The organism is Methanolobus sp. (assembly GCF_030682845.1).
Classification (GTDB): domain Archaea; phylum Halobacteriota; class Methanosarcinia; order Methanosarcinales; family Methanosarcinaceae; genus Methanolobus.
The window spans coordinates 1-45276 of record NZ_JAUXNK010000107.1; the positions used below are offsets into that span (position 1 = coordinate 1).

The following is a 45276-nucleotide window of genomic DNA, read 5'->3' on the forward strand; positions in this document are numbered from 1 at the left end:
CTCCAAAGGCATCTACGATGCTTCATGGGGAAAATTCTTCAGGATGCTTGAGTACAAGGCTAAGAAGTTCGGTAAGATCTACCACCAGCTAGAGAAGTATTTCCCATCTAGCCAGATCTGCTCTGTCTGTGGCCATAAGAATGTTAAGGTCAAAGATACTTCTGTCAGAGAATTTGACTGCGACCATTGCGGTCAGCATCATGACAGGGATGTCAATGCGAGCATCAACATTCTTAACAAAGGACTACAGGAACTTGGCATAACTCAGAAATACGCTACAGGAACTAGCGGAATTGGTGTTTGTTAGTCTCCATAAAAGGTCAATAAACACTAACGCCCCCGAGATACGGGAAAAGGAAAGAACCAAAGAAACTCTTTCGTAATAACCTGGATCGATGAAACGGGAAGCCCCTTCCTTCAGGGAGGGGAGGTTCACTGGCAATACGTGCCGCTTTTCAAATCAGTGTACAACCTTGTAATAATGGCTCTCTGTATCTACATAATTAAGCTCTACGTTTTCAGGAAACAGGCCTAGGCCTGCTTTCTTCTTTTTCCTGCTTCATCTTCATTTTTATATAGCTTTCATGAGTATACTGCAGATTCATGATGATACGAAAACCCGAACTTCTTGCCCCTGCCGGGGATAGGGAATCGCTTATCGCTGCAGTAGAGAACGGTGCAGATGCCGTTTATCTGGGGATAAAGGATTTCAGTGCAAGGGCATATGCCGGTAATTTCACAGTTGATGAGTTCAGGGAAGGGCTGGACTATGCCCATCTGAGGGGAGTAAAGGTTTATGTTACCCTGAACACACTCATTAAAGATCAGGAGATCGAAAAAGCAGTCAACCTGATGTATATCCTTGATGAACTTGGAGCTGATGCTATAATTGTACAGGACATCGGCCTGCTGTCACTCACAAGGGAACTTCTGCCTGGCCTGCAGGTCCATGCCAGCACCCAGATGACCATCCACAACACCGAAGGAGTACGCTTCCTGCAGGACATGGGTGTAAGCCGGGTGGTGCTCGCAAGAGAGATGCCGCTGGATGAGATCATGACCATAAGGCAGGATACAGGCATTGAGATAGAAACTTTCATCCATGGTGCCCTGTGCATCTGTTATTCCGGCCAGTGCCTGATGAGCAGCATGATAGGAGGCAGGAGCGGTAACCGTGGACACTGCGCCCAGCCATGCAGGAAAAAGTACAGCCTCCTGGAAGACAAAGAGAAGCTCAGCACCAGGGGCAGCTTTCTCCTGAGCCCTAAAGACCTTAACACGTCCCCGATACTGCCAGAGCTCATAGAGGCGGGCATCAGCTCTTTCAAAATAGAGGGCCGTATGAAGCGGCCCGAATACGTGGCAGGCGTGGTGAGAATATACAGCCGCCTTATTGACAGGTACATAAGTGATCCAAATGGCTACTTCGTGTCTGATGAAGAGACCGCACAGCTTGCCCAGCTCTTCAACAGGGAGTTCACAACAGGATATTTCAAGGGCAACCCTGCCGGTGACCTGATGGCCCGGGATAGGCCATATAACCGGGGAGTGCCCATCGGCAGGGTCATCGGATATAATAGCAGGGGCAGGAACATGAGCCTTGAAATATCGGGCTCCCTGCGGACAGGTGATGGCATAGGCTTTGGAGGCAAAGAGGATTCAGGAATGATCGTGCAGGCCATGTATGCCGGAGGGAAGCCTGTAAAAGAAGCATGCAAAAGAGACGTTGTTTCAATACCCTTTGATGCGCCGCTCAGGACGGGAACAATTGTTTACAGGACTCTTGACAGCTCACTCATGAAAGAGCTGCAAGGTTCATTTGAGCAGCCCGGCAGGTACAGGAAAGTGCCTGTATCCCTTGGAGTGCAAGCATCTGTTGGAGAGCCCTTTGTTGTGACGGTGCGTGATGAGGATGGCAATAGTGTCAGTGCCTGTTCTGAATACACCATTGAAGCTGCCCTCAGAAAAGCAACAGCCATGGAAGATATACACAAGCAGATGAATAAACTGGGGAACACTGCTTTTGAGTTAAAGGCAATTGAAATTAATATGGAAGACGGTGTCTTCATACCTATCAAAGAGATGAACGATACCAGGAATAAAGCCGCATCAGAACTGGAGAGAATAAGGACAGAAGGTCACAGGAGAGGAGGACATGCGGCATATAATTCCATTAGTGAACCCCATTGCGCAGAAAATGCAAAAAAGCCGCTTCTTGCAGTCAGTGTCAACAACATGGAAAGTCTGCAAAATGTTATAGAATGCGGCGCTGACATAGTATATTACGATACGGAACGATACTCCATGGAGAAAGGTACAGATCTGCAGGCCGCTGCTGCACATGCCGCGGATGCACATGTACCGGCCTATCTGCACACTCCGCTCATTGTCAAAGACGAAGATATGCCGGATGTCCAGGAGCAAATGCTTACCGCCATTGAGGCGGGGTTTGAGGGAATAATTGCAGCGAATCCCGGAGTACTCAGAGGGGCGCTTTCGCTTGGTTTCAGGACTATTGCAGACAGTTCGTTCAATATATTCAACAGGCAGGCAGCATCAGTTTTCTTCAGGAGGGGAGTTGAGCTGACAGTACTCTCCCCGGAAATGAACTTCGAACAGATAAAAGACGTGAGTGCCGGAAATCAGACAGAATGTATCGTTCACGGCAACCTGCAGGTCATGGAATCCGAACACTGTCTGGTTGCAGCCCTGACAGGACTGGAGTCAATGCGTGAAACCACCAAAATAGAGGGCTCATTCCGGCTGAGGGATGAGAAGGACTTTATCTTCCCGGTAATGACCGATAAGAGTAACAGAACACATATTTTCAATTCAAAGGAAATGTGCCTTCTGGAAGATATATCTCACCTTTTGGATGCAGGTGTTTCGAGATTTAGGATCGATGCAAGGATTGCAGAGCCATCGCTTACAGGGCAGATTGTAAGTTCATACAGGAATGCAATTGATTCTTACTATGGGAACAGACAGCCCATGAATAAAAAATGCCGGGATATCTCAAAGGAGTTCACCAGAGGGCATTACCACAGGGGCATACTATGAGGATATTCCTTTCAGCCTCGATACGCGGCGGCAGGGACATGCTGCATGTGTACACAGAGATATTGGAGTTGTTGCAGTGCTACGGGCATGAGGTGCTGAGCTGGCATGTTGCAGACCCTGAACTTGAGGACAAGGAATCCCTGATGACAGAACAGGAAATATACGAGCGTGACATGGGTTTGCTCGTCAGGAGCGAGTGCATGATCGCAGAGGTCAGCATTCCCTCCATAGGTGTTGGTTATGAAATATGCAGGGGCCTGCAGCTCGGTCTGCCCATACTATGCCTGCACTCGCCGCATTCCAGGGTCTCTGCAATGATACTCGGGAACAAAAACAATAGGATCATATGCAGGCAATACGCCAATTATCAGGAACTGGAAGAGAATATCATGCATTTTCTGGCAACCATCTGAAAAAATAGCTATATTATATAATAAGGCTAATAGTTGACTTAGTACCTTTAAACTGTTTTTAAAAGATAATCAAGAGCTGAATGCCCTAAATACTTACTAAAAGGTAGTTTTATATACATAGTATGCATATTATCTGTTAGATTGGTTAATCAGCACTAATTAGCGGTTAAATCAATCTATAAAGCCTGATAACAGCTCTATATGGGTAACGCAGTATCAATTCCTGCGAAAATCCGGTATAGCATGTTTGAATTCTTTAAAAGATAAAGGTATCTCTCCATGGGAGGTGAGATATAATGGCAATGGCACCAAAGGATCAGAAGAAGGATGACAAGAAGGGAGCAAAAACCGCCCCAGCAAAGGATCAGAAAAAGAAGTAATTTTACAATTCTTGAATTTCGTTCTTTTGAGGAGATAAAACTCCTCTTTTTTTAGCAGCATAGTTTTTTAGCAATCATTAAATACTAATCAAGACCATTTAATAGTGGTAACTATGATGAGTGAAATATTCATATTAGTAATAGCAATTATAGTTGCAGTTATCCTGTACAAGGTGTTGAAAACTGCTACAAAGATGGCAATGAATGCAGTTTTAGGTATTTTGATACTTATAATTGCAAACTCTGTACTTGGGCTTGGCATAGCCTACACATGGATAGTCATCCTGATCTGTGCAATAGCAGGAGTTGTAGGTGCCCTGCTGATAATATTCTTACATTATTTCTTTGGTTTATTCTAAAGGGTAGCTGTTCCTTTTATGTGGTGGCGTGTGTGACGCTCACCACGGAATGTTTTTTCGGTGATAATGTTTTTAAGGTCCACCTGCGCAAACCCGCCCAGCAGTGAAGACAGCTCCTTTTCCGTAAAATAGTGGTATATGATCCCGCCTTTCCTCATGAAAGTATTACTCTCGACCTCCTGTCCGCCAAATCTCATATCCTCAGTGCCGAAAACTTCGATGAACAGAATCCCTGAGGGCTTGAGAAGCCTTTTGAACTCTTTAACTGCAAGTATCCTTTCGCTTTCGAAAAGGTGCTGCAGGACACCGTAGCATAGCACTGCATCAAAGGAATGGTCAGAAAAAGGGAGATTTGTGACGGTGGATACAATGAGTTCGGCACACCGGTCGCTCCTGTCAAGGTAGGAACGCGCTTCCAAGAGTGCATTCAATGAAACATCAGTACCTACAACACCATATTTCCTTGAAAGGGGAAGCAAATACCTCCCATTCCCGCAACCTGCATCCAGCACACGGGAGGCTGGAGAGATGCTTCCCTCCACGGCAGAGATCGGCCGTGGACCACCCCACCTTACATGCCTGTATTCCTCATCCCAGGCAAGAAGATGAGTAGATCTTGATCCCATATCAAGGCTGGTACTCTGAGGCTTTCCTGAAGCGCTCCACCAGGAAGTCCTTTTCCAGTGAGGACAGGAACCATCCAGCCTTGGGGCCTGACTGTTGCCCGAGCACAGCAGTATAGACGGCCTTGAAGAGTTCCTTAGGGTCTGCCTGTATCTGTTCCGGGCCGACACCCAGAAGTTGCGCCATTTCTCCTGTCAGCTCGGAATCCTGCTCCTTTGCCGAATAGACCAGATTATGATAGTCCTCTCCGCTCATCTCAGCCCGCTGGGAAATAAGCTTTGAGAAGGAAGCAAGAAAAGCCCGCTGGAGTTCAGAAAGGCTGGCAGCTTGCACCGGCAGTTCACTTTTCACACTGAACTTTGCAAATGCAGGTGCATACATCTCAAGCCAGTTACCGACATTATCCGCCAGCTCTTTTATGCATCTCTCATTTGTGGTGTCATAGCCTGCCCTTTTAACTATGCGCATTATTTTACCAAAGTCCCCGCCTGCGGCCTGGTAAATAGTGATCATGTGCTTGAAGGGGATATCAGTATGACATATACCCACTGCATGTGACAGCTCCAGTATCCTCTTTTCATAGGAGCCTGGACTATCGATGGAATGAAGACGCTCGAATTCGTCCACAAGATTCAGCAGGGGTTGTGAAGGATCGAATTTTATATGCTTCTCAGGTTTTGTACGGATAATAAGATACCTGAGTACCTCGGGAGGCACAACCTTCAGCATATCCGATATGGAAACAACAACACCCGAGGAAGATGACATGGCACCCTCGTTACCCAGCATGATCCATTCATAGACTATGGGGAAAGGAGCATCATATCCGAATACCTCTTTTGCTATCAGCACGCCGGTGTCGTATGAGCCGCCTTTTGATGCATGGTCCTTGCCGTAGGGCTCGACTGTGACCCCAAGCGCCTTCCATCTTGCGGGCCAGTCCACACGCCATGTAAGCTTACCGCCGCCGTTCATGGAAACAGTGCCTGAGTTTGCGCAGGAGCAGGTGTAATCAACGGTTTCGGCATCCAGGTCAAAGCCTGTGACGATCGTCGTGTTTATTTTACCGCATGCACTACAGATCGGATTGAAGGGACACCAGGTATCTGAAGGGGTTTTACCTGAAACGTTCTTAAGGATAGCTGCTATTTCATCCCTTTTCACGAGTGCCTTCTTAATGGCATCCGTATAGACACCCTGCTTGTACAGTTCATCAGCCCTGTACACAGTGGGGCGTATCCCCAGACGCTCAAGAGCTATAAGAAACGGCTCAAGATAGTGCTCAGAGTAACTCTGATGCTTCCCGCAGGGGCACGGCACATCTGACAGGGGCTTTCCCACATGTTCAGCATAACTTTCATCAAGGAAAGGATAGACCTTCCTGAGGGGATCGTAAGTGTCAGCAATATAGACGAACTCGGCCTGTGCACCTTTGTCGAGAAGGGCCCTGTATACTGCATCCGCTGTTACGACCTCGCGCATATTGCCTATATGAATATGACCTGATGGCGTTATTCCTGTTGCAACGAGATGTTTCCTACCTTTGGCGAGAACCTCGTCTGCAACTACATCCGCCCAGTGTGTGATATCTGCCATTCTTTTCACCAGTACCAGAAAGTGGGTAATTTTTGTAATTATTCAAGCGATTAGCTTTTATGGAAATGGTCTCTGAGAGATTGAGAGATTGTAACCTTAAATTATTGCTACTATTATAACCTTTGCTTAAGGACAAAAGCTGTGATTTCCACTATATGGCTATTATCCAACATACCAGTATTTGTTCAAAAGTGCATCACTAATCCCAAAACCATAAATACCTTAATTGCTTACGGTTATTGAAAGGAAGCAATGGGGTTATTATGCATCCTGAACGCACAGGCGAATACCTTGAAACGATATTTCTTCTGGTAAGAAAGAATAATACTCCTGCAAGGACTACCCAGATCGCTGCCGAACTTAATGTTTCACCCCAAGCGTGACAGAAATGATACAACGGCTCTCAGAGAGCGGATTTGTACACTATAGACCTTACTATGGAGTGGAGCTAACAGAGTCAGGCAGCAACCAGGCAAAAAAACAGAGACACACCAATCGTGTGCTAAGGAGATTTCTGATCATAGTACTGGGGATGGAGCCTGGGATTGCAAAAGAGGAAGCTAACAACCTTCAGCATACTGCTTCTGAAAACGTGCTTGAACATATATGCCAGTATATGCTGCATATGCAGCTCTGCCCACAGTGCGGGGATTCAAAAGTAAAAAGGTGCTGTAATTTATCGATGTCAGAGTCTGCAGATCAGACTATCTGACAGGACACCGGGACAACTTTCGAAAAATGATATCAATAGTCACTCTTTCTTAAATAATGAGAATTGTTCGTAGGCAGACGAACCGTAAGGTATTAATAAGTAACCAATATAGTAAAAGTGATGACCCGCATAACCACCACAAAAGTAGACGTACCTATGTGCACATCTATGGACATACTCTACATGAGGAACAAATGTGAACCTATGGAAGAAGAAGCCTTACCTTTCATTGCAGTTCACGGCAACCACGCGACCATCAACAACGAAGCAATACTGTATGACGAGGAAGAAGTATACCAGGTATACACCAAGAATGTCTTCATACAAACAGAAAAGCCACTCCCCGAAAAAACCATTGTACAGAACACCGAGGTAGAAGCAGATCTTGGAATCTACCACTGAACTCCATGGTTTAGCAATTCATCGATCGTGTCGGACTCCTTCACAAAGAACCTATAATCTTTGATAAGGTGCCCGTCCATCTTTACGCTATCAAGGAAACCGTACCAGTAAACTATCATACCGGTACCGAAGTTTTCTTCATAATCGGTGAATTGCTTTTTCATATAATATTGATGTTCCTTCTCATCACCGAACAGGGCCTTGCTTTCGATCCACGATACATTTTTACCATTGATATCAAGAGGCTCTTCCAGCAGGAAATCCGGTGTTTTTGCAATTCCCAAAGCCCGGAGATCGTTTTCCGTCCGGAATGAAACTCCTTTGTTCGCAAGCCACTGCTCAAGTATCGACTCGCCCATTTTCCCTTTGACCGTATGGACCTCATGAGCTCTCGGAGAAAAGAAGTGGTCAGAGCACATGGCCTCCTTAACTTCCTTTTTGAGCCGCATGTCAGGAAGCTCATCTATATTCTTCATGAAAGATTTTTTGGGAATACCCATCTCAGACAGGATCATGGCAGCCATAAGAGTTGCAGGAATACTGTTCTTCCGGGCTATCTGGACAATGGTGGTGCCCTTCTGCCACATCGACAGGTGCTTGCCGCTCCTGTCCTGTACGCGGGAGAAGTTCTTCTTCACATCCGTCACGGTCTTCTGGTTGAGTATAGAGTATATCACACCCACGGGTTGTGAGAACATTTCTGACACCCTGTCAATATCATCAACCCCCTTAAGGGAACTGAATATCTGTTCGTAGGTATTGATGTCCATTTGAATATCTCCTTAATTACAAAGGCTGCTTCAGCAAACATGCACCGCACCGTTTCTTTCCGCAGAAGCTCTTGGAATATTCCACTATCAATGCATGATATTCCTTGAAGAGATCAACATCTGCAGGCAGGCTGCCCTCAAACAACCTCTGAAGTTGCATGTAATCACCCTCCACCCCTATACATTTCATCATACGGGTCGTGTACGCATCTATCACAAAAATGGGCTTATGGGCAGCATAGAGGATTATGCTGTCTGCAGTCTCATTGCCAACGCCCTTCAAAGACAACATCCTTTGTCTTAAAACGTCAAGAGGTAATGAGAAAACATCGTTCATCTCGTTTTCGGTGAAATAAGAGGCAATATTCTTTATCCTAAAAGCTTTCTGACGATAGAAACCACAGCATCGGACCAATTCCTCAAGAAGTGGGAGATCGGCTTCTGCAAGAGGTTTGGGTTCAAGCAGGCTGTGCTCTTTAAGATTACAGATGGCTTTTTCAACATTGGCCCATTTCGTCTGCTGGGTAAGCATTGCACCCACCACGACTTCAAAAGCCGTTTCAGCAGGCCACCAATATTGAGGACCTAATTCTTCCCGCAGTATATGGTAGACCTTAAGAAGGTCTTTGTTTCTAAAGCTCATAAGAAAAGAAAGAAAGGGTTATTTCCAGAATTCCTCCTCATAGTTATCAGGAAGATCAAGGTTCATTACTTCATCCAGTGACTTCCTCTTTTTTGGGGGCTGTTCCTTTGGTGCCTCCCTGGATTCTATCACCGTTGTATTCTTAGTATTGATAGTTACTTCCTCACGCAATTCAAAATCCGGTTCTTTGTGGGGAGTCACAGCTTGGGCATCTTCTGAGTACCGGGGTTTTATTTCTTCACAGGGAAGAACTGCCGGTTTTCTGGAAGTATCCACTTGACGGACTTCTGTTATCTGCTTTTCCCTGGGATAGAATCCCAAAGGCTCCTGACTCTCCTTATCCACCCGCTTCCGGCGAGTGTCCTGTGCATAACTGTCTACTACAGGAGAAGACCTCAATGATCTCTTGTGAGTTGAACGGTAACCTATGATACATTGTTCATCCCCAGAACGCCAGTCCACAACATAGAGATGACAGGCATTCTTCTTACAATGAGAGGCCCCGTCCCGGGGGCAGATGTCAGGTAGCGTCATGTCAGATTTCTCAGTTAGATATTATAAGCAGCTATTGTATATAATTAACACTTATGCTTTTACAATCTCTTTATGTTACAGTCCCTTTATAGTAGCGGCTATCAGGGGTGCAACACTGATGCAACTCTGGGTCTTTTCAATAGTATCTGTGGAGATTATATCTCTCACACCTGCATTGTACAATCTCATGACAGCATTCCTTGCAAGTACAGGATGTACGCAGGCAAGATATACATCTTTTGCACCCTGCCCTTTAAGCAGTTTTATCGACTCCACCATCGTTCCGCCGGTAGCTATCATATCGTCGAGCAGTACGATATCCCTGCCCTGCACATCAATGCTCTTTGTCTTGATGGTCACAGTATCGCCTGAGATGCGGGTCTTCTCAAGATAATCACAGTCATATCCTATTTCCTTAGCGGTCCTCTCTACGAACTCCATGGCCCCGGCGTCCGGAGAAACAAGCAGGGCATCCTTGAGGCCCATGGACCTTATATGATATCCTATCAGTTGTGAAGCATCCAGGTCAAATGCGTCAGCATTGAAATAATCCAGCACACTCGTCTTGTGCACATTCACAGTAAATACCCTGTCAGCATTGATGGTCCTGGCAATCGCCCTTGCGCTAATGGGTTCACCTGTTTTGAACTTCCGGTCCTGCCGCGCATATCCCATGTAGGGAATGACAACATTGATGACCGGAGAGTCTTCACATGCATCTATAAGCTGCAATAGCGCTACAAAATCAGAATCCGTGATTATGCTCTGTATAATGGTGACCTCGTCCACATCCTCATCCAGGATGCGGGTATAAAGCTCACCGTCGGGGAACCTGGTGAAATCACAAACAGTCGGTTCCAGATTCAATTCCCTTGCAACTCGTGATGAGAGAGCCTGAGATGCGGGTCCTCCTATGATCTTCAAATGATGTACCTCTTTTAATTCCATTTTTTATAGCATTTCCTAATGTAACGGTTATAATACATTAGTTTTGGTTCCTTTGACTTTTGAAAGGACCCTGATGTTACGTATAGATGTGAGGGGATAGTTACCGGTATCGTCCTTCTCGGCAGATTTGACCATGTCCCAGATAGTAAGGAGGGCTATGGAAACACCTGTAAGGGCCTCCATTTCAACACCGGTCCTTCCGACTGAGCCCACTTCCACCACCGCAGAGATCTGGTCCTCTCCTATCGAGAAGTCGACATCCACGCCGGTTATGGGTATCTGATGACACATGGGAATGAGTTCGGGAGTTCTTTTTACTGCCAGGATGGCAGCGATTCTTGCAGTTGAGAGCACATTGCCTTTCTCAACGGTTCCGCTCCTGATACTCTCGATGGTGCTTCTGCCCAGGATGATCTCTCCGGAAGCTATTGCCTTTCGGGCAACGGTATCTTTGTGGCTTATGTCCACCATGACCGCACGGTCATCTTCTATATGAGTGAATTTCGTAGTCAACAGATCACCCAAGGGTCAGTCTATGCGCAGGTTCTGTCTCTGCATGTAATCCTCAATAGTTGTATTTAATGTTTCTTTCAGGTCCCTTGCTTCATCGAGGGTCAGTTTAAATATCTCCTCATCCTCGCCATGGCTGATGCTTATGCGGACCCGCTTCCTTTCAATATCCACGGCTATTTTCCTGCCTTCCCTTTCCATACCTATCACTCCTGTTTCATTACATAGGGTATCTTCCGGATAACATCACTCGCAAGCAAGCCAAAACCATTCTCTTCAAAAGCAAGATCCCCTGCGGCACCATTCACAAAGCAACTGCAACATGCCGCATCAAACGCATTGTTAGTGGCAAACAGCGCGCCGACAATGCCCGCAAGCACATCACCGGTGCCTCCCACGGTCATACCGGCATTCCCTGTCCGGTTGAGCCTTGTTTCCTTCCCGTCGGATATCACGTCGATATTTCCTTTCAGTACAGTAACAACCTGTTTCTCCTTCGAGAAGGTATGAACAAGACCTTTTTTCCCTTCCAGAGAAACGGGGAGTTTGCTTCCGTTCCTGCCCCCCAGGAGGCGCGAGAATTCCCCAGCATGAGGCGTTATGATGAACTCACCACTCTTTGCCGGAGGGAAGGACATATCATAAAGTGCATCAGCGTCTATGACGGCTTTTTTGCACAGAGGCAGGATCTCGCCTATCGCTTCAAGGGTCGCTGCGTCCCTCCCCAGACCAGGACCGATGACAACAACATCACTTGAATCAATAAGAGGGCGTAGCAGAGATATATGCTCAGGACACAAACGGTCACCATGCATGCCTTTTATAATCAGGTCAGGAGAATAAGCAGCCACTATATGTGAAATGCTCTCAGGCACTGCAACTGTGACAAGGTCAGCACCTGCCCTTAAAGCTGCAAGTGACGCAAAAGCCGGTGCTCCGGAATAAGGCCCACCACCTATTACCAGTATGCTGCCTGCATTACCCTTATGTGAGAAAGCGCTTCTCAATGCCAGACCTTTGAGGTCGCCCAGCCCCACGAATTCCTCGGCATCTCTGCAAACCCCTATACTCACCACCCGAACCTCGCCAGTCATATCCTTTGAGTGAGGTAAAACAAGGCCAGTCTTCATTTTGTGGAAGGTAAGGGTCAGGTCCGCTTTCACGCTTTTTTCAAATGCACCGGCTTCCGGATCAAAACCTGAAGGAGAATCTATAGAGATGACAAAAGTATCTGTTGCATTGATGAGATCTATTGCTGTGGATTCCGGCTCCCTTAACTGGCCTTTCATCCCTGATCCAAGCACACCGTCAACGATAATATCTGCTTCTTTCCAGCCAGGATAAGAGCGCAGGTCAGCAGAATCGCGTATCTCCCGGATATCATCGATACCGCTGTATCTGAGCAGATCGAAGTTGGCTCTCGCTTCCATGGTCCTTATCTGTGATGCGCTCCCGAGCAGGAGTACTCGTGCCCGGAATCCCGGAAGAAGGGAAAGGTGCCTGGCGGCCACGAAAGCATCGCCTCCGTTGTTACCCCTGCCTGCGATAAAGAGAACTGTTGCTGCCCTTGTCTGTGAACTGATCTCCCGTGCGATGCCTGCACCTGCATTCTCCATCAATTGCAGGGGGTTCATGCCCAGGTAGAAGCAATTATTATCGACGGCCCGCATCCTTGAAGATGTAATGGCTTCCATGTTACCTATTTATCCTTTGTTTGCATTCTATTTAGCAGTTAATGTTTTCTTCTGGGAATTATTTTAATATAACTAACATCCTTTATATGAAAAGGAGGTATTCATATTAACGCCGTTGCTAAGGAGAACACTGCAAGCGACAGGATCAGGATAAAACCCACTTACCTAATACTTGGAAGCGGGAGTTTTGGCTTTGCATTGGCCAAAGAGCTCAGGGAGCTTGACAAAGACCTGATAATCGTGGATAAGGATGCGCAAAAAGTCGAAACCCTGCGCGATGAAGCCTATGAAGCCATTGTCGGCGACGTCGGCGACCCCGGCCTCCTTGACCGGATCAATACAAAGAACCTTTCAGGCATACTAATTCTCAGTTCCGATACCTTGGCAAATAAAGCTGCTCTTGACAATGTCAGGAAGAAGGTATCAAGGGACGTATATTGTGTAGCAAGGGCCACTGATGTTATCAATATGCAGGAGATGGAAGCAATGGGTGCTGATCTTGTCATCATGCCTCCGAGAATGGTTGCCAAATCCCTTTCAAGGTCTTTGGAGCGCGCCGAAGGGCTACGGCGTGGCAATAAGATGGCGCAGTGGTTTGAGAACATCCGGGGTAAAAAGATGGCCATCATGGTGCATAATAACCCGGATCCGGATGCCATTGCAGGTGCGCTTGGACTAAAGACCATTGCAAATTCCCATGATATAAGATCGGACATTGTGTATCATGGCGAGATAGGACATCAGGAGAACAAGGCTTTTGTGAACCTTCTGGGAATCGATCTTTACAGGTATGAGGACATTGAAATGGCAGCCTATGACAAGATTGCCATGGTGGACTGTTCCGGACCGGGAGCCAACAATCCCCTGCCTACGAACACACACATCGGGATCATAATAGATCATCACCCCATAACGGATTCCGACATAGATGCCGAATTCATCGACATACGCCCCAACGTGGGTGCTTCCTCCACCATTGTGACAAAGTACCTGCAGGAGCTCAATATCGATATTGACGGCAAGCTTGCAACAGCCCTTCTGTACGGGATCAGGACCGATACCCTGGACTTTAAGAGGAACACAGACTCAGCCGATCTTTCAGCCGCTTCATACCTCTATCCCCTGTCGGACCATGATATCCTGGATCAGCTGGAGCGCCCTTCAATGTCTATCGAGACGCTGGACGTACTTGGTGAGGCCATCAACAATCGCCAGGTCATAGGTAGTTATCTGCTTTCAAATGTAGGAAGCATCCGTGACAGGGATACGCTCCCTCAGGCTGCGGACTACCTGCTCAATCTGGAAGGCATCTCGACTACCATTGTCTTTGGTGTGAGCGAGGACAAAATATTCATCTCCGGCAGAAGCAATGACATCCGTATTAACCTGGGAGATGTCATGAAACGTGCCTTTGGAGAGGAGGCTGGCGGAGGACATGCCAACGCTGCAGCAGCACGCATAGAACTTGGGGTTTTCAGCGCAGCAAGGGACAGGCAGACCCTCCTGAGACTTGTGAATGAAGCAGTGGTCAAGCGCTTCCTTACAGCCGTCGGTGTGGAAGAAGACGACATATAATATCACACCTTCTTTTTCTTTCTATTTTTTTTAACCTTGGCTGTATAAATCGATGGCAATCCACATTATATATGTGTATGTATATGTATTTATATTGATTATAAAACAGATATTTTTAGTAGGTTCTATCGGATGTATGCTATATACTTGCTATCCGAGGTCATGCCGGGGTTCCTGCATAGGACATAAGAACCCGGCAAATGTCCCGGCCTGTATATATCAAATTTCTCCCCCTCTCACCGCACGTGGCAGAAGGAGCGTGTAGGACATACCTGGCATCATGGCCCAAAGGGCATCGGTCGCACATATACACCATGTGTATGTATGCATGCTGTTCGTATGTACGGTTTATTCATACCATGCATACATGCACATGTAGGAACTTATATTGCAGGAGTATGGTCGCACACGGTATGAATGCGCATACAAAACTGAAGAATCGCATCTAACCTGCATGTATGACAGAACATACAAATCATATGACTGGTAGGGCAACACCGCTGATCCTCCGAATGACAGATTTCCGGAAGAGGGCACCTGGAGAAAACCAATGATTTATGTTTCAGAGGGAGGTCAATTAGGTAGGCCATTGCTTCCTGGCTATGGAACATGGATAATCTGTAACATACATTATTTAATATTGTATTTTTTGTATATTTCCATGTGTCCAATCAGCCGCTGATGCCAATAGCCTGCCTTTTGTATAACTTCTCTTCATATAATCGAAACGTTGAAAGGTCATGACTTCATTGAGGGAATACTGCAGTTAAGGGAAAAGAAGGTTACCAATGGAGCACTTGATAGTATTCATAACACTTATCCTTGCATTGATATTGTTCATATGGGACAGGTTCCGCCATGACATTGTCGCAGTCATCTGTCTGCTCGTTCTGGTAATGGTCGGAATTATCCCTGCAGGAGAGGCCTTCAGCGGCTTTTCACATCCTGCCGTCATCACCGTGGCAGCAGTGCTTATAGTAAGCAGCGGCCTCCAGAAAGCTGGCATTATCGATGTGATTGGCAAGTGGGTGATGAAGACAGGAGACAACCTTACAGTGCAGATAGGAGTGCTTACAGTTCTTGTCTGTATTGCCTCTGCATTTATGAACAATGTTGGAGCTCTTGCCATCTTAATGCCGGTGGCCATCCATATAGCCCGCAAGAAAGGATATTCTCCTTCCATCACCCTGATGCCCCTTGCATTTGGGTCTCTTCTGGGGGGCATGATGACCCTCATCGGCACTCCACCAAATATCATAATTGCCACTTTCCGTGCAGAACAGATGGGACAGCCTTTTGGCATGTTCGATTTTACCCCGGTGGGAGCCGGTATTGCACTTGCAGGGATTGTCTTTATAATCCTCATTGGGTGGCGCTTGCTGCCAAGCCGCCATGGCGAGAGTTCTGCAGAGGAGCGTTTCCACATCCAAGATTATATCACAGAGGTTCTCATAACTGAAAGATCGACGATAAAAGATGTGCAGATAGGAGACCTGAACGAGATCGTAGAAGCGGACATCAGAGTGCTTGGACTTATAAGGGACAACCGCCGGATCCATGCACCACGGTGGAGGGAGCTTTTAAGGGAAAATGATATCCTGATATTGGAAGCAGATTCTGACGATCTTAAGGCATTCATCGACCAGACTAAAACCGAATTGGTAGGAGAGGAACAGCTTCAGGTAGAAGAGGCAGGCTCAGAGGACATATCCATTGTTGAAGTTGTCGTGATGCCAAATTCACCTATCATCAATAAGACGGCATCCAGAATGAGAATGCGTTCAAGTTATGGGGTTAACCTGCTTGCAATCGCACGCAAGGATAGGCAGATAATGCAGCGCATAGACCACGTGCGTTTCAATGCCGGCGATGTCCTGCTGCTTCAGGGGCAGGCGGATATGCTCAATGAGACCATTATCACAATGGGCTGCCTGCCGCTGGCAGACCGCGGCTTCTGCATAGGGCAGCCAAAAAAGATAGCACTTGCTCTGGGAGTATTCGGATTATCCATTGCCGCGGTCGTGGCTGGTTTTCTCCAGGTGCAGATAGCTTTTACTCTTGCCGCGGTACTAATGGTCCTGACAGGAGTGCTGCCGGTACGCGATATTTATACAAGTGTCGACTGGCCGGTGATCGTGCTGCTGGGTGCCATGCTGCCTGTGGGTGCTGCCCTTGAGACCACCGGCGGGGCTGAAATGATAGCCAGTCAGATACTTATGGCCGGCAATACACTACCTCTCTGGGCCACACTTTCAGTACTGATAGTTGTGACAATGCTCCTTTCAGGTGTCATCAATAATGCGGCAACTGTAGTCCTTATGGCCCCAATAAGCGTAGGGGTAGCACATGGGCTGAATGCATCTGTGGACCCATTCCTCATGACCATTGCCATTGGTGCTTCATGCGCATTCCTTACGCCCATAGGGCACCAATCCAATACTCTTGTGATGGGGCCAGGGGGATACAATTTCACCGATTATGTGAAGCTGGGGTTGCCATTGAGCATACTTATTGTCATGGTTGCGGTTCCACTGATATTGTATTTCTGGCCGGCATGAGTGGTTCAGACTATCCTTTGGCAGGTGAATGAATACTATTTGCGGAGTATACGAAGATGGATTCGAGATTCAAAAGAGCCCTGATTGAGAGGCTGACAGGGGAGCTTGAAGCTGCAAGGTCAATTGATGCAGGAGAAATTGCAGCAGAGATAAAAAATATTGGCTTTTCCTGCCTCATGTGCGGCAGGTGCTGCCGGAGCGAGCATGGAGATAACTCAGTTATAGTCAGCCCTGCAGAGATAGAAAATATATGCCTGTACACTGGCCTTGAACACATGTCAGTCGCGCAACCTCCACATGAAAGTTCCAGAGATCTCCGGGAGAGGCGGACGCTGGAAGAACTTTCAGATATGATAGACATCCAGGGTAATATCCACACTTTCGGCTGGGAACTAGCCCGCAAGAAAAACGGGGACTGCATTTTTATACAGGATATAGCAGCCGGGAACAAATGTACCACATACCCTGCACGACCTACGCTTTGCAGCACTTATCCATTCTACATAGAAGAAGGAGAGCTGAGAGTATCGGAATGCGAAGGACTTGGCAAAGAGATAGGGCCGGATGAAAGCCTTGAGCTGGCCAGAAAAGTCATCGCCAGGTACAGAGAGGAACTAAAGGAAACGATCCTGCTCTACGAGAACTACGAAAGTTTCATAAGTGGACCTGAAAATATTAATAAGGCCATAGAGAATATACGGGAAGGTATTATAAACTACATAGTACATGACAGCACAGGCAGTCACAGGACTACCCGCAGGATAAGCTGACAATCATAACATTACAGTATAAAATCACAGACTGATCAATATGTCCACCAATACTGACCAAGCAATGACGATCTCTGAGAAGATCTTTTCAAAGGCTTCCGGGAAAACGGTAAAAGCCGGAGAATTCGTAATGGCCAACATAGACATGGCAATGACCCATGACATCACAGGACCTCTTGCTGTGGAGGGTTTTTACGAGATAATGCGGGAAAAAGAGCAGAAAAAAGTATGGGACCCCAGTAAAATTGTGATCCTTTTTGACCACCAGGTACCTGCTGACTCCCTGAACGCCGCTGCAAACCACATCATGCTCAGGAAATTTGCCAAAGAGCAAGGCATAATGAATTATGATGTTTATGAGGGCGTGTGTCACCAGGTCATGCCTGAGAAGGGGCATGTCAGGCCCGGAGACCTTGTTGTGGGATCTGACTCGCATACCTGTGCCTACGGTGCACTTGGTGCATTCTCAACCGGCATTGGATCGACTGACATGGCTGCAGTCTTCGCATCCGGCAAGCTCTGGTTCAGGGTCCCTGAAACGATCAGGTTCGAAGTCAATGGGAAACTTCCAAAGCATGTGTATTCCAAAGATGTCATACTTCACCTGATAGGCGATGTCGGTGCCGAGGGAGCAAGATATAAGGCTGCAGAGTATGCAGGCTCAACTGTACAGGACATGCCGATGTCCGAACGCATGACTGTATCCAACATGGCCATTGAGATGGGCGGCAAGGCAGGTATCATCGAGGCGGACAAGGTGACAGAGAAGTACCTGCAGGAACGTATCCCGGATTTTAAGCTGGACACGTACTGGAAATCTGATAAGAATGCCACCTCCGAGATAAGGGAATATGATGTAAGCAAGCTCGAGCCTCAGGTGGCCTGCCCTCACAATGTAGACAACGTCAAGCCTGTAACAGAAGTGGAAGGCATAAAAGTTGACCAGGTATTTGTAGGGTCATGTACCAATGGCAGGTTCGAAGATATCGAGATCGTGGCAAAGATGATGGGTGACGAGCCTGTTGCAAAGGGAGTAAGGCTCCTGATAATACCGGCCTCAAGGACTGAATATATGAAGGTTCTAAGAGCAGGTTACATCGAGCAGTTCATGGAAGCCGGTGCAATGGTAGAGTCACCCTGTTGCGGACCGTGCATGGGAGGTTCCTTCGGACTCCTTGGAGATGGCGAGATTGGACTTGCAACATCCAACCGGAATTTCAAAGGCAGAGAGGGAAGCCCACAGTCCTTTGTATACCTGAGCTCCCCTGCAACAGCGGCAGCTTCAGCTCTCACGGGAGAGATAACTGACCCAAGAAAGATATGAGCCCATTGGGCTCTATCTGCTTGAGAGATACCAAAAAAGATATATCATAAAATTTCTATGATACTTTCAGACGTTGGGATACCAACACATCCCGTCATATTGTGATGGATTACACCAACGTCACCATATTACTTTTGATGTGACCTACCATGCCAGATACTGACCTTTCTATCCTTAATGAGATATACGACATCATAATTGAGCGCAAGAATACGCCAGCTGAGAACTCTTATGTATGCTCGCTGCTGAACCACAGGAAAGGTATTGACAAGATACTGGAAAAAGTAGGTGAGGAAGCGGTTGAAACGATACTGGCGGCCAAGAATGATAATAGGGAAGAGATAATCTATGAGTCAGCCGATCTGCTCTTCCATTTGCTGGTGATGCTTGCGGCAAAAGGGATAGGCCTTGAAGAAATTGCGGAAGAGTTCAAAAAACGCAGGAAATAGAAAAGATGTCAGCTTACTGACATCCCATCAGTAAACTGTTAACTCGTGGAATATATCCTTCTTTGAGAGTACTCCTTTTGGCACTCCCTCAAAGGACACAAGCAAAAAACCGATGTTATGCTTGTCAAATATCTTTACCGCATCATACAAGGAAGTTTCCGAATCTACTGCAATAAGTTCCTTTGTCATGATGTCCTTCACTCTTGCAGTCATCTTGCCGCTTGCCACAGCATCCCCAATATCGGTGAAAGTTACTATGCCGACTATCTCTCCGTTGTCTTTTACGGGCGCGCCATGTATTCCATTGTCAACAAGTTTTCTCGCAGTTTCCTGGATAGTGGCATTGATATCAATGAAGATAATGTTCATGCGTGCATAATTCTTAACAGGCTTTTTGGGAAGCGAGATCATCTCATTTATGCAAAAAACAAGAGTGTTCTGAGTATCATCCCGCCCGACAATCTCACCGCTTATCACCAGCTTATTAACAGGCGTGGGACCTATCTGGACTTTATCCCCCTGCTCAAAACCTTTGATACTGCCAAGTACCCGTATGTTGCCGTGACATAGGTCCGGGTGCCTGACGGTCGTGAAGCTAATCTCGGCTACTGTTGCACCATCCACCTGTTTGTCGTTCCTGAAAAGAGGCACGACGGCTTCATGATCCATAGCCGTGATGCTGAGGGCCTCATAAGCATCGCCTGTGGCTTTATAGCCCCCTTTGGGACCTGGGACACCTTCGACAAGCCCAAGCACCTTCAGGGATTGCATTTGATTTCTAACAGTACCTGGATTTCGATTTATAAGTTCAGCGATTTCTTCGCCTTTGACAGCACGATCTTTCTCTCTTTGAAGATTTATTAAAGCTATTAAAATATCTTTTTGGATAGGAGCTAGCTCCATTAAATCACCGTTCCCTGGATAATAATAGATACTCAAAAGGGATATATATATTTGTAGTATATCAGATAGATATTATTGAAGAATATATTTTCTCAGGGGAGGAACATTAATTTATACGTATAAGTGATTACCCCCCAGCAGGTAAATAAACTATGATATTTGAAAAGATTCACACTGTCCCTACAGCCGATGAACTGATGGACAAGGCATTCAGAAGGGCGACCCGTGCAATGTCCGGGAAGACCATTTCAGGGAGGGAGACAGCACTCAAGGCAAACGAGTCAATGACATTGACCGCTGCCAACATACTAACAGACAATTTGTCAAACGTAGTGCGCCGTTTTCCGAGTTTTGACCATGTCCAGCCGTTCTATTACGAACTCGCGGACATACTTATAGGCGTCGACGAACTTCGAAAGGCACTGGGCAGAATAGATTGGGCGAGCACCAAGATACATGAAGTGGCCAGGGACCATGTCGGGAAGATGCGCCGCTCAAAAGACCCCATAGTGATAAGGAAACAGGCCTTTGGACGCATGGGATCCATAATGAAGTCCATAGACAAGGAACTACTCTTGCTGAACGAGGCGCGCAACAAGCTTAGGAAATTGCCTGCGGTACATGATGAGCCTACAATTGTCGTTGCCGGGTATCCTAACATCGGCAAATCCAGTTTCGTGACAAAAGCCACCGGGGCCACACCTGAGATAGCGCCATACCCATTCACAACAAAAGGCGTGTCCATCGGGCACTTCATGATAGGGAATGAAAGATATCAGGTAATGGACACCCCGGGACTGCTTGACAGGCCTATGTCTGAAAGGAACGCAATAGAGTTGCAGGCCATATCTGCACTGAAGCATCTCAAGGCAGTTGTCCTTTTCATAATAGACCCGACCGAAACATGCGGATACGAGGTAAAGGACCAGGTGAACATGCTCAATGAGGTAAAGCAGCAGTTTCCACTTCCATTGCTGGTAGTTGCCAACAAATCAGACCTTCCCCAGTTCAGGGATCTGGATATTGCTGACATGAAGATGTCAACGATGACCGGCGACGGGATCCAGCAGGTTATGGACAGGCTTGTGGCAATGATACAGGAAAAGAAAATAGAAGACGATAGAGCAGCAGAGAATAAAATTGAAGAAGATCAGTAGAGATTAAATCAAATCAATCTCTTTTGTCTTTTCAAAGCACACTTTCCATAATCTCAAGAGCTCTTTTTATGTCTGCCTGTGATGTGGCGTAGGACAGGCGCATATAGCCTTCTCCGGCGCTGCCAAAAGCAGTTCCCGGGACTACGACAACACCATTGGAAACGCACTTTTTTACGACTTCCATGTAATTATCAACCTGCGGAAATGCATAGAAAGCACCTTTGGGTGGGTCGCACCTCATACCAAGAGAATTAAGGCCCTCTACTATCAGGTCCCTGCGCTGTCTGAATTCCTCGCACATCCGGATAACCGGTTCGATAGGACCGTTCAGAGCGGCAACTGCGGCCTTCTGGGCTATGGAGTTGGCGCATGCCTGCACATACTGGTGCACTTTTATCATCTGGTCAACATACTGCTGCCTTGCAGCAATATAGCCCAGCCTCCAGCCTGTCATTGAGTAGGTCTTGGAGGTCGCATTTATAGTTATGACATTATCCGAGTACTGCGCAGGGCTTACATGCTCCCCTTCATAAATGAAATGCTCGTAGACCTCGTCAGAGATAAGTGTAAGACCGTGGTCATCGGCAATTTCTGCAAATGCCTTCATGTCACTCCTGCTTTGCACGGCACCAGTAGGATTAGCCGGAGAGTTAACGATGAACGCTTTTGTGCGCGGAGTGATTCTTTCCACGACGTCCTCAGGCCTTAAAGAAAGGTCGTCCCCAAGAGGGACAGGAACAACTTTACCACCCATGATTTCCACAAGGGCATTGTAGGAAACAAAACCGGGGTTCGCAATAAGGACATCATCCCCGGGGTTCACGAGAGATGCTATGGCCAGTTCCAGCGCTTCCGATGCCCCGGATGTCACTATGACCTCATCTGGGTTGACACTGAAATTATTCTCCCTCTCAAATTTGGAACTTAATGCCTGCCTGAGTTCAGGAATGCCTGCTCCCTGCGTATAACCCGTGAAACCCTCATTAATGGCATCGATCGCAGCCTGCTTTATATGCTCAGGCGTATCAAAATCCGGCTGCCCGAGACCAAGGTTTATAGCATTGGACCCTGCAGCTTCGAACATCTTCCGGATACCGGAAATATCTATGTTCAGCACCCTTTGTGCAAACCTGGTGGTCATAGCATCCCCCTTACTCGATATTGGTATGTCTTGATTTGAGATCAGCTTCCGATGCACCTGTTATGTAAATGAGCTCCGCGATCACCGCATCAAGAAAAACGCTGGCAGAGGTCTCAAAAGAAGTACCCAGCGGCGTGAGGTATGTGTATTCACCGCGCATGTGGCGTTCCAGATAGCCGCCGACGTCATCCTTAGTCCTTCCGGGAAGCACTACTGCAACATCAGCAAGGTTGCCCAGTTTTGAATCCTTGTTGGAGGTTATCGCTATAACGGTAGCACCTATATCCTTGGCAACTTTCCCAAGGTCTGATACAGAGCGGGTCTGTCCTGAGCCAGATATAGCAACTACAGCATCCTCTGTGCTGACAGCAGGAGTGGTTGTTTCACCTACCACGTGGGAAGAAAGCCCAAGATGCATGAGCCTCATGGCAAAGGCTCTCCCGACCAGGCCGGACCTTCCCGCACCCAGTACAAATATACGCCTTGCCTTCAGGAGCGCCGCAAGCATCTGCTTGATGGACTCGTCATCGAGTTCTTGTGCAACCCTTTCAAGGTGATGGGCCATAAGCAATATAGAGGATTTAAGATGATAACATTCTGTACACTCACTAGTATTTTCTTCTGCCATAATAAGGAACACCTCACAAATCGATCTGATCAATCATAATGTTTGTCTTTCACATCTTCCTTATAGTTGATGTTTTTTATCTTCCAGCCTTCGATGCTGCTGAGCTCCTCATACAGGCGCATGATGTCAGAGTCATCGCCGGTCCAGTAGCAGTCCACGACGATGTCCTCCTTCTTAAGTCCTCTGCTTATCGAGCTCGCAAGAGCAAATAAAGCTTTTTTGCTTGCGAAAGGAATGTTAAACGTTGTCCTGTATCCATCTTTTGACCTTGCATAGGATACCAGTACATACCCGTTGCTCTCATAATCCGTGATCTCATCGAAATCACAGACCACTTCGAGCTCATGCACGGCTGATTGATCGATCCCGGACATGCCAAGGAGTATCTGGCCAATCACAATGTCGGGCACCTGGCGCCCGAACCATATAGAGATTTTACCGTATGTACATACCACATTCACATCATCCCTTCCCATTTCAAAGGAAGACAGGGAAAGATGAGGAGATATCAGAGTTCCTTTGTCTTCTTTTATCCGCATTAAATTCACGCAATTATTTATGTGTCGAGATGAGAGCACTTATCATGTTGCGATCTTTCCTGAGAGTCTTTAGCTGGTCCGCAGGCCCTATCACCGTCAATCGTGACTTGATGGTGTTCTTCTTTAAGAGCCTTCCGAAAATAGATGTGTCCACTTCGGCAGGATAACTTTCCATCTCTATACCCGAGAAACCATCCGGCTCGATAAGTGTCATAGTCATTTCAATGAGGCTTGCTTCCTCCGCGGGGCTTAAACCCTTCTCAAGGACAAGGATCTTACCTTCCCTGACCTCATCGATAATGAACCTGACCTTTTCAACAGGTGCCATTTCTGCAAGCCTGTGCTCTGAGATAAGATCCATCTGAAAACCCTGCATCATGCTCACCCAAACCTCTTTGCAATCTCTTCATATAAAGTATCTATGTTCTTTCCTTCAAGGGCAGATATGGACACCATCGGATGTTGAGGGAACGCATCCCTGATCGTCGAAGCGGATGCATTTGGCAGGTCCACCTTATTGGCTGCTATAAGGAGGGGAAGATTGCGGGCTTCCATGTTGCCTATAACTGTGACATTGACCTGCGTGAAGGGATCTTCTGTTGCATCCATTACAAGAATGACACCATCAAGGTTATCGAGCCATTTGACAGCTTCTATGACACCCTCGGTAGCTTCTTTTGCGCGCCTCTTGGATTCATTCTCATCCATGCCCTGTTCCATGAACTCATGGAAATCGATCTTTGTGGCAAGTCCGGGAGTATCTATGATATCAAGGGTGATTGAACCGCCGTTGGCCTTTATGGTCACACCTTCCCTGCGTCTTGCACGTCTTGTTTCATGGGCGATATGGGAGACTGAGCCCATGGCATCTCCTGTCCAGTCCCTGAGGATCCTGTTTGCAAGAGTGGTTTTACCTGCATTTGGGGGACCATATATTCCAATACGCGCATTCTGCTTTTTGAATACTTTCTTAAAGAGGTCTGCAAAGTTCCTTCTTATCTTTTTTATTACACCCATTCATTCCCTCCAGAGGTGGATGACTCGAATTTTTCGAATGTTTTTCTACTATAAACAATCATTGGAATATAATTGTTATTATATGACTGTAGCAATAATAGTTACCAGAGGTTGCTGGCAATTACTTTAGTCTTGCCATTGAAGAATTGATAGCGATTTCCGCCACATTTGCACCGTAGTCAGCAGTCCTGTCAATACTGTCCACTACTATACCTAGGGCAACTATGGTTTCATGGGATTCAAGCTTAAGGCTTGCCTCATTGAGCCGGGTCAGCAGTGGTGCCATTTTTGCAACCCTATCAATAACCTGGTTGGCAAGATCTACATCAAAACCATATAATGAATCGATAGCATCTTCCACGATCTTTCTTGAGAGGTCGCTTGTCTTTTCGATCATATCCATTATATCATCCGGTATAGGATGCTTTAAAGAGAATGTTACCCTGGCAATCTTGCGTGCATGGTCAGCGATGCGCTCAATAGGACCTGCCGCCATCCTGAGATCGTGGTACTCGTCTATCGACGCTTCCGAAACATCAGGGAGCTTGGCACCCCTTAGAACTGCACGATATTGTTTTGCAGTCAGAAGGAACAAACGGTCTACATCGTCGTCCCTGTGGTCAACGTCTAGTGCCAGGTCAGTATCGAGGGTCTTGATAGCCCTTATAGCATCCATGTGCATGGAATTTGAGATGAGGAACATTCTCCGCACGCTTTTTTTGATGGATATCTCGTCGGGATTGAGCAGATCCTGAATAACCACTTTCTTTGCAGTTTCCTCTATGATCTCCGGACCGATAAGCTTGTAGCACATTTCCCGGATGATGCTCTTCTGATCCGAAAGGATGCGATCGGCTTTGATCTCGATAATGTCAGAGCCTACAAGATAGGCAGCTATGATGTCGCGCTTGAGGACATCACCCATTCTTCCGGTTACATCTATCTGGCATTTTTTTACAGGAGGGGCATCATGGACCGGGTCGATCACTAGTTTCCCATCAGGTTGCGGATACAGGCTAACCCTGCTGCCAGTTTTGATCCCTACTTTATCCGCCCATGGCTTTGGAAGGGAAATAATATATGTGGAACCACCCGTTTGCTGAACTTTTCTCGTCTCTATTATAATCCCTCATAATAACCTTGATTTTGACGAATATATAGAATATCTCGTAGTATATATAGGTGCCCTTTTGATGGCGAGAACAATATATAATAAAAGCAATTATTATATATCATGCCGCAGATAAAAATCAGTCCGCATGAAGTGCCGTTACTGAGGAAGTTATTGCCATTGATCTGTCTCGCAGTCCCATGGGAACTCTATTTCTACACCAGCACTTATTCAAGCGGATGGGGCATCAAGTTATCAGTCCTGTATGCCAATTTTGATTACCAATATGGCACGCTCTTCGTAGATGTGACCAGGCAGCTATCCATGCTCTCCTATGGAGGATTATTACCGTCTGTAAGGACTCTTGCGTGGTTTATGGCTTCCATACTTTGTATCATGCTTGTATGTTACGAACTCAGCAGAGATCAGCTGGATTTTAAAATCAGCACAAGAACCACAGGAATAGTGCTTATTGGCTGCGGTTGCCTCACACTGGCAAGCTCGATGGCAGTGTGGAACGATTCTTTTCGAACCATTCCCTTGGCACCCATCTTTTTTGGGCTCTCTGGGTACATCATTCTACGTGCGAAAGAATGGAGTCAAAGATAATTGCTGCCAGTGAGTGATCATGAGAGGAGGATGGACTGCGGCGTCAGCAGAGGACACTGTAAGAACGGGTTTCGACCATAACTTCAATTTCACTCACTTCAGAACTCCTTCCAGAGAGGATTAAGAGAGCGATGGACTTCCAACCGAGGAAAATAGTTACGCTCCCCCCATCATCAGATCCAATGCCTGAAACTTCCCTGATCAGGGATAGGAGATTATCTGAGAATCGGGTGGTATTGGCTTTTTCATTGAAACTGATCGATTCAAATATAAAGTCCATGATTTTGGGGAAGTCTGAACAGAGATTATCAAATATCTCGTTTTTCCATGAGAGGTACAAACTCAGTCCATGGGAATTAAACCAGTAGCATGAGTCACTTGTTTCATTAAAATAAGTGGGGCTGCAGCCCAGATTCGAAAAAGTATTAACTAAAGGATGAGCATGCCCCATTTTTCCTCCACAAGGATCACACCTAAACGATATAATATCAGGGTCGTTTTTAACATAATTCATAAGCATGACAATCGTATTTTACTTGTTCATAAACTAAGAGAGGCATGATAATATTATGCCAGTCGGTAGTTGTTTTTTGAAGTATATATATTAGCCTTGGACTAAGATTAGTACGATGATATAATATAGATTCGAAATATAACGCAGCACATATGTTGGAGAACAGGATATTTACAGAGGTTTTATATATAACAACCTATATTTATTAGGCTGTGAGGAGTAGTTGCTTTTTTATATATATTAACCCAGTTTCTGTTAGTGAAAAATAGAGACTGTTGGGGCTTCAAAGTTTTAAAGGCAATCAAACTTTATTTTTGTCGTATAAGCTTATAGTAGGAAAATAATATTGAGCAGTTTTTGAAGATTTAGTGCTATGAGTTCGAATAGCACATTAAAACTACCAGGTTTTGGAGTAAGGAATTATGAACAAAAAAGTTTTCTGCCCCATACAGATTTAATAGCAACTTTTAACCTGCTAAAGAGTTCAGTACTTGTTTCAGTATCTGGTGCATTGCGGATATATATTGCCTTCCTCTTGATACAGGCGCAGTATATTGTTTTGCACTGCATCGCAGGGGGATTGATAATATATTCTGTTTACACCCTGGACAGGGCAATGGACTCCGAAGAAGACGCTGTCAACAGGGCAGAATTAAGAGGGGCTTCTAAAAAATTCACTCTTTTTATTTGCCTGGTATGTTTTGTTGCAGGAGCGTTCATTCTTGCTAGTGACGGCTTGCTGACAATTGCATTCCTCCCTCTTGTGACAGGTTACCTGTATACAAAAGGCCTTGTTATCGGCAACTTGAAGATCAAGCTCAAAGGAGGCATGGGAATAAAGAACACGGTAGTAGGACTTACCTGGGGAGCATTCATCGCAGGGATCGCAGGCCATAGTGCACAAAGCTCTACAGCGACCCTTATAGTATTTCTTTTCTTTGGAATGAAGCTGTTTGTCAATTCCACTATCTATGACTTTAAAGATATAAAGGGGGACTCCCTGGCAGGCATCAACACACTTCCTGTAAGCCTTGGTGAAAGCAGGACCAGGAAGTTTATCTTTTGCATGCACATCACATCGCACTTTATATTGTTATTCTACCTCCTGAAAGGAACAATAGGTTTTGAGCCAATCATCCTGTTCTACAGCTTGATCGCAGGCATAGTGAGCATCCTCAGTTTCACTCGATCAGTAGATACAGAGAGCAGTAAAAGAAGAGCAAAGCGCCTTTTTGTAGTGGACGGGGAATCAGGGTCGATAGTGGGGCTCAGGGCCATCAGCGGCCTGATAGCGTGAAATGCAGCGCTAAATGGAAGTCACCTGACGGGACATACCTTTGTAGTGTTCAAAAAGATCATTTCCCCATTTAAGCGCTGAACTTTCATAACCTACCAGATCATTGCGGGGGTCATAGGAGCCGTTTGCATAGAACAGGGATAGCGAGAAGAAATAGTCAGTTACCACAAAAGCAAGCCTGACATCATCGATAACGTAAAGTTTCGAGTAAGGAGAATCCAGAAATACTTGCAGTTTGTCCCTGTGTTCAGACACGACTTTGGAAAAGACTTTTTCTGTCAGCACAAGTTCTGCAGGGGTTTTGCTTTTGGCAAGGCCGACAAAGAAATCAGGATAAGTAGGGATAAATATAGTTGAAACTCCTTTGAGGGTACTTGACTTTGAAAGGTTTTCCCGGAATACCTTATGTGATTCATATATATTCTCAAGCGGATCTGCAACAACTTCGCATTTATCCAGGTCTGCCAGCCTTTCAAGCAGGAACTGGGGGATATCGTCCACCAGATGCTCTGACCAGAAAGACTCGTTCCTCTCTATGGTGTCCAGCATGTCGAGAAAGGGTCTATAATGTTTTGCTATTGCCCTTCCAATCGGTGTTATTTGATAGTGCTTATCAAGTCTGATGATCAGGTTGGCAGCTTCCATCTCCTTGATCCGGGGAGAGATCTCCGGAGAAGATACATTGAAGTAGTCCCTTATTTCCGAGAGGGTCCGGGGGCTGTTTTCAAGCAAGAATAGGATATCCTTCCTTTTTTCGGAAAAGGTCAATATACTAAGCAATCCTTTTGATTTCACTGCAATCACACTGCGCCTTCACGGAGATATAAGTTAAGACAGGATATCAAAAGCCCTGTATTGAACCATCTAGGCCTAATAATTTATAAATGTTGTCGCCATAAAAAAAATTATAAGACTTTCTAAGCCTGCTTTTTTGAACACAACCCGATATAGAAATTATTTAGCAATTATAAATAAATCATTGAAGGCGTTCGGAGTCCCAGGTTACCAGGACTCTTTAAACACTGATCGCAATTCAATGCAGGAAGTGTCTCATCCCGGTGAACACCAGGGATACACCAAGCCTGTCAGCAGTTGCGATAACTTCATTATCCCGGATGGAACCGCCCGGTGACAGGACATACATTATGCCGCTCTCAGCGGCGTGCACTATGCTGTCGTCAAATGGGAAGAAAGCATCCGAAGCCATCACACACTTCGAGAGCACCTTCCGGCAGTAGTCTTCAAAGGGAATTCCCGGTTTGTCACGCTCATAGATCACCGCAAGATTCTCCCTGGCTTTGGTAGCTGCCAGTTTCCTTATAGAGTCAACCCTGTTGGGCTGTCCGGCACCCATGGAAAGCATCATGTAACAGCCTTCTGCATATTCATAAGCCAGAGTAACTGCATTGGATTTCACGCATTTGCATGCATGCATGCTGAATTCCGAGAGGGAACGCAGGTCTTCCGGGAAAGGTGCCTGCGTTACACAATCCCATTTCTCGTATATCCCTATGTCACGTGCTTGCTTGAGCATGCCACCAACGATATATTTATACATATTGTCAACAGCAAACGCTTCGTTGAACGAGGGAAGTTCAAGCAGCCTGAGATTTGCGCTTTTCTTTTTCAGATAGTCAAGTGCATCATGCTCAAAACCGGGAGCAAGGATGATCTCGACAAATTTGCCGTTGAGGAACTCAGCGGCTTTAAGGTCAAATATAGTATTGGTGCAGATAATACTGCCAAAAGCGGATATCGGATCTCCATCCCACGCTGCCTGGAGAGCCTGGAGAAGAGTGTCACCTGTGGCAAGCCCGCAAGGGTTATTGTGCTTGACTATGGCAACAGCCGGCTTGCTATGACCTAGTTCCTTCACAGTCTGCAGGGAATTGTCGGCATCGATATAATTGTTATAGGACAGGTCTTTACCATGCAGCTGCCTTGCGTTTGCAAGAGAAGGTCCGGTCACTCCCACCTCTTTATAGAACTTCGCATCCTGGTGCCAGTTCTCACCATATCTGAGAGTCACACCGCCGTTAAAGCTCATCCGCAGGACTTCTTCACCAAGCAGTTCCTTGCTAAGATAGGTGTCTATGGTTGCATCATAATCCGCAGTGTGCCTGAAAGCCTTCACGGCCAGATGTTCACGGGACTTCTGAGAAACCATCCCGCTGGAGCGCAGTTCCTTGAGGACATGGCCATAATCCCCCGGATCGCATATAACAGTAACAGAACGGTAGTTCTTAGCTGCCGAACGCAGCATTGCAGGTCCACCGATGTCTATGTTCTCAATAGCTTCATCAAGCAGGACACCTTCTTTTGAAACGGTTACCTCAAAGGGATAGAGATTCACCGCGACCAGGTCAATGAGTTCGACACTCACTTTCTGGGCTTCGTTCATGTGGTCGTGATCATCACGCATACAAAGGATACCGCCATGTATCAGGGGATGAAGAGTCTTTACCCTGCCTCCCATCATCTCCGGAAAACCGGTCACCTCTGAAACATCAGTAACACTTACACCTGAATCACGCAGCATGCGTGCAGTGCCACCTGTCGAAATGATCTGTACGCCGAGTTTTTCAAGACCTCGAGCAAAATCTACAATTCCGGTTTTATCAGAAACGCTGAGCAGTGCCCTTTTTAGCAAAAAATCACCGTATGAGATTGGAGGCTATCGTGTATAAATATTATGGTCAGTCCCGGTGAAAAAAGAAAAAGGTCAGGAATTGAACCTTACCACGGGACATACATCGATGCATTTTCCACAGCAAGTGCAGCCTTCCGCTATAACAGCCACCCCTTTGATGATCCCGATCCTTCCCTTAGGACATTTACCCACACAAACACCGCATCCGCTGCACTGCAGTGCCCGACGTACAGATAACTCAACTTTACGCATGAGTGAGCGCGCCTTCTTATCAGTATCACTGCGCGCTGTCACTGTCCCTGAAGCAAATACCTGAGCCCGGTCCTCGCCCTGGAGCAGGGAAACTGCACCTTCGATATAAGCTGCCTTACCGACAGTCTCAAGCATGGAAGTCTCTTCCAGTTTCTCAAGATCAATGGCAACATTAAAACTGCCCTCAGCTGAGATGCCACCCTGTTTGCACGGCCTGTATCCTGATGTGACCGTAAATGTCAGTGTCCCTGATGCATCACTCCGGGGTATTATGTTTATCCCTTTCTTGGTTGCCAGTTCCTTCAGCTGGGGAGGCAGCTTCTTCCAGCGCCACAGCCCGTACTCCACCCACTGTTCCGACAGGCCCATGCGCTTTGCATAAGAAAGGAGGTAGTCACTCAGTTTCTTCTCCAGTTCCGGATGAGTTTCCTTGAGCCTGTAAAGGTCAGCCAGTGAACAAGAAGGGCATAGCCAGCAACCTATCCTGTCAAAGCCTCTCTCGTAAAGAGGATTGTAAGGCAGATGGTTCTTGAATATGTACAGCCAGACATGCATTGCCGTCCAGTTCTGGATGGGAGCCGCAGCTACCTGATTGCTTACCCAGGGATTCTTCCAGACACTCTCACTTTTTGCACGTGTATCAGACTCATACTTCCTCTGGCCCAGGAATGTCAGGCATCCGTCATCATAGCTGTCATCTATTATCTGAGTGATGGGACCGAGTTTGCAGACCTTGCAGCACCATCGGGCTTCTACGCTGGGGGGTCCGAAATTGACAATGGAGTCCCAGAAAGCATTTCCTGAACTTATAGATCTCAGAGGTTTACCATATAGTTCCGCCACCTCAAGGGCATTCTGCACTGTTTCAGGAAACTCAATACCCGTATCAGCGAACATGAGTTCATAGTCATCCATGCACTCGCTCACAAGGTGCAGCACAGCCAGACTGTCCTTTCCCCCGGAATAAGATACGGTTACCTGACGGTCTATCGAGGATGCCACATTCTTTATGAAACTCCGTGAGCGCTCAGCAAAGTCCTCAATGTATCTTTCATTTGCAGCCACTACATCGTCCCAGGTCCGGCCGCCTGCAGGGACTGATACATCTGCCGGGATTTCCTTGGTGCGTACTTTTACTGCAACACCCTTACCCCTTTCAAGCATTCTGGCACCGGACATACGGGCTCTGCCTGTTGCAAGTAATTTCCCGTCACGTGTAAGTACTACGACCTCATCAGTCTCCATAATCCCGGGGTCTGCATCGAATACTCCCGGAGCAAGCACACTGGCACCTTCCAGGATGAACTTTTCTGCGCCCCGGTCTATGACAACCCAATTTCTTAGATTAGAATAGTCCCTGCCGTCGAATATGCGTCTTGCACCGGCAATCCTCAGAAGCAGGGTCCACCGGAGAGATTCCAGCTCGAACCGGATATTCCCCACTACATCGCCGTCGACTATAATCTCTTCCATCCTGTCATCGTAAGGAGATTTGTTCAATACGACCACACGGTCTTCTGTAAAGAGAGGAGCATTGAACTGCTTCATAGAAACGGAATTGATTAGTCCAATCTCATATCCAAAAGCGGGCCTGATATCCCCGGGAGGTGTTATGGTCACCTGCCCTGCATTACTTCCGCAGGAGCACTTCTTTCCAAGTACAGGCACATTACATGAGGGGCACCAGTGAAGGAGCAGTTCACCAAGATACAAAGGTTTTGACATCGTGCAACCTGATTATTTAAGAATTAAATACTTTTTGGATATATCCTGCATCTCAAAAGAATTTGGAGGCAAGAGAGGACTGCACATTGCACATACTGTAATAAGCGCATTTATCGCACAGTGCGCTTTCTTTTTTGTCAGGCATGGAGCCTTCCTTGATCTTGCGGACCTTTGAGAGCACATTCAACACCTGCCTTCTATCATCGGAGCGGATGTTCATACGCCGGATATGACCTTGTCTTGCATAGGTTGCAATACCAGACCTTACGACAGAAGCGTTGGACTCTTCCAGGAGCAGAGCAAGAGATGTCAGATGCAGCCTGTCATTGGCCCACAGGCCATTTTCAGGACACTTTCCGGTCTTGATAATCACAGGAGAAAGAACACCATCGACATTTGCAGTGCCACTTGGTATGCCGCTAAGATCGAGCCTTTCAGATTTAAATAATGAGCCTGGCTGAAAGGAGGATAGCTGCCGCATCATCCCTGAGCCGTTTTCATCACGCTCCAGGGAAAGAAGGTTATCCCCCAGTTGCCTGAGGCCTGCCAGAACGTTGTTTGCCGCCTCCTCTATTATATGTGCCGGCACATCTTCCAGTTCTGCAGCATATATCAGCAAAATTTCCCCGGACGCCTGGGATAGCAGCGACTGAAGAGCCTTAAAAAACTCTTCGTCTTTTGACGAATACGCTTTCAACAGTTCAGGATAGGACATTCCCATTTCTTTGAGGATAAGGTGCTCAACGTAAGAAGCAGTGACCTGCGAGGAGATGTTTTTCTCACGGGAGGCATAATATACTTTCCTGGGACAGGAGAGATACAGGACAAGTTCCGAAACATTTACACCGGTTTTGTGCTTTTTAAGAAACATATTTTTATAGAGGATATAGAGCATAATATATATAATCAGATGATTTGATTCTGTGTAGAAAGTTTGTATTCGTCAATTGACGAAAGCCTATTCGTTAAATATATATGTGAATCTATCCTTAGGAAAGTGAAGCATGAAGGAAGAAGAATCGCACGGAATAGTCCGCCAGCGTCTGGCAGAAAAGATGGCAGGCGAGATTACCTTGTCCGAAAAACCTGGCGAGGCGTTAAAAAAATGGCGGTTAAACTTTGAGATTGCCCAAACAGACCTGTCTGGCTATCTGGGAGTGTCACCTTCGGTCATCAGCGACTATGAGAGCGGCAGGAGAAAATCCCCCGGCACCCTTATAGTGAGCAGGATAGTTGGGGCTCTGCTTGAGATAGAATCCCAGCGGGGAGGACAGAAGATTCATGCTTATGAAGGGATGCTTTTTACTGAGAAGACATCAAAGGCCATCTATGCCACTTACGAGTACACTTTTCCAATTCAGGTGGCAAAGCTTGCAAGCCTTATAGAAGCCGATATAGTACACAAGGGCATTGAGAAACCATTGTATGGATTTACTGTCGTTGACAGCAAAAAAGCCATCCTAGAACTTTCCTCCCATGAGTTCCAGAAACTCTATGGATGGAGCACGGAACGTGCAATGGTATTTACCAAGGTGACCACCGGTAAATCGCCGATGGTAGCAATCAGGGTCACCAATCTCAAGCCCGGGGCTGTGGTCATGCACGGCCTGCGCGGGAGCGAGGTACACATGATGGCAAAGAAAATGGCCGAGATAGACAGGATTCCCCTTCTTGCAACGACAATGGATATTGACGAAATGGTAGCTGCACTGAAGAAATACAGTGAGTACCATGTTATGGAATAAAATTAAAATGGTGTAAAAATGAGCGTAGGGATAGTCTCATATGGTGCCTATATTCCCCGATATAGGATAAAATTAGAAGACATCGCCAAAGTATGGGGAGACGATGCGGAAATATTAAAAGCAGGATTAATGGTATTTGAAAAATCATTTCCCGATGTGGATGAAGATACAGCTACCATGGCAGTAGAAGCTGCAAGGTCGGCTGTAAACAGGGCGGGTCTCGATGCACAGAGAATAGGTGCAGTGTATACCGGCTCAGAAAGCCACCCATACGCTGTGAAGCCCACAAGTACAATAGTTGCCGAGGCAGTGGGTGCTACACCTGTGCTGACAGCTGCAGATTTTGAGTTTGCCTGTAAAGCAGGTACCGCTGCTATCCAGGCATGCATGGGTCTTGTTTCCTCAGGCATGATAGACCTTGGCCTGGCGATAGGTGCGGATGTCGCCCAGGGAGCACCCGGAGATGCACTGGAATATACTGCAGCCGCAGGCGGCGTGGCCTATGTCATAGGCAACAAGGAATCGGAACTTGCAGCAATAATAGAAGATACATACTCGTTCACAACGGACACTCCTGACTTCTGGAGGCGTGAAGGCATGCCATATCCGGAACATGGAGGACGCTTCACAGGCGAACCCGGTTACTTCAAGCATGTCACCAATGCTGCAAAAGGACTCATGGAAAAAATAGGTACAAAACCTGATGACTATGATTTTGCTGTGTTCCACCAGCCAAACGGGAAGTTCCCTTCACGTGCAGCCTCAATGCTTGGATTCAGCAAGGAACAGATCAAGCCTGGCCTTGTGGTCCCAAGACTCGGGAACACTTATTCAGGCTCCTGCATGATGGGAATAGCAGCAACACTGGACCAGGCAAAACCAGGAGATCGCATATTTGCAACCGCCTTCGGTTCCGGTGCAGGTGGAGACGCCTTCAGCATAACGGTCACCGACAGGATAGAAGAGATCCGCAATAATGCACCCAAGGTAGAAGAGCTTCTTGCAAATCCGATATATGCGGATTATGCAAAGTATGCAAGGCATAAAGGGAAAATAAAATTAGCGTGAGGTGTGAAGATGAGAGAAGTAGCGATCATTGGTGTGAAGAACACACTATTTGGCGAACAGTGGGACCGCTCTTTCAGGGATCTTGTTGTGGAAGCTGGTGTCGGTGCCGTTGAGGATGCAGGCGTTGCAGGTGAGAAGATAGACTCCATGTTCGTCGGGAACATGAGCGGCGGACAGTTCGTCGAGCAGGAACACATCGGAGCACTCATAGCTGACTATTCCGGCCTGGCAAAGAATCTGCATGTACCTTCCACACGTGTGGAAGCTGCATGTGCTTCCGGAGGACTGGCTTTGAGGCAGGCCATCTGTGCCGTAGCATCAGGAATGGACGATATTGTCATTGCCGCAGGCGTGGAGAAAATGACAGACGTACCCGCATCCAAAGCATCATCTGCCCTGGCGGCAGCAGCTGACAGGGAATGGGAAGGCATCATGGGAGCAACTTTCCCGGGTCTGTACGCCATGATAGCAAGGATGCACATGCACAGGTATGGCACTACAAGCGAACAGCTTGCAGAGGTTGCAGTCAAGAACCATTTCAATGGCCAGTTCAACCCCATTGCACAATACAAGAACAAGATCACAGTAGAGACGGTGCTAAACTCAATAATGGTGGCAGACCCTCTGCGCATCTTTGACTGCTCACCCATTACCGACGGCGCATCGGCCGTGATATTGGCACCTGCCGATATTGCACACGAATACACTGACACCCCGATATATGTAAAGGGAACAGGACAGGCAAGCGATACCATTGCGCTCCATGACCGCAGGGACATCACGACACTTGAAGCCTCTGTGGTTGCAGGCAGGCGCGCTTATGAGATGGCAGGACTGGGACCCAAGGATATAGATCTTGTAGAGGTCCATGACTGTTTCACCATCGCTGAAATATGTGCCATCGAAGACCTTGGCTTTGCAAAGAAAGGCGAAGGCGGAAAAGTGACACAGCAAGGCGAGACTGCTATTGGGGGCAGGATACCTGTTAACACTTCCGGAGGTCTCAAGGCCTGCGGACACCCTGTGGGTGCAACAGGCATCAAACAGGCTGTTGAGATAGCCCAGCAGCTCCGTGGAGAAGCAGGCAAGCGCCAGGTTGATGGTGCAGAGATCGGAATGACCCACAATGTGGGTGGCTCCGGTGCAACTGCTGTCGTACACATATTCTCAAGGAACAGGTGATCACGATGTCAGTACCGAGATTTTGGAGAAAACAGATAGCTAGATACAATCTGGTTGGTACGTACTGCAAGGCATGCAACGAATATTTCTACCCCCCGCGTAACTTATGTCCCACATGCAGGCGTGAAGGGGAGATAGGTGAATTCAAGTTCAACGGTAACGGGGAACTGGTGACCTATACTGTCATCCACGCAGCAGCAGAAGGCTTCGAGGGACAGACTCCCTACGTGCTTGGCATCGTCCAGCTCGAAGAGGGACCAAGGCTCACAAGCCAGATAGTCGGTGACCCCAAAGAGATGCACATCGGCCTGAAGGTCAGACCGGTGTTCAGGAGGCTCGGACAGAGCGGTGAGCGCGGTATGATCTATTACGGTACCAAATTCGTTCCGGCATAACATGATAGAGATAGAGGTCAAGGTCCGTGCCGGCCACCGGCAGGTAAAGGACGCACTTGAGAATATGGGTGCACGTTCAATAGGTGTCGAGAAACAATCCGACACCTACTACAACGCCCCGCACAGGGACTTTGCAATAACTGACGAAGCTTTGAGGATACGTTGTGTTAACGGTGCATCCGTGCTTACCTATAAAGGTAAGAAACTGGACACCGTATCCAAGACCCGCGAGGAATTCGAGACTGCCGTTGAAGGGGATACAACCCGTAGCATCCTTCTTTCTCTTGGGTTCACACAATCAGGGCATGTCCGCAAGTCCAGGGAGATCTACAGGTATCAGGATTTCATCATCTGTCTTGACACAGTAGAGACACTTGGGGAATTCGTAGAGGTAGAACTAATGGCTGACGATGATCATAGTTCGAACCTGGAGTTTCACAGTAAGCGCATTTTTGACTTTTTAGAAAAGATAGGCATTCACGAGAGCGAATCCATCAGGACATCATATCTTGAGATGATGCTTGAGAATTAGAATCAAATAAAAATATTGACGGGGAATGCCCGTCAATAACTTCTTTATCCACATATCTATCTTATACAGGACCCTGGCCCCATTTCCTTATCCGTTGTCAGCAGAGTAACATTCTCTCCTAGTTCCGCTGCAAGGATCATTCCCTGGGATTCCACACCACATAGTTTCACGGGTTTTAGATTGACAAGCACATTAACTGTCTTTCCGACCATATCTTCGGGCTTGTAATACTCGGCAAGGCCCGCAACGACCTGTCTTGGAGATTCGTCACCGATATCGATCATGACACGCAGGAGCTTGTTGGATTTCTTTATCTTTTCCGCAGAGATGATCTTCCCTACCCTGATATCCAGTTTAGCAAAATCATCGTAATCGATGGGTGGTTTATACTCTGCAATGGTTTCGATTTTGCCTGACTCCTTTGCCATGGCCACCTTTACACGCTGTGAGAGGATCTTGTCCATCTCTGTTATCCGGTCATCCTCGACCTTGGTGAAAAGGATCTCCGGCATCTTCAGTACAGTACCGGCTTTCACAGGGACGGTCGCCTCATCATAAGTTGCAGTGTGCACGTCCGTCTCCATGCCTATCTGTGTCCAGGCCTCTTCCATCCTGCCAGGGAGCACCGGTTCAAAGAGCAGTATGAGTGCTTTTGCTATCTGCACACAGTTCCTGATGACCTTTCCACATGCTTCACGGTCCTCTTTAATGAGCTTCCAGGGCTCGTTGGACTGGAAGTAGGAATTACCATATGACGCCAGTGCCATTGCAGTGTCAACAGCCTTCTTGAACTCGTATTCATCCGTTGCCCTGGAGACCTCGTCGATAGTGAGCTTAATCTGCTCCATTGTTTCCTGGTCGATATCTCCCGCAGGGATCTCCCCGAAGTTCTTGTATGCAAAAAGAAGGTTCCTGTAAAGGAAATTGCCGAAAACACCCACAAGTTCGGTGTTTATCTTATCCTGGAAGATCTTCCATGAGAAGTTGACCTCTTTGGTATGGGAGGTGTAGCTTGCAAGGTAATATCTCAGAAGGTCCGGATGGAAGCCATGGTCAAGGTAATCTTCCTCAACCCACACCACATAGCCGCGACTTTTTGAGAACTTCCTGTCCTCTATCTTGACCATGCCTGACGCCACAACCGCAGAAGGCTGGCTGTAGTCAGCACCTTTCAGCATAGCAGGCCAGAAGATGCAGTGATGGTAAATGATATCCCCGCCGATGAAATGCACTATGGGGCAGTCTCCTTTCCAGAACTTCTCCCAATCCCCATTGCTGGCCTTTGCCCACTGCTCTGTGAACGCCATGTATCCAATCGGAGCATCTACCCATACGTAGACCACCAGGTCATCGTGTCCTGGGAACCTGACACCCCATTCGAGATTCCTGGTGATGCACCAGTCGGTTAACTCCTGCTTAACCCAGCCGATGGCGTAGTTCTTCGCATTTAGCGTCCCTCCCAGTTTATCCAGGTGTTCAAGCAGGAAATCCCTGAAATCTGAAAGCCTGAAGAAGAAGTGCTCCTGCTTCCTGTATTCTGCAGGACCTTTGCAGGTGATACATAAAGGCTCCCTGAGCTCCCCCGGTTCAAGGTGCTTGCCGCAGCCCTGATCGCATTCGTCCCCGCGGGCCTCCTTGCCGCAGTTGGGGCATATGCCCTGCACATACCTGTCAGGCAGGAAACGATCACATTTGGGACAGTAGGCTATCTCAATGGTCTTCGGATATACATATCCCTTATCGATCAGCCTGTTCACAATGTCCAGTGTACGGTTGTGGTTCTCCGGGTCATCGGTGGTGCCAAAAGCATCGAACATGACACCCATTTTTTTGAAGATCTCATCGAAATGCGCATGGTATTTCTGAACCAGCTCCTTTGGCGTGATGCCCAGTTCTTCAGCATTCACGACAATAGGTGTCCCATGGGTATCAGAACCACATATGAAGACGGCTTCCCTCCCGCTTTTCTTAAGGGACCTCACGTAGATATCTGCAGGGATGTATGTTCGCAGGTGCCCCACATGGGCCTTCCCGTTAGCGTATGGGAGCCCGCATGTGACAAGCACGGCTTTATCAGAAGGATTTGACATGTATTTTCTCCGTTATAGCAATATTAGTGAATATATCTCATGTTCATTGCCTGCCATTATAAAATATATTTCGCTTGCAAACCGCACAAGGTATTTTAATATCAAAGCTCATTTTACATGCAGGATGGAAATTACTGATGAGTGAAAAAGATCCTGATGGCATTGACAGTTCTTCGGATGATGTTGAATATCACACTTATCCTTATTCTTCCGGGGATACCGAGAAAGAAGACGGGAACCAGCAAAGAGCTTCTGAATCCCGTGGTGACAGTTCTATGGAAGACGCTGCTATCGTGGCAGAACCTCAAACCCAGACAAGGTCTGGGCAAATGGACAATTCCGGAAGATACGAGGAGAAAAAAGTATTCTCAGAAGATCTCTACACCGGCCAGGCGCCGCCTGTCAAGAAGAAAAGCCGCAAATGGCAATATATTGCTATCGTTGGTGTGCTTTTACTTATCATAGGGTCAAGCTTTGCCCTGATGCACCAGGCACTCAGCGGCGAACTCTACACATCAAACGACAAAGTTGCAGTCATCTATGTACAGGGAACACTGCTTACAAGCAGCATACCAGGCGGGCTTGGATACGCAACCTCAGAGGATATTTCAGCCAATATAAGAAAAGCTACAAATGATAAAGCCGTAAAAGCCATAGTCCTGCGCATCAACAGCCCTGGCGGTTCCTCAACAGCTGGCGAGGAGATCTATACTGAGGTAAAAAGAGCCAGTGAAAGTGGAATACCTGTAGTCGTATCCATGGGAGACGTCGCAGCCAGTGCAGCTTATCACCTTTCCGCACCTGCGGACCTGATAATCGCCAATCCTTCCACCATGACCGGAAGTATCGGTACTATATGGACATTCCAGAACAATTCAGGGTATTATGATCAGGAAGGGGTTGAGATCTACGTGGCAAAATCCGGCGAATTCAAAGACATGGGCGGCTCCTGGCGAGGGCTTTCGGACGATGAGAAAGAGTATGCTAACGAGGTGGTCCTGGAAGTATACGGACATTTCATACAGGACGTGGCAGACAGCAGGCGCATGAGTCTTGAAGATGTTAAAGACCTTGCAGACGGCAGGATATACACAGGACAGAAAGCAAAGGAACTGGGCCTGGTGGATGAGCTGGGAAATCTTTATTACGCCATTAACAGGGCTTCTGAGCTTGGGGGTATACAGGGTGAGCCGGTGGTTGTTTACATGAACAAGCCAACCCTTTCAAGCCTGCTCTTTGGCTCCGGGTCAGATACATCGGCAGTTGACCAGTTCCTGCACTATTATGATGAGAGTCCTTATGGACAGATAACCTGAGAATGCCCTTCACACCCTTTCATCTGGGACCGGCTTTTTTCCTCGGAGAGTTGTTCGAGAAGAGGGTCAATCTCATTTCCCTTCTTCTGGGGAGCATCATCATTGACGTGAGAGCCGCATACTGCCTGTTTTCAGGGTGCAGGCCACTGCATGGACCACTTCACACTTTTTTCAGTGCAACGTTAATTGCATGTATGCTTGCATGGATGGTATTCTCACAGAGACAGTGGCTGCAGAAGATTACTGAAAGATTAAGGATCGTGCAGACCTATTCATTTAAGTCAATATTGATGGGCGCACTGATAGGGACATGGATCCATGTATTGCTTGACTCTTTTCTTTATACTGACATCATTCCATTCTGGCCTTTTAGAGCTAATCCTTTGCTCGGGATGGCAGGACCGGGTGTCATATATCTGATATGCCTGCTGACCTTCCTTCCTGCTACAGGGATTTACTTCTACAGGTATTCGAAAAGAAACTGATGCGATGCCTGCAATATGCTGAGAACATCACTGCTTTGAATAACTCACTGCAGCTTCCCACATTCCCGGTACCTGAAGCAATCTGTTACATGGTCATTGACCATCCCCACCGCCTGCATGAATGCATAAATTATCTTGGGACCTACAAAGTTGAATCCTTTTTTCTTCAGGTCCTTGCTTATCTTTTCGGATAGATCGGTCCTTGCAGGGATTTCAGCCAGCGATTCCCAGGAATTCTGTATGGCTTTCCCATCTTTCAAAAAGCCCTGGAGATAATTGTCGAACGAGCCGAACTCATCCTTTACTTCAATGAACGCCTTTGCATTACTGACAGCAGAAAGCACCTTTCTCCTGTTCCTTATGATACCGCTGTCCTGCAGGAGCTCCTCGATCTTTGCTTCATCATAAGATGCAACCGCGTTGTAATCAAACCCATCAAAGGCTTTCCTGTAATTCTCCCTTCTTTTGAGGATAGTGTCCCAGCTAAGACCTGCCTGCGCTCCTTCGAGTATCAGGAACTCGAACAATCTTTGGTCGTCATGCTCAGGCACACCCCATTCATTGTCATGATATTCAGTTTCAAGTTCATTAGTTTCAGCCCATTCGCAGCGGATGTCCATATCTTCAAAAGAGTACCAATACCTTTTATATTTCTTCTTTCAAACCTTATCCGGATAAACTACAGGATTACGATGAATTGCTTATGAACGAGAGCCCCTTTGATATCTATGCTGATAAATATGACATGTGGTACGAAGAACATTATGCTGTCTATGAATCCGAGCTGGAAGCCATCAGGGAGCTGCTTCCTGCGGTCATCACCGGAAAAAGCCTGGAGATAGGCGCAGGCACAGGAAGATTCGCCTCTGCTCTGGGTATCAGTTATGGGCTTGACCCTTCCGGAAAGATGTTGAGGATGGCAGGAAAACGTGGCGTAGGCCCTATCAGGGGAGTTGCAGAACACCTGCCTCTAAAAAGCTCGTCCATAGGACTTGTGCTGATAGTCACATCACTTTGCTTTATGGATACGGAAAGGACACTCAGTGAGATATATCGCGTACTTGTTCCCGGAGGAGAGCTCGTTGTCGCATTCATAGAACGCAAAAGTTCCCTGGGAACAAAATATCACAGTGAGTCCAGCGAGAGTGACTTTTACAGAAAAGCTACATTCCACTCGGCCAGTGAACTGATAGAGGTTCTCAGAGAGCAGGGTTTCCATGGGCCTGCCACCAGGCAGACGCTGTTCAAACCTCTCTCTGAGATAAAAGTCTCAGAGAATCCTGAGAAAGGTTGTGGAAAAGGCTCTTTTGTGGTCATAAGGACAACAAGTATAAAGAAGAAATGAAGAATTCCCTTTGGAAAGAAAGGAAATTAAGAAGGGTTATCAGTATGAGTGGAACAGGCAAAGAGTTTATGGGGAGAACGAGGTTCCAGTACCTGGGCAGGTCGGACCAGTCACTGGGATATCCGCAACCCTCTCTGCAATTGGGAGGAAAAGGTGACTATCCAATAGTGGATCTGCCAGAGCCCGGAAAGATACCTGTCGATGTGACAGACCTTAGAAAGGCAATTGAAAGACGGACAAGCGTTCGCAGTTATTCACAAAAGCCACTTTCACTGGATGAACTGTCCTACCTGCTGTGGTGTACGCAGGGTGTGAAAGAAGTTGCAGGCAGTTCTGCAACTTTCAGGACAGTGCCATCTGCAGGTGCAAGACATGCCCTTGAGACCTACATCCTCGTCAACAATGTTGAAGGGCTGGAAAAAGGGCTTTACCACTTTCTTGCCATAGGTCACAAGCTGGAAAAAGTGAACACTTCTGTCCATATAGCCAGCCGGGTGAGAGCTGCCTGCCTGAACCAGAGTTTTGTAGAAACCAGTGCTGTCACCTTCATCTGGTCGGCGGTGGCCTACAGGATGAAATGGAGATATGGCGAGAGAGGATACCGGTACATGCATCTCGACGCCGGGCACGTGTGCCAGAACCTCTACCTGAGTGCCGAGTCCATAGATTGCGGTGCATGTGCCATTGCAGCCTTCCAGGACGAGGAGATCAACAGTGTGCTGGGAATCGACGGTGAGGAAGAGTTTGTGATATACGTGGCAACGGTGGGGAAAAAGTGAGAGATAAGGTGTCAGCAGAATACAAAGCTGCAATAAAGAAGCTGATGCAGATTCCAGGAGTTGGAAAGATGACCGCAGATGATCTCTGGAATCTAGACGTCCGTAGTATTGCAGACCTCAAAGACAGAGACCCTGAGGAATTATACCGGCAACTGTGCGACTATCAGGGAGTTCACGTGGACAGATGCATGGTCTATGTGTTCAGGTGTGCAGTCCATTTTGCTTCTAACCACGTGCATGACCCCGAAAAGCTCAAATGGTGGAACTGGAAGGACAGTCTGCTTAATGGTGATCCAGTTCTATCCCCAGATAGTCCCTGATTATGGCGAAAGCCATTGCAGGCGGGAATGCACCCACTTCCGTGATGATAAGATCTATGTATTCAGCCGGTGTAACATCGAATCCTGGATTTTTCACTTTCACGTTAGGCATCCCTTTCAGGAGCTGAGGGTCGATCACTTCATCTGCGGAGCGGTCCTCGATCTCAACCATCTCTCCTAGCAGGGTCCTGGGGCTGAACTTGTAGGTCTCGGCAGCGACTATCACATTCTTGCGGGCTTCCTGCGCTGCAAGGGCCAGCTGGGAAGTGCCTATCTTGTTGATGAGGGCACCGTTGACAGATATGGAATCTGCTCCCACGACCACAAGGTCCACCTCTTTCATGGTGAGCCTCACAGCAGAATCAACGATCAGCGTGGTGGGAATCCCGTGCTCGCTCAGCTCCCTGATCGTTATGAAACCCTGCCTGCGTGGCCTGGATTCAGTGGCTATTACCGATATGTCCTTGCCCTGGTCAAAAGCGGTCTTGATTATGGAAAGGGCAGCATGGGAGTTGCAGTGGGTCATGATGACGTCCCCGTCACGTATCCTCTCGGCACCTATCCTGCCTATCTTACCCAGTGCCTCGGTGGCATTCTTAATAAACGTATCAGAATTGCCAATGATCTCGTCAATGGCCTCACCCACATTCAGGGAAGTGTGCTTTTTCGTGAGCATGACGGCATTGGGCAGGGAAACAGCTGTCGGCCGCGTGTCCACAAGTGTCTTTGCGGCTTCTTCTATTTTTATGCTGAACTCCTCGATGTCCAGTGAAGCCAACGTCCTAGCATAGTCTCTCAATGCTGCAGATGCAGCAACAGCTATCCTCCCTGCACCCCTTATCTCCATTGAGCGTATCTTTTCTGCTGTGCTTAGTAGATCGTCCATGAATATAAGTGGAGGTCCAATGATTTATATTTAGCCTGTGAAAGCTGAAAACTCAGGGAAAAGAAATTCAGGAATGTCTCACTACAAATCTCGGGTTATATTGATGTATATTTTGTACATTAGACTATAGAGGATTTCGATAAACCCAGTCAACATTGCACTAAAATATAAATAATAGGCAAATAAATTAAGTACCATGGATGATTTAACTGATTTTGCCCTTAATGAAGAATATAAACGTCTTCAATCTGTTGGAGACAAGCTTGCAG

The 45276-nt window shown here is 47.1% G+C and carries 48 protein-coding genes; 24 read left to right on the forward strand and 24 right to left on the reverse strand.

What is annotated here, in order from left to right; all coding sequences use genetic code 11:
- The 4 genes from Q8J68_RS14000 to Q8J68_RS14015 form a co-directional block, all read left to right on the forward strand.
- A partial coding sequence (locus Q8J68_RS14000; RefSeq protein ID WP_305312132.1) for a zinc ribbon domain-containing protein occupies positions 1-307 on the forward strand: 307 nt, incomplete at its 5' end.
- A 296-nt stretch (positions 308-603) separates the two neighbouring features.
- Positions 604-3060 (forward strand): DUF3656 domain-containing protein, encoded by a 2457-nt coding sequence (locus Q8J68_RS14005; protein ID WP_305312133.1) that lies wholly within the window; start codon positions 604-606, stop codon positions 3058-3060.
- Positions 3057-3473, forward strand: coding sequence for a nucleoside 2-deoxyribosyltransferase (locus Q8J68_RS14010; RefSeq protein WP_305312134.1), 417 nt, complete (start codon positions 3057-3059; stop codon positions 3471-3473). The genes Q8J68_RS14005 and Q8J68_RS14010 overlap by 4 nt, the downstream gene beginning before the upstream one ends.
- Positions 3474-3966: 493 nt before the next feature.
- On the forward strand, positions 3967-4212 hold the full coding sequence (locus Q8J68_RS14015) for a pro-sigmaK processing inhibitor BofA family protein (protein WP_305312135.1): 246 nt from the start codon (positions 3967-3969) through the stop codon (positions 4210-4212).
- On the opposite strand, the gene Q8J68_RS14020 is transcribed toward Q8J68_RS14015, so the two are convergent.
- Together Q8J68_RS14020 and lysS are read right to left on the reverse strand one after the other, a co-directional pair.
- Positions 4209-4838 carry a class I SAM-dependent methyltransferase gene (locus tag Q8J68_RS14020; protein ID WP_305312136.1) on the reverse strand — a complete coding sequence of 210 codons (630 nt, stop codon included), beginning with the start codon at positions 4836-4838 and terminating at the stop codon, positions 4209-4211. The genes Q8J68_RS14015 and Q8J68_RS14020 overlap by 4 nt on opposite strands.
- Position 4839: 1 nt before the next feature.
- Complete coding sequence (lysS, locus tag Q8J68_RS14025; RefSeq protein WP_305312137.1) at positions 4840-6432, reverse strand: lysine--tRNA ligase; 1593 nt, start codon at positions 6430-6432, stop codon at positions 4840-4842.
- 388 nt (positions 6433-6820) lie between these two features.
- On the opposite strand from lysS, the gene Q8J68_RS14035 reads away from it, so the two are divergent.
- Both Q8J68_RS14035 and Q8J68_RS14040 read left to right on the forward strand, forming a co-directional pair.
- The gene (locus Q8J68_RS14035) at positions 6821-7144 is read left to right on the forward strand and encodes a metal-dependent transcriptional regulator (protein WP_305312170.1); all 324 of its coding nucleotides are present in this window, start codon (positions 6821-6823) and stop codon (positions 7142-7144) included.
- A 120-nt stretch (positions 7145-7264) separates the two neighbouring features.
- Positions 7265-7546: a hypothetical protein gene (locus Q8J68_RS14040; protein WP_305312138.1), complete on the forward strand. Its 282-nt coding sequence runs from the start codon at positions 7265-7267 to the stop codon at positions 7544-7546.
- On the opposite strand, the gene Q8J68_RS14045 is transcribed toward Q8J68_RS14040, so the two are convergent.
- The 7 genes from Q8J68_RS14045 to Q8J68_RS14075 all read right to left on the reverse strand — a co-directional run bounded on the left by Q8J68_RS14045 (position 7537) and on the right by Q8J68_RS14075 (position 12645).
- Positions 7537-8316: a C15orf41 family protein gene (locus Q8J68_RS14045; protein ID WP_305312139.1), complete on the reverse strand. Its 780-nt coding sequence runs from the start codon at positions 8314-8316 to the stop codon at positions 7537-7539. The two genes, Q8J68_RS14040 and Q8J68_RS14045, sit on opposite strands and share 10 nt — an antisense overlap.
- Before the next feature lie 16 nt (positions 8317-8332).
- Entirely contained in the window at positions 8333-8959 is a 627-nt protein-coding gene (locus tag Q8J68_RS14050; RefSeq protein ID WP_305312140.1) for an endonuclease III domain-containing protein, read from the reverse strand.
- A gap of 18 nt (positions 8960-8977) precedes the next feature.
- Entirely contained in the window at positions 8978-9493 is a 516-nt protein-coding gene (locus Q8J68_RS14055) for a hypothetical protein (protein ID WP_305312141.1), read from the reverse strand.
- Between the two features lie 75 nt (positions 9494-9568).
- Positions 9569-10417 (reverse strand): ribose-phosphate diphosphokinase, encoded by an 849-nt coding sequence (locus Q8J68_RS14060; RefSeq protein WP_048146947.1) that lies wholly within the window; start codon positions 10415-10417, stop codon positions 9569-9571.
- 51 nt (positions 10418-10468) lie between these two features.
- Positions 10469-10954: a cyclic pyranopterin monophosphate synthase MoaC gene (moaC, locus tag Q8J68_RS14065; RefSeq protein ID WP_305312142.1), complete on the reverse strand. Its 486-nt coding sequence runs from the start codon at positions 10952-10954 to the stop codon at positions 10469-10471.
- Positions 10955-10969: 15 nt separating this feature from the next.
- Positions 10970-11152, reverse strand: a complete 183-nt coding sequence (locus Q8J68_RS14070) for a hypothetical protein (RefSeq protein ID WP_015053538.1) — start codon at positions 11150-11152, stop codon at positions 10970-10972.
- Between the two features lie 5 nt (positions 11153-11157).
- Positions 11158-12645, reverse strand: a complete 1488-nt coding sequence (locus Q8J68_RS14075) for an NAD(P)H-hydrate dehydratase (protein ID WP_305312143.1) — start codon at positions 12643-12645, stop codon at positions 11158-11160.
- Positions 12646-12843: 198 nt separating this feature from the next.
- Between Q8J68_RS14075 and Q8J68_RS14080 the strand changes: the two genes are divergently transcribed.
- The 5 genes from Q8J68_RS14080 to hisE all read left to right on the forward strand — a co-directional run bounded on the left by Q8J68_RS14080 (position 12844) and on the right by hisE (position 19321).
- Positions 12844-14220, forward strand: coding sequence for a DHH family phosphoesterase (locus Q8J68_RS14080; RefSeq protein WP_370867654.1), 1377 nt, complete (start codon positions 12844-12846; stop codon positions 14218-14220).
- Between the two features lie 788 nt (positions 14221-15008).
- Positions 15009-16778, forward strand: a complete 1770-nt coding sequence (locus tag Q8J68_RS14085) for an SLC13 family permease (RefSeq protein WP_305312144.1) — start codon at positions 15009-15011, stop codon at positions 16776-16778.
- 56 nt (positions 16779-16834) lie between these two features.
- The gene (locus tag Q8J68_RS14090; protein WP_305312145.1) at positions 16835-17548 is read left to right on the forward strand and encodes a YkgJ family cysteine cluster protein; all 714 of its coding nucleotides are present in this window, start codon (positions 16835-16837) and stop codon (positions 17546-17548) included.
- A gap of 40 nt (positions 17549-17588) precedes the next feature.
- Positions 17589-18872 (forward strand): 3-isopropylmalate dehydratase large subunit, encoded by a 1284-nt coding sequence (locus Q8J68_RS14095; RefSeq protein WP_305312146.1) that lies wholly within the window; start codon positions 17589-17591, stop codon positions 18870-18872.
- A gap of 149 nt (positions 18873-19021) precedes the next feature.
- Entirely contained in the window at positions 19022-19321 is a 300-nt protein-coding gene (hisE, locus tag Q8J68_RS14100) for a phosphoribosyl-ATP diphosphatase (protein ID WP_305312147.1), read from the forward strand.
- Between the two features lie 27 nt (positions 19322-19348).
- Here the strand turns inward: hisE and Q8J68_RS14105 are convergent, their stop codons facing one another.
- Positions 19349-20224 carry a CBS domain-containing protein gene (locus tag Q8J68_RS14105; RefSeq protein WP_305312148.1) on the reverse strand — a complete coding sequence of 292 codons (876 nt, stop codon included), beginning with the start codon at positions 20222-20224 and terminating at the stop codon, positions 19349-19351.
- 152 nt (positions 20225-20376) lie between these two features.
- On the opposite strand from Q8J68_RS14105, the gene Q8J68_RS14110 reads away from it, so the two are divergent.
- Positions 20377-21381, forward strand: coding sequence for an NOG1 family protein (locus tag Q8J68_RS14110; RefSeq protein ID WP_305312149.1), 1005 nt, complete (start codon positions 20377-20379; stop codon positions 21379-21381).
- Positions 21382-21412: 31 nt separating this feature from the next.
- Here the strand turns inward: Q8J68_RS14110 and Q8J68_RS14115 are convergent, their stop codons facing one another.
- The 6 genes from Q8J68_RS14115 to Q8J68_RS14140 all read right to left on the reverse strand — a co-directional run bounded on the left by Q8J68_RS14115 (position 21413) and on the right by Q8J68_RS14140 (position 25826).
- Positions 21413-22522: a pyridoxal phosphate-dependent aminotransferase gene (locus tag Q8J68_RS14115; protein WP_305312150.1), complete on the reverse strand. Its 1110-nt coding sequence runs from the start codon at positions 22520-22522 to the stop codon at positions 21413-21415.
- A gap of 10 nt (positions 22523-22532) precedes the next feature.
- On the reverse strand, positions 22533-23150 hold the full coding sequence (hxlB, locus tag Q8J68_RS14120; protein WP_015053547.1) for a 6-phospho-3-hexuloisomerase: 618 nt from the start codon (positions 23148-23150) through the stop codon (positions 22533-22535).
- Between the two features lie 29 nt (positions 23151-23179).
- Complete coding sequence (locus Q8J68_RS14125) at positions 23180-23689, reverse strand: hypothetical protein (protein WP_015053548.1); 510 nt, start codon at positions 23687-23689, stop codon at positions 23180-23182.
- Between the two features lie 13 nt (positions 23690-23702).
- A complete protein-coding gene (locus Q8J68_RS14130; protein ID WP_305312172.1) occupies positions 23703-24065 on the reverse strand; it encodes a DUF2073 domain-containing protein in 363 nt (120 codons plus the stop codon).
- Positions 24066-24070: 5 nt separating this feature from the next.
- Positions 24071-24706 (reverse strand): Era-like GTP-binding protein, encoded by a 636-nt coding sequence (locus Q8J68_RS14135; protein WP_015053550.1) that lies wholly within the window; start codon positions 24704-24706, stop codon positions 24071-24073.
- A gap of 121 nt (positions 24707-24827) precedes the next feature.
- Positions 24828-25826 (reverse strand): phosphate uptake regulator PhoU, encoded by a 999-nt coding sequence (locus Q8J68_RS14140; RefSeq protein ID WP_305312173.1) that lies wholly within the window; start codon positions 25824-25826, stop codon positions 24828-24830.
- A gap of 114 nt (positions 25827-25940) precedes the next feature.
- Between Q8J68_RS14140 and Q8J68_RS14145 the strand changes: the two genes are divergently transcribed.
- Positions 25941-26426, forward strand: a complete 486-nt coding sequence (locus Q8J68_RS14145; RefSeq protein ID WP_305312151.1) for a hypothetical protein — start codon at positions 25941-25943, stop codon at positions 26424-26426.
- Positions 26427-26469: 43 nt separating this feature from the next.
- Here the strand turns inward: Q8J68_RS14145 and Q8J68_RS14150 are convergent, their stop codons facing one another.
- Positions 26470-26940 (reverse strand): hypothetical protein, encoded by a 471-nt coding sequence (locus Q8J68_RS14150; RefSeq protein WP_305312152.1) that lies wholly within the window; start codon positions 26938-26940, stop codon positions 26470-26472.
- A 373-nt stretch (positions 26941-27313) separates the two neighbouring features.
- On the opposite strand from Q8J68_RS14150, the gene Q8J68_RS14155 reads away from it, so the two are divergent.
- Positions 27314-28237 carry a UbiA family prenyltransferase gene (locus Q8J68_RS14155; protein WP_305312153.1) on the forward strand — a complete coding sequence of 308 codons (924 nt, stop codon included), beginning with the start codon at positions 27314-27316 and terminating at the stop codon, positions 28235-28237.
- A gap of 9 nt (positions 28238-28246) precedes the next feature.
- Here the strand turns inward: Q8J68_RS14155 and Q8J68_RS14160 are convergent, their stop codons facing one another.
- From Q8J68_RS14160 to Q8J68_RS14175, 4 genes are all read right to left on the reverse strand, one after another.
- Positions 28247-29041 carry a winged helix-turn-helix domain-containing protein gene (locus Q8J68_RS14160; RefSeq protein WP_305312154.1) on the reverse strand — a complete coding sequence of 265 codons (795 nt, stop codon included), beginning with the start codon at positions 29039-29041 and terminating at the stop codon, positions 28247-28249.
- Positions 29042-29270: 229 nt separating this feature from the next.
- Positions 29271-30887, reverse strand: coding sequence for a bifunctional phosphoribosylaminoimidazolecarboxamide formyltransferase/IMP cyclohydrolase (gene purH, locus Q8J68_RS14165; protein WP_305312155.1), 1617 nt, complete (start codon positions 30885-30887; stop codon positions 29271-29273).
- 72 nt (positions 30888-30959) lie between these two features.
- A complete protein-coding gene (locus Q8J68_RS14170; RefSeq protein WP_305312156.1) occupies positions 30960-32864 on the reverse strand; it encodes a phosphoadenosine phosphosulfate reductase family protein in 1905 nt (634 codons plus the stop codon).
- Between the two features lie 52 nt (positions 32865-32916).
- Positions 32917-33735: a Dna2/Cas4 domain-containing protein gene (locus tag Q8J68_RS14175; protein ID WP_305312157.1), complete on the reverse strand. Its 819-nt coding sequence runs from the start codon at positions 33733-33735 to the stop codon at positions 32917-32919.
- A 133-nt stretch (positions 33736-33868) separates the two neighbouring features.
- Here Q8J68_RS14175 and Q8J68_RS14180 point away from each other — a divergent pair, with 133 nt between their 5' ends.
- From Q8J68_RS14180 to cyaB, 5 genes are read left to right on the forward strand one after another with little or no spacing between them, the layout of a single operon-like run.
- Positions 33869-34609: a helix-turn-helix domain-containing protein gene (locus Q8J68_RS14180; protein ID WP_305312158.1), complete on the forward strand. Its 741-nt coding sequence runs from the start codon at positions 33869-33871 to the stop codon at positions 34607-34609.
- An 18-nt stretch (positions 34610-34627) separates the two neighbouring features.
- On the forward strand, positions 34628-35677 hold the full coding sequence (locus Q8J68_RS14185) for a hydroxymethylglutaryl-CoA synthase (protein ID WP_305312159.1): 1050 nt from the start codon (positions 34628-34630) through the stop codon (positions 35675-35677).
- Between the two features lie 9 nt (positions 35678-35686).
- Positions 35687-36859, forward strand: coding sequence for a thiolase domain-containing protein (locus Q8J68_RS14190; RefSeq protein ID WP_305312174.1), 1173 nt, complete (start codon positions 35687-35689; stop codon positions 36857-36859).
- Positions 36860-36864: 5 nt separating this feature from the next.
- Positions 36865-37254 (forward strand): Zn-ribbon domain-containing OB-fold protein, encoded by a 390-nt coding sequence (locus Q8J68_RS14195; RefSeq protein WP_305312160.1) that lies wholly within the window; start codon positions 36865-36867, stop codon positions 37252-37254.
- Position 37255: 1 nt separating this feature from the next.
- Positions 37256-37786, forward strand: coding sequence for a class IV adenylate cyclase (cyaB, locus tag Q8J68_RS14200; RefSeq protein WP_305312161.1), 531 nt, complete (start codon positions 37256-37258; stop codon positions 37784-37786).
- 56 nt (positions 37787-37842) lie between these two features.
- On the opposite strand, the gene metG is transcribed toward cyaB, so the two are convergent.
- The gene (metG, locus tag Q8J68_RS14205) at positions 37843-39876 is read right to left on the reverse strand and encodes a methionine--tRNA ligase (RefSeq protein WP_305312162.1); all 2034 of its coding nucleotides are present in this window, start codon (positions 39874-39876) and stop codon (positions 37843-37845) included.
- A gap of 137 nt (positions 39877-40013) precedes the next feature.
- Here metG and sppA point away from each other — a divergent pair, with 137 nt between their 5' ends.
- Both sppA and Q8J68_RS14215 read left to right on the forward strand, forming a co-directional pair.
- Complete coding sequence (sppA, locus tag Q8J68_RS14210) at positions 40014-41192, forward strand: signal peptide peptidase SppA (RefSeq protein ID WP_305312163.1); 1179 nt, start codon at positions 40014-40016, stop codon at positions 41190-41192.
- A 2-nt stretch (positions 41193-41194) separates the two neighbouring features.
- Positions 41195-41677, forward strand: a complete 483-nt coding sequence (locus Q8J68_RS14215; protein WP_305312164.1) for a hypothetical protein — start codon at positions 41195-41197, stop codon at positions 41675-41677.
- A gap of 44 nt (positions 41678-41721) precedes the next feature.
- On the opposite strand, the gene Q8J68_RS14220 is transcribed toward Q8J68_RS14215, so the two are convergent.
- Positions 41722-42297, reverse strand: a complete 576-nt coding sequence (locus Q8J68_RS14220; protein WP_305312165.1) for a DNA-3-methyladenine glycosylase I — start codon at positions 42295-42297, stop codon at positions 41722-41724.
- Between the two features lie 83 nt (positions 42298-42380).
- Here Q8J68_RS14220 and Q8J68_RS14225 point away from each other — a divergent pair, with 83 nt between their 5' ends.
- The 3 genes from Q8J68_RS14225 to Q8J68_RS14235 are packed head-to-tail and all read left to right on the forward strand — an operon-like array spanning position 42381 to position 44121.
- Positions 42381-43022, forward strand: a complete 642-nt coding sequence (locus tag Q8J68_RS14225; RefSeq protein ID WP_305312166.1) for a class I SAM-dependent methyltransferase — start codon at positions 42381-42383, stop codon at positions 43020-43022.
- Between the two features lie 44 nt (positions 43023-43066).
- Positions 43067-43801 (forward strand): SagB/ThcOx family dehydrogenase, encoded by a 735-nt coding sequence (locus tag Q8J68_RS14230; protein WP_305312167.1) that lies wholly within the window; start codon positions 43067-43069, stop codon positions 43799-43801.
- Complete coding sequence (locus Q8J68_RS14235; RefSeq protein WP_305312168.1) at positions 43798-44121, forward strand: helix-hairpin-helix domain-containing protein; 324 nt, start codon at positions 43798-43800, stop codon at positions 44119-44121. Before Q8J68_RS14230 ends, Q8J68_RS14235 begins: the two co-directional genes overlap by 4 nt.
- On the opposite strand, the gene Q8J68_RS14240 is transcribed toward Q8J68_RS14235, so the two are convergent.
- On the reverse strand, positions 44084-45007 hold the full coding sequence (locus Q8J68_RS14240; RefSeq protein WP_305312169.1) for a ribose 1,5-bisphosphate isomerase: 924 nt from the start codon (positions 45005-45007) through the stop codon (positions 44084-44086). The genes Q8J68_RS14235 and Q8J68_RS14240 overlap by 38 nt on opposite strands.
- Positions 45008-45276: the final 269 nt, after the last annotated feature.

Bases quoted from the DNA above. Each gene is read 5' to 3' on its own strand.
- Q8J68_RS14005 (WP_305312133.1), top strand. From the start codon at position 604: ATGATGATACGAAAACCCGAACTTCTTGCCCCTGCCGGGGATAGGGAA.
- Q8J68_RS14010 (WP_305312134.1), top strand. From the start codon at position 3,057: ATGAGGATATTCCTTTCAGCCTCGATACGCGGCGGCAGGGACATGCTG.
- Q8J68_RS14015 (WP_305312135.1), top strand. From the start codon at position 3,967: ATGATGAGTGAAATATTCATATTAGTAATAGCAATTATAGTTGCAGTT.
- Q8J68_RS14020 (WP_305312136.1), bottom strand. From the start codon at position 4,838: ATGGGATCAAGATCTACTCATCTTCTTGCCTGGGATGAGGAATACAGG.
- lysS (WP_305312137.1), bottom strand. From the start codon at position 6,432: ATGGCAGATATCACACACTGGGCGGATGTAGTTGCAGACGAGGTTCTC.
- Q8J68_RS14035 (WP_305312170.1), top strand. From the start codon at position 6,821: ATGATACAACGGCTCTCAGAGAGCGGATTTGTACACTATAGACCTTAC.
- Q8J68_RS14040 (WP_305312138.1), top strand. From the start codon at position 7,265: ATGACCCGCATAACCACCACAAAAGTAGACGTACCTATGTGCACATCT.
- Q8J68_RS14045 (WP_305312139.1), bottom strand. From the start codon at position 8,316: ATGGACATCAATACCTACGAACAGATATTCAGTTCCCTTAAGGGGGTT.
- Q8J68_RS14050 (WP_305312140.1), bottom strand. From the start codon at position 8,959: ATGAGCTTTAGAAACAAAGACCTTCTTAAGGTCTACCATATACTGCGG.
- Q8J68_RS14055 (WP_305312141.1), bottom strand. From the start codon at position 9,493: ATGACGCTACCTGACATCTGCCCCCGGGACGGGGCCTCTCATTGTAAG.
- Q8J68_RS14070 (WP_015053538.1), bottom strand. From the start codon at position 11,152: ATGGAAAGGGAAGGCAGGAAAATAGCCGTGGATATTGAAAGGAAGCGG.
- Q8J68_RS14075 (WP_305312143.1), bottom strand. From the start codon at position 12,645: ATGGAAGCCATTACATCTTCAAGGATGCGGGCCGTCGATAATAATTGC.
- Q8J68_RS14085 (WP_305312144.1), top strand. From the start codon at position 15,009: ATGGAGCACTTGATAGTATTCATAACACTTATCCTTGCATTGATATTG.
- Q8J68_RS14090 (WP_305312145.1), top strand. From the start codon at position 16,835: ATGGATTCGAGATTCAAAAGAGCCCTGATTGAGAGGCTGACAGGGGAG.
- Q8J68_RS14095 (WP_305312146.1), top strand. From the start codon at position 17,589: ATGTCCACCAATACTGACCAAGCAATGACGATCTCTGAGAAGATCTTT.
- hisE (WP_305312147.1), top strand. From the start codon at position 19,022: ATGCCAGATACTGACCTTTCTATCCTTAATGAGATATACGACATCATA.
- Q8J68_RS14105 (WP_305312148.1), bottom strand. From the start codon at position 20,224: ATGGAGCTAGCTCCTATCCAAAAAGATATTTTAATAGCTTTAATAAAT.
- Q8J68_RS14110 (WP_305312149.1), top strand. From the start codon at position 20,377: ATGATATTTGAAAAGATTCACACTGTCCCTACAGCCGATGAACTGATG.
- Q8J68_RS14115 (WP_305312150.1), bottom strand. From the start codon at position 22,522: ATGACCACCAGGTTTGCACAAAGGGTGCTGAACATAGATATTTCCGGT.
- hxlB (WP_015053547.1), bottom strand. From the start codon at position 23,150: ATGGCAGAAGAAAATACTAGTGAGTGTACAGAATGTTATCATCTTAAA.
- Q8J68_RS14125 (WP_015053548.1), bottom strand. From the start codon at position 23,689: ATGCGGATAAAAGAAGACAAAGGAACTCTGATATCTCCTCATCTTTCC.
- Q8J68_RS14130 (WP_305312172.1), bottom strand. From the start codon at position 24,065: ATGCAGGGTTTTCAGATGGATCTTATCTCAGAGCACAGGCTTGCAGAA.
- Q8J68_RS14135 (WP_015053550.1), bottom strand. From the start codon at position 24,706: ATGGGTGTAATAAAAAAGATAAGAAGGAACTTTGCAGACCTCTTTAAG.
- Q8J68_RS14145 (WP_305312151.1), top strand. From the start codon at position 25,941: ATGCCGCAGATAAAAATCAGTCCGCATGAAGTGCCGTTACTGAGGAAG.
- Q8J68_RS14150 (WP_305312152.1), bottom strand. From the start codon at position 26,940: ATGAATTATGTTAAAAACGACCCTGATATTATATCGTTTAGGTGTGAT.
- Q8J68_RS14155 (WP_305312153.1), top strand. From the start codon at position 27,314: ATGAGTTCGAATAGCACATTAAAACTACCAGGTTTTGGAGTAAGGAAT.
- Q8J68_RS14170 (WP_305312156.1), bottom strand. From the start codon at position 32,864: ATGTCAAAACCTTTGTATCTTGGTGAACTGCTCCTTCACTGGTGCCCC.
- Q8J68_RS14175 (WP_305312157.1), bottom strand. From the start codon at position 33,735: ATGTTTCTTAAAAAGCACAAAACCGGTGTAAATGTTTCGGAACTTGTC.
- Q8J68_RS14180 (WP_305312158.1), top strand. From the start codon at position 33,869: ATGAAGGAAGAAGAATCGCACGGAATAGTCCGCCAGCGTCTGGCAGAA.
- Q8J68_RS14185 (WP_305312159.1), top strand. From the start codon at position 34,628: ATGAGCGTAGGGATAGTCTCATATGGTGCCTATATTCCCCGATATAGG.
- Q8J68_RS14190 (WP_305312174.1), top strand. From the start codon at position 35,687: ATGAGAGAAGTAGCGATCATTGGTGTGAAGAACACACTATTTGGCGAA.
- Q8J68_RS14195 (WP_305312160.1), top strand. From the start codon at position 36,865: ATGTCAGTACCGAGATTTTGGAGAAAACAGATAGCTAGATACAATCTG.
- cyaB (WP_305312161.1), top strand. From the start codon at position 37,256: ATGATAGAGATAGAGGTCAAGGTCCGTGCCGGCCACCGGCAGGTAAAG.
- metG (WP_305312162.1), bottom strand. From the start codon at position 39,876: ATGTCAAATCCTTCTGATAAAGCCGTGCTTGTCACATGCGGGCTCCCA.
- sppA (WP_305312163.1), top strand. From the start codon at position 40,014: ATGAGTGAAAAAGATCCTGATGGCATTGACAGTTCTTCGGATGATGTT.
- Q8J68_RS14215 (WP_305312164.1), top strand. From the start codon at position 41,195: ATGCCCTTCACACCCTTTCATCTGGGACCGGCTTTTTTCCTCGGAGAG.
- Q8J68_RS14220 (WP_305312165.1), bottom strand. From the start codon at position 42,297: ATGGACATCCGCTGCGAATGGGCTGAAACTAATGAACTTGAAACTGAA.
- Q8J68_RS14225 (WP_305312166.1), top strand. From the start codon at position 42,381: ATGAACGAGAGCCCCTTTGATATCTATGCTGATAAATATGACATGTGG.
- Q8J68_RS14230 (WP_305312167.1), top strand. From the start codon at position 43,067: ATGAGTGGAACAGGCAAAGAGTTTATGGGGAGAACGAGGTTCCAGTAC.
- Q8J68_RS14240 (WP_305312169.1), bottom strand. From the start codon at position 45,007: ATGGACGATCTACTAAGCACAGCAGAAAAGATACGCTCAATGGAGATA.